Here is a 44,366-nt window from a genome sequence, read left to right as displayed (position 1 = left end):
CTTGTCCGGCAGGACACGACCAAGGGCGGGGCGGAACGATCGGTTCCGCTCCCCCAGTTCGCAGTGGACGCGCTGCACCGTCGCAAGGGTGAAGCGCCGCGGCCGAACACGGCCGGTGTGATCTTCCCGTCATCGGCGGGCACGCTGCGGGACCCGGACAACTTCGGCAAGCAGTGGCGCGAAGTCCGTGAATCGCTCGGGTTGCCCGACGTGTCTTCGCACAGCTTCCGCAAGACTGTGGCCACGCTCATCGACGACAGCGGGTTGTCGGCGCGGATCGGGGCCGACCAGCTCGGCCACGCGCGTCCGTCGATGACTCAGGATGTCTACATGAGCCGAGGACAGGTGCATGGCGAGGTGGCCGATGTTCTGGACCGGGCCGCCGGTATAAGCGCCGAATAAACGTCGAGTGACGGTCAATATCAAGGCGAAAATAGCCTCTGACGTGGCCAGGGCCGGGATCGAACCGGCGACCTTCCGCTTTTCAGGCGGACGCTCGTACCAACTGAGCTACCTGGCCGGGACGGCACGGATTACCTTGCGTCGCCGTTTGGCGACCCTGACGGGACTCGAACCCGCGACCTCCGCCGTGACAGGGCGGCGCGCTAACCAACTGCGCCACAGGGCCTTACTTTTACTGCTACTCCGACGTTACCGTCATTGCGTCGTACCCCCAACGGGATTCGAACCCGTGCTACCGCCGTGAAAGGGCGGCGTCCTAGGCCGCTAAACGATGGGGGCCAAAGCCGAATCTCTTCGGGGTACTCGCAACGCCAGCGCATTGGGAGCTTCGATAGCTTAGGTTACCGACCCCCAATTCCTCAAACGCGAACTGGGGGCCGCTCCGCGCACAGCAGCCGCCGGGGCGGCAAGTATCGTGATTCTCCACGCCCCTATAGCTCAGTTGGTAGAGCTACGGACTTTTAATCCGCAGGTCCCAGGTTCGAGCCCTGGTGGGGGCACCAAAAAGACCAGGTCAGAGCGTTTTATGCCGATGCGGCTCCTCGCATTGGATAAGTCCAGTCCGCAGGCGGTCCGCAGGAGCCTAGATTGGGCCATGCCAAAGCGCAGTTCACGGGCAGAAGTCGAAGACCGCTGGCACCGCACGCCAGGCCGTGACGAGGCCGTGCCGCACCCGTCGGACAGTGCTGATACCGCCCACTGGTGCATGGACAGCAAGCACTGTTCCCCGGGCACTCAGGTCACGACCCGTGCGCCATGGTCAGGGCTGGCCGTGGCTTGCACGGTGAGTTGATCACAACGGGAACGAGCGATCCAAAGCGTTCGACCGCAAGGGTGAGGCACAAGCTCACGTAACCAATGTGACGACGGCGCTGAGCACGGGCACCTATACCGATCACAAGAAGGGGGCTCGCCCTTCCTCAGCGTTGCCGAGCCATGGTTCGACTCCAAGAGCGGCCTCAAAGAGAAGACACGCGCCGGATACAGATCACTGCTCGACGTACTGGCTACTCCCCCGCTGGGGTGAGATAGCAGTGCGAGACATCACTCACGCCGACGTCCAGGCGTGGGTGCATACGCTGGCCACCGATCCGGGAGTGCGTCAAAGGAAGTCGTCCCGGCCGGACCGCGCGGATAGGGGCCTGTCCGCCGCGCGGGTGGTGCAGGCTTACCAAGTCGTGGACCAGGTACTTCGTTACGCCGTTCGATCGCGCTTCATTGCCACCAATCCCGCCGACGATGTACAACTACCCCAGAAGCGGTAAAGACCATCGCGCCAAACTTTTGCGGACCCGGCTGTTGATGCATCGTGAACGGTTCGCCGATGTGACGCGTTTCGAGCTGGCTCGCTGGGGTAACCGGATGTGAGCAGCGTCACACACCCGGGTGCGGCCAAAGGAGATCGATATGAACAGTAACGATGAAAACAGCGGCGCACCTCACACAGGGTCTGGCGGTGCCAACCGCCCAGCCGGGACCGTCGATGAGGACGCCAATCCACCCCTCAGCGATCCAGACGACGACACCGTCTACGGCGGCTCAGGACCCCTTCCGCCCCAGGACACCGGATCCGCCATACCGCCCTACGAAGGTCGACAAACCAGCGGCAAAATCAGCGGTCAGACCGACGACCCAGGCACAGGTGGAGCGACGCAACCAGAGGAGGATGCCGACTATAGGTCTCAGAAACCAGCGGACACCCCCGGCGGGGCGACGGCGTCGCCAGCCGACGAGCAGCCCGCTTCGCAGGCTCCCGAGACTCAGGGTCATGACGAAGGGGCTGATGCACCGGCCCACGTAACTGGCGTCCGGCGCGGCGAAGACAAGCCGTGATCCGACAAGAAACCGCTATGGACATGCGCATCAGATCCGTATTGGTGCAGCAAAATTTGCGCGATTCAGCCGGTTAACCCGTGCCACCGCATCGCAGACTGACGCGTGCACCCCGGCCTCGCACCCACGTAGGGAAACATTTTGTCGCGCCGGATGAGTCGGGGGATCGACAGGACGTTCGTCGAGCTTGCGTGATGCCGGAACCGTCCATTTGGGGGCCGACCATCACGGGCTCCTCCGGTGGCTCGCGGACCTGAACACCGCCGCCGTGCCCGAGGAGCCGTTCATCCTCTTCGGGCAGATGACCGCGGCCGACCCCAGCGTTCGCCGGCCGGCACCGAAAGTGCCTGGGCCTACAAACATCTTCCCCGTGACATCATCGACGACGAGTGCGCCGACCAGCTGGCGGCAACTGTCGACCGGGTGCTCGAGGAGCGTGCGCCCGGCTTCGGGGCCCACGTCGTTGGAAGGACGGTGCAACGGCCGTCGGATCTGGACGCCAACAACGCGAACCTGTCCGGCGGCGCGATCAACGGTGGTACGGCCCAGCTGCAACAACGAGGTGATCTTCCGTCCCACACCAGGCTTTGGCCGCGCTGAAACCCCCGCTCGCCAACGTCTTCCTGGGCAGTGCCTCGGCCAGCCCCGGCGGCAGCGTGCACGGTATCTGCGGCGGCAACGCCGCGCAGGCGGCACTGAAATCCGACGGCTTGCGGGGATGGCCGCGCCGTCGGCTCAACCAAACGGTCATCTCGCTGCTGGTCAGATAACGCGTTGCCCGTTGCAGGCAACATCCACAACCGGTGACGGGTCGGTGTTCGTCACCGCGGAGGGTACAAGGACCGCAGAGACGGAGATCGCTTCCCGTGGAGTGCAGGTCACGATCGAGCAGGCCCGCCATCACTCCGGACGATCTGTGGGTCTGAGACATGGCGAACCACCTCTGGTCCTCACGGACGTTCACCGCGCTCGGCACTGTGCCGACGCGGTGAATCGAACCGTCACTCAACCGCGGGTCACGAATCTGCTGTCAGGACTTGCTGGCCCGCGCAGATTGCCGTTTCCGCTTCTCCGCGTCTGCCAATTCCGCCACGCGGTCCGCCTGCGCACGCTTGCTTGCAGCGTCGCGGCGCTTGGCCTTCGCATCCTTGAGCTTGGACTCAGCCGTCGCACGGGTCTTTGCCTCGGCCGCCCGAATTCTTGTCTGTTCTTCGCGCTTGGTCTCCTCGGCCGTCTTCTTGCGCCGGGCAGCCACGTCGTCGGCCTGCTGCTTTGCCGCGGAGGTGCGTTTTACGGCTGCCTCGGTGGCAGCGCGCTTGCGCTCGTCGGCTGCGGTGCGTGCTTCGTCGACCGCGCGCTCCTTCGCTGCCCGTGCCTCGTTCTGGTCCTCGATTGCTTCGTCACGCGCCGCCTGCAGTTCGGCGTCAGCCTGCTTCTGCTTTTGCGTAGCAATCGCTTCTAGCTGAGCGGCACGACCAAGCGCGTCGCTGCGGTCGGCGAGCGCGGCCCCACGCCTCTTCAGCCTCGGATCGCCGAGCGCACCGCCGACGGTCGCGTCCAGGACGCCGAGCGAGCGCTCGTATACTAGACGGGCAGGCGCCTCGGTCTCCATCCGCGCCACCACCCGCTCCTTGAGCAACTGCAGCGGGAACCGGACGAGCTGGTACTGAAAACGCAAGACTGCCAACGGAACTCTGGTGATCCTCCTTGCGAACTCCTATGTGATGTCGATGCTCAAGGCAGATCGGATTGGTTGGTCAAACTGTCGGCACGCTGCCGCATTCGGCCGCCGTCCGGGCACTTGCCGCCTCTTGTACTGAAGCGCCTGGTGATCGTCGACGGCATCGACGACGTCGCTCGCGGCGGCTCCCACGTCGACGCGCTCTTGGGCTTTTGCCCGCTCCACCTCGCGCTGAGCGTCGAGTTCAGCCTGAGCCTTCTCCTGGGTAGCGTCCCGTTGGCCAGCCTGCTCGGCCACGCGTTTCTGAGCGTCCAGTTGCGCTTGGACGGAGTTCTCCACTGCAGCGGTCTTCGCGCTCACCGCGATTCGGTTTGCAGTGCCTTCCAGCTTGGCTTCCGTGGCATCGGCGTGGGCTTGTGCGGTCTCCGCATCGGCAACGGCCTCGACACTGTTGGCTTCCTTGCGCTCCTGGGCCTGGGTCTGTTCGAGTTGGCCTTCGGCGGTCAGCGAGTCATTGCCCAACACAGCGCCGGCGACTTCCTTCGCCTTGCCCTTGATCGAATCGATCAAACCCTTGCGCGCCTGATCAGCCTTGTCGTACTCAGTCATCTGGTTCTTCTCCTGATAATAGGAACAACTTCACGATGAGTTGTCCCTGAGATGGTGTTGAGGTCCCCGGCGGCCGGGGCGGTCGGAGTGCGTATGCGTCGACTGCGCGAACGGCGACCCCAACGAATCTGGTAAGCGCCGGGGCTGGACGCGACTTGAATGAACACGAAGGTTCCGGGGGTGAGAATGCTCGGTCCTGGCGATTCGAAACCTGAGTTGCTTGTGTAGTGCGACACCTCTGCCTAAAGCTGGCCACACCAGTCGAGGCCGACGGGACCGCCGATTTCACCGAGGCCATTGAACCCAAGCTGCATGTGCGCACTCGGCCGCCGACCCGAAATTCTGTGCTCGCTATGTTGGACGTCGAGGGGGGCCCGCGCCACACGCAGTACCGATTCCCCGTTCGCAGCTGGGTCGGCGAGCGAGGACAACGTAAGGCCCTGTGTGCTGCAGGACTTCTCACTGTTTCAGGTCCTGCGCTTCGGGTTCCCACCGTCGAAGGTCGCGTTCCTGGCATGGCACGCCTAGCACGATGCCGAGCACGGTGACTGGCCCAGCGGCTATCCGCTGAACGAGCGGCCGTCCTACTCGCTGAGCGAGATTCGGCACTGGCTGCAGGTGTTGCGCAGTGCTTTTACTCGTTCTCCAGCTCGCCAATTACGCCGGCGTGAACTTCGCGCAGTCGGTTGCACCGGTGGCGACGAGGGGTTCGGTGTGGGCATCTTGACGGAGTTGCTTGATCATGGCGGCGAACCGCATCACCTTGCCCGGTTATCGCTGTGTTCGACGATCGGGGACTGATGGCGGGTCTATGTCGTCGTCGGCGCCGGTTCTCATCGGCCGTCCACTGATTTCCTGTGTCGGCGAACGGGTCCTGCCCATAACGGTGGGCGCTGCGCGGGAGGTGTTTGAGCGTGTTCGTCGCGCCGGATGACCGGGATCTGCACTCCCCGTGAGGATGTGGGGGTGCATGTGGACGGCGCGGGCGCATCTGATGCGCGAGATAGCGTGGTGGAGGTGACGTCGGGGTGGCGCAGCTGGGCGTAGGCGGCCAAGACGTCGCGGAGTTGGGCGTCGGCGACCGTTGTGGTCTGTGCGGCGGTGATGCGGGCGTCTGGGTGCAGCGCGCGCACCTGCTTACGGTAGGCGTGGGTGATTTGGGTATGGCTGGCCTCCGGTGACACACCCAACACTGTGTACGGGTCGGGATTCTGTTGCACCATGCTCTCCCTCAGTGACGATCCAGGGCGGTGACTCCCGGCGGCGAAGGTGAACCGGGAGCCACCGGGGCGGGACGGTTCCCTCTGCTTGCCGCCAGATGTAGGCCGTCCGGGGGCGGACGAATGGGTTGGACGTGCGCACTCATCGGTTGATACCCAGTGGCCGTGCAGGAGCACGCCAGGGGTGGCCCGTGACTGGGTCAGGGCCACCCCTGCCGGGCAACGACGCCGCGCGGCCCACGTTCAGGGGTTGCCACTACTGGTGGCGGTGCGCGCGCAGGTCACTTGGACGCTGCATCCGACGCGGTCACCCATTCACAGATGTCGTGGGCGGCGCGGGCGCCGATTGCGTGCTCGCGGCAATCGCTCAGGGCATCACCTCCGTTGCTGTCCAATGCTGTTCGACGAAATAGCGGCTGCGCACGCCGGGGGCGCACGCTGCGTGGCCCACACCAGACGCCCGGGGAAGCGCCGCGCGCGCCACCGCCTCGTTCCACTCGGTCGGGCCGCAGTTTGCCGCCCGCGCACGGTGGTGGTGGTGCGGGCCTGCGGCGGTTGGAGCCGAGGTGTTGCCACCTCGGCGAGGAGTCCGCCGAGCTCCCCGTCCCACCAGTGCTCGTCGCGATGTAGTCGTATCCATTCGGCCTCCACGATCGCCTCCGCCGCACCGAGCAGCACCGGATCGTCTCGTTGTGTGTCGGTATTCAACTCATTCACCCCCTTCCCGGATGTCTTGGCACGGCCGATCATCGGGTCAGGCGTTGATCGCCGCCTTCTCCTCACTACTGGCGATCTTGATGCGCCGCGGCTTGGCCTTCTCGGCGACTGGAATCGTCAATCGCAACACCCCGTCGTGGTAGCTCGCCTGGATCTCGTCGGCGTCGAGGGTGTCACCCAGGAACAGCTGGCGGCTGAACACCCCCCGCGGGCGCTCCGCGGACACCATTTCCCGCTCGCGATCCAGCCCGCGACGTTCGGCGCGCACGGTGAGCACATTGCGCTCCACGTCCAGACCCAGAGAATCACCGTCGATGCCCGGCAGGTCCAACTCAACAATAAATTGATCACCTTCGCGCCAGGCGTCCATCGGCATCACTGCCGGCCGCGCCGCGGTGCCCAACACCTGCTGGGTCCAGCGGTCGAGATCACGGAACGGATCGGTACGCATCAACATCATCTCCACCTCCTGTGACTGAGTTACCAGATCTATGTGATCTGACACAGATTTTTATATATCACCGGTGATAGTTTGTGCAAGGACCAATTTCGACGAGATGGGACGAGATGGAAGACCCCCGTTGAGCGACGACGGCGCGACGCCCCTATCCGCCCGAGGTGTGTACGGCATCTCGGTGACTTCCGAGATGTCTGGGCTCGATCCGCAGTCCCTACGGCTCTACGAGCGGCGCGGACTGCTCACCCCGGCCCGCACCAACGGCGGGACCCGCCGCTACAGCGAGGATGATTTGACCCGCCTGGCCCGGATCACCGACCTCATCGCCGACGGCGTCAACCTCACCGGTATCGCTCGCATCCTGGAGCTCGAACACCGCAACACCCAACTCGAATCCGACAACGCCCGACTCCTGTCCGGCCACATTCCGTCCACGCGGGCCGCGCGGCCCGGCCGCACCAACCCCGAGCGGGGAGCATCGTGACGGAGGCCGACGATGCCCCGCTCACGAGATTCAAGCCCGAAACGTCGGGCTGTGGGTGCCCGGAAGCCTTGCCGCCGTGGCGGTGATGGTGTGGCAGCCTGTGGAGCCATGAGTTAGGCACACGGTCTGTGATTCCGAGTCCGGAGCAGTCGCGACCGCGGACGACGCTGCCCCACGGCCGGTTGGTGCGGCATGGAGTTCGATGCTCCCGACGATGCCACATCGACTAAGCAGCGGTCGCATCGACCGGTGGCCTGCCGGGACCAACATCGCGCAGACGTTTGGCTTCACGATGAAGCAGGGCCAGCGCCCGAGGCCGAAGGCCCGCGCCGAGAGCCTGGTAGCCAACCCCGATGGCCAAGACTCACCAGCGTGCAGCATCCCATGCTGGCATGTAGCGGCTGTACTCCTTGAAGATGTCGTGAACGTTGCCGACGAGGCGAGACCGCGGCACGCGCCACCCAGTGCCGACGATTACAGGCCGATTGCAGGCCGATTGATCGATACCAGCTGACCAAGAATTGCTCATGCGTTGCCCACGGGCTTAGCAGCGGGTACGCGATCGATCGACGATGACGAAAACCGTTGTCGGATCGGAAGTGTCGGACCCGGGGTCGCTGGCGCGCGGCCCGGAGATCGGCACCGACGCCCCTAGTGCGCTCACCGCCCAGCTCAGAAGCTGCGTCGGGGACGTGTAGAACTCCCGCGCGATCCGGTTGCGCGACGATTCGCTGGAACCCACCGAGCCGAACAACTGTCGCACAGATGAGCCCAGCTCGCGGCCTCGCGTTTCCACCCCGGTGCCGAAGTCCCGGATCGCGGTTGTCATCTCCGAACTGATGGCTGTCGAGATCGAGACCATGGCGTTCCTTCCTTCGCCGCTATCCGACTCGGCCCTGACGTTTATGCCCCGCCGCTCACCGCTGCAAACAACCTGCTAACTATTGTTAGCGGTGTCACGTGCAGCCACCGGCTGCAGCACCGCACAGGCCTGCAGGGCCCCTACTTCTCCGATATCGGCGGTCTGGCCGTGGGGCCAGGCCCGCGTTTGGGGACCGCTGCGCACGGGGAACTATGTACGCGTGACGAGCCTGGCCAACCGTGATCTAGCCATCCGCATGGCGGACATGGCGAGAACACTTGCGCGTGAGCGCACGCTCGATGCGGTGCTCGCCGAAGTGACGGCTGCTGCCGTCGAACTCATCCCCGGCGTCGACACCGCAGGCATTCTGCTGGTAAAGCCCCGTGGCAGCTTCGAGTCGCTCGCGGCTACCTCCGAGCTACCCCATCAACTCGACATCCTTCAGATGACCTTCGACGAAGGCCCATGCGTGCAGGCCGCCGTGGCGGACACCATCGTGCGCACCGACGACTTTCGTACAGAAACGCGGTGGCCTCAGTACTCGCCCGCCGTCGTAGACATTGGCGTGCTCAGCGGAATGTCCTTCAAGCTCTACACCGGCGATCGGACCGCCGGTGCGCTCAACTTGTTCGGTTTCCAGCCGCGGCAATGGGAAGCCGATGACGAATCCGTCGGCAGCGTGCTGGCGGCCCACGCCGCGGCCGCGATCATCGCCACCCAACAGGAACAGCAGCTGCAAGCCGCATTGATGACCCGCGACCACATCGGCCAGGCGAAGGGCATCATCATGGAGCGGTTCGGCGTCGACGGCCTGCGCGCGTTTGAGATGCTGCGGCAATTGAGCCAAGAAGAAAACATCAAACTGGTCGAACTCGCCGGCCGTGTCATCCACACCCGCCACGGCTGACCGCAACGCCTAGAGATGACCCCGTGCGAAATCGCCGGGCGAGTTCTGGTGCCGCTCGCAACCGAAGCCTCGGAGCCGGGCCGAACAGTTGAGACGTTTGATAGCCGAATATCAGCGCTCGGACTCCACCGCCGCACCGTCCGACATTTCGATGCGCCCAGACCCTGCACCACGGGGCCCGACGGGGTGATCCGAACCGTCCGTGGCTTTCGGTCGCTCACCACCGGTCCCCCCGCACCACAGCCAGACGTTCCTGGCGCAGGCCCGTTTCGAGCAGGCCGACGTGCTCCAGCCAGTGTGCCCGCGCAGTTAGGACCGGACCGAATGGGATCCACTGCTCGGCAACGACATCCGCGCGCAGGTCGCCAGCACGAAGCCCCTCGACCGTGCGATCGACGTCGGCGAACTCGGAGTGCACGATCAGGATGGTGCCACCCTTGGCCAGCAGCTCCGGGGCGCGCTCACACAACGGGTCGAGCACCTGACGCCCATCGCGCCCGGCATTCCACGCGGCGTCCGGTCCGGCGTCGGCCGGTATCGGCTCTTCGTCGGCGTCCTCGGCGTAGGGCACGTAGGGCGGGTTGCAAGTCACCACGTCAAACGACCTGAATTCGGCGGCCCGCGCCCAGGATCCGCGATGCACCGAGACGTCGAGTCCGGCCGCTGACGCATTGGCCCTCGCGCAGGTGACCGCACGTGACCTCGTCTCAAAGGCGGCCACCGACGCCGCCCCTTGGGCTGCGGCGGCCAATGCGACCACGCCGCTTCCCGTGCACAGATCGGCGACCCGGCTGCCGGCAGCGCGGCCCGTGGCACGCAGCGCGTCGATGAGCAGCGCCGAGTCTTCTTGAGGCGCGTACACGCCGTGGGGGACGCGAATCGGAGCCAGTCGACGCATTCATCGCCGTCGAGGACGGTCGGCTCCATGTCGAATCCATGATCGCGGGCGAAGTCGGAGGCGCTGCCGGCTTCCAGCGTGATCACCCCAGACGACCTATGCAGCAGCACGATTGCCATCGTTTGACCCTAACGACGGCAATGGTTGCAAACAATGGATGGGCGAGCGTCAACCTCAGCCCTAGCGGCCCAGAGTGATTGGAAGACAACGTGAACCGATGCCGCCTCCCAGTGGTCCTTGATGAGTCTGGGTGCGGCCGACGGCGGCGACGACGTCAGCTTCGCTCATCGCGCGGGCGAGATGGGTGTTTTGGAGCGGCAGTAGGTGACAGTGGCATCGCGGACCAGCAGCAGCATCCCGGCCGGTTTTCCGTCACCGGAGGCTTCCCTGGGCAGGCACTGGTTTTTCGGTGGGCCGTGATCGCTCGGCTACTGTCGATAGCAGACGTGCGTGAGGGAGTGAGTTGATGGGAGATGCTCTCGCCCCGGCCCCTCGCTCTTCGTTTGCTCGCTATTGGACGGCTGCCGCGATCAGTTCGTTTGGCTCGGCGGTTACCGCGGTCGCGATGCCAGTACTGGTAGTCCGACTACTCGGCGCGACACCGTTCGAGGTCGGTGTCGTGAACGCCGCGCAGTTCGTGCCGTATGCGCTGCTCGGACTCATCGCCGGCGTGTACACCGATCGGTGGCGTCGCAAACCCATCCTCGTTTGGGCGAGCGTCGGGCGCGCGCTGTCCCTGAGTGCAGTTCCGATCCTGTGGCTCATGGGGGTACTGCAGATCTGGATGCTGGCTATCGCGCTGGTGTTCTTCGGCGCGTTTTCCGTTTTCGGGTTCGCCGCGACCCAATCGCTGCTTCCTCGCCTGGTGCCCCGAGCGCGACTGGTGTCGGCCAATGCGCGCCTCGATCAAACAGACGCCGCCGCACAGACTCTCGGGCCAGCAATCGGCGGCGGACTCGTCGGGCTGCTGGGAGCCCCCGTAGCGATTGCCCTCGACGCGATCAGCTACCTCGTCGATGCAGCACTCAACGCGGGCATCCGCGTTGACGAGCCCCGACCCGACTCCCCCGCTCGCAATTTTCGCGACGAGATGCGCGACGGCCTGCAGTGGACGTATCGCCATCGCACGCTCGGCCCATTGGCGGCGTCGACGCACGTCTGGTTCCTCGCCAACGGCGCTGCGATGACGGTCCTTTCCCTTCTTGCGTTGCGATCGCTCGGGTTCACTGCCTACGCATTCGGGATGCTGTTGACGGTCTTCGGCATCACCAGCCTGATCGGTGCGTCGATCGCACCCCGGTGTGGTTATCGGATCGGATCTGGCCGGGTGATCATCCTCGCGCGCATGGCGTACTCGTTCACATGGCTTCTCGTGGCCATCGCCCCTCCAACCGGCGTCGGCGATGCTCTGCTGTTCGTCGCACTGGCCCTGCAGGGACTCGCCGCCGGCATGGAGAACTCGAACGAGATGGGCTACTGGCAGGCGCTCACGCCGGACGATCTTCTCGGCCGAGTGAACGCCACCAGGCGCTCGATCAATCGAACGACGGCCGCACTCGGAGCTCTCATTGCCGGCCTCCTCGTCGGGCTGATCGGTGATCGCGCCACGCTCATCGACGTGATCACCGCCTTTGCGGTCGCCGCGCTCACCGCAGCCCTATCGCCGCTACGCAAAGCGCCCAACAGAAATTGACCCCGCCCGTTTGGTACCGGACGTTCCGCGACTGACTGACAACCGGTCAGCCGGTCCCTCACCGCGCACCGTCGGTAGCGGCCTCGAACCCTGAGCCGGTGGCGGCTCGGGCTCGCACGGCCCACTCATGGTCGTTTGCGCGTGGCCTCATGTGACTGCACCGGTGATTGCTTGCGATGTCGGTCATGGTGGTGACCGTGAGTCCGTGCGCAGAGGTGACATCGCCTCGGGCCCGGACCTGATGGTGTGCCGTCACCCGAACGTTCTACGGACAGTCGGGTTCGTCTGCGAGGGGTGAGGAACGGCTGCATGGCAGGTAGCGAAACCCAAACGTTTTACCCTCCACCGTCACCTCCTCGATCGACGGCACGCTGGACGGACTCAGACATGCGGGGTGGGCCGGTAGATGAGCTCCTGGATGTTGCCGTCGAGCGTCCGGCTCTCGATCAGCTCGAGGTCGAAGTCGGCCGCACCCCGGAAGATCGGGTCATCACCGGTCCGACCGGTGATCACGGGGAAGAGCGTCACCTGGACGCGGTCAACCAAGCTGGCGGCCATCAGTGCCCGGTTCATCGACAGGCTGCCGTGCGAGCGCAACGGCACCTCGGACTCCTCCTTGAGGCGGGCAACGACGTCGACGGCGTCACCGCTCACGACGGTCGCGTCCGGCCAGTCGAGTGGTCCATCCAGGGTGGTCGACACCACCGTCGCCGGCAGGCTCCTCATCCGGGTGACCCATGGGTCACGAACCGACTCATCGGTGCCCGAGGCCAGCATCTGCGCGAACGCCCGATAGGTGTTGGACCCGAATACCATTCGCTGCTCCGCCTCGTATAAGGCGAGGCGGTGGTCGAGCAGTTCGGGGCCTTGCTTGCCCCAGTATCCGCCCCAGTCGCCGTCGCTGACGCCCCCATAGCCGTCGAGGCTGGAAAAGACGTCGAAGGTGTAAGTGGCGGTCATGATGCTCTCCTCGAGAATGCGGTTGATCCGGTGCATGAATACAGACGGCAAACCACGGCGAAACTCATCGCCGTTCGACTCCTGGACACTTCCTCCAGCAGAACCACCCCCGGGCTCTTGCACGTGACGCGGAGTCACACGCGATCGTGGGCATTATGTGCCGGGGCCCCTTACGTGAAGGAATCGACACGGCCACCCCGACAGGACGTGCGGTGGCTGCGATCATGGCCACCCTCGCCGAGCTGGAACTCGAACTAGGCCGTGAGCGTCGCGCCGTCTCCCGCGAATCGCGCCGCAGCCGAAGTCTGCCGGCCACCAAGCCGACCAAACTCAATGCCCAACGGCAAGAACAGCTTCGGCGGCTGGCCGCGACCGGCGAACCCGTTCGCGAGTTCTCCGCAGCATTCGGAATTGGCCGCGCCACCGCCTACCGCTACTTATCTCGGTAAGGACTCGCACCGCAGGAGTCGCAGATGCTGGGAATCCGGTCGACGGGTCCTCCCCTGCATTCCGCGCAGACCGGCAGCCGGCACTCCACGCACGCCATCGAAGGACCATCCCCCGCGTCGGGACTCCTATCGCCGTGGCAGGTAGCCGTTGCGCAACGTGGATTGATCGAGGTGATCTTGCGGCAACCTCCGCTCCGACATATCAGGACCATCAGATCCTCGCAGCGCCCGTGTGAAGCGTGTATCGCCGTCGCACGCGCAGCGAGGTTCACCGGAGTATTTGGCGAACGCCACGAGTACGGCCACCGCTCTGGCGGCGTCCGCCGATGCTCGTCGCAGCTCTACATCTCGGTATTGATTAGTTCACACGGGGCGTCATTCTGACGGTAGCTACCGACGAGACAGCGACTGCTTCAAGGACGCCCGGGGCCTGTCCCGAAAGCCTTCGTGTACGGGACTCCTCGGGCTTACCGGCCGTCGGACCGGTGATTCAGATCCGTTTGGCTCGGTGAGCGCTGGTCATCGAGTGTCGTGCTAATCATGGCGGCTGCCCGGTCGCCCCGTTCCGGCCGTCAATTAGCGGCGGGTCCCCCCGGTCAGAAACACCAAGCGGAACTTGCCGAGCTGCACCTCGTCGCCGTCGGCCAGCGTCGCCGAGTCCACAGGCTCGCGGTTGACGTAAGTGCCGTTGAGGCTGCCGACGTCGACAACCTGGACGTCGTTGTTCTCCTTCACCTGGAATTCGGCGTGCCGGCGGCTGACGGTGACGTCGTCGAGGAAGATGTCGCTGTCCGGGTGGCGCCCGACTGAGGTGATGGCCTTGTCGAGAGCGAGCTGTGATCCGGCATTGGGGCCGCGTTTGACGACGAGCAGGGCGGCCGAGCCCGGTGGCGGGGTTTGCCCCGAAGCCGTAACCCATGTGTCGGGCTTTTCGACGAAATTGGCCCGGAAGACCGAGGTCATCTCCCCCGCGATGTCGTCCGAGGTCTGGTCGTGATCATTAGCGGTCACCCAACTGCTCCGTTCTGGGCCGCCGCGCCGCGCGCCCATCTCAGGATCATCCGCCACGTACTCACACACATACCCGGAACCGTCCGATTAGTGGTCTGACGGTGGACTGGTTCCGCCTTGTGCCGCGCCCTGGGTTCCTACGGTCCCGGCGACCAGACGGAGTGTTTTAGACATGTAAATCAACTCGCATGAAGTTCGAAGATGTAGAACTTTTTTGGCAATTCAGTCGGTCCTATTCGAGCAGCCCTAATGGCCGGATCGCCACCGTGATGGACCGCTGCAACGTATCCCGTCCTACTGCGGCCAGCTGGCTGAACACCCTCGCTGACAACGGCATGGCCCAGAACGTCAAGACCGGCCGCGATCGACTGTTCATCAACCGCGAGTTCCTGCAGCTTCTCGTCCGACGAGAACCTGCCGGGCGGGACGGCGCGGTGGGAAAGAAACTTGGCACGTTCTCAAAACATCTAGTCCGGGGAAGTGGGGCTTGACGCGATGAGATCGGCGAGCACCGCGGCCTCGCTGATGTCGGCTGCTCTGGTCGCGGTCAGCAACGTCAGCATCTGCCGCGCGGCCAAATGACGCAGATGGACTAGCAGAGCGGCGCGACCAGGTTCGATCAGCTCGACGCGATAGCGATCGGCGAACGCGTCGAACAACTTTGGATCGTGGCGGTACCACGTTTGGAGTTCGGCAGATGGGGCAATGTCCTTGCACCACTCATCGAGATGCGCGCGGGCTTTGCTCACCCGCGTGGCCAGATCCGATCCACCAGAACGCAGGTGCGGTCGCTCGGCGTCGGATCGTCGTAGATCCGGCGCACCTGGACATGGCGTCTTTCGATCATCAAAACCGCTACTAGCTCACGTGTTCGTCCGCCGTCGCCGCGGCCACCATCGGGGCACATGCGGCCTGATTCACGGTCGGACAAGGTCATCGAGTGCCAGCGAGTCGTTTCGCGTGAGCCGACGGTGCATCGCCCAGGCGATTGTTGCGGCCTGGATCTTGCGCGCTCGGCGATCGGGCCCCGATACATCTGGTCGACCGTGCTGTTCCACAATGCGAGCCAGCGCAGAAAGGTGAGCGGCGGTCAGTGCGTGACGGTCGTGGAGAGCCTGGTCAGCGGAGGTGTCCAGTGCTCAGTGAGCATGAACGCGACGCCGTGCGGTACTGCACAGGTCCCCGCAACTCGCGCACATCGCCACGCCCGGCTCGTGCAGCGCGACAATTGATCACATAAGCGGCCCGAGCCCGCCGACGACTACCGCCGACCGGCCCCCGGGCAGAAGTGGAGACAATGATGTCCATCCTGTACGCACTGAGTGCCCTGTTGGGTGTTGGTCTGCTGGGCCTGGGAACCACCTTCCGGGTCATCAAACAATTCGAACGCGGCGTCGTCTTCCGGTTCGGGCGCGTGCAAGACGCTGTGCGCGGGCCGGGTCTCACGTTGCTGATGCCGTTGGCTGATCGCCTCGAGAAGGTGAACATGCAGATCATCACGATGCCGGTGCCCGCCCAGGACGGCATCACCCGCGACAACGTCACCGTCCGGGTAGATGCCGTCATCTACTTCAATGTGTGCGACCCGCGGCGGGTCGCCGTCGACGTCGAGGACTACGTGTCAGCCATCGGCCAGGTCGCTCAGACGTCGCTGCGCTCGATCATCGGAAAGAGCGACCTCGACGACCTGCTCTCCAATCGGGAGGGCCTCAACCAGGGGCTGGAAATCATGATCGACAGCCCCGCGCTGAGCTGGGGTGTTCACATCGATCGCGTCGAGATCAAGGATGTGGTGCTGCCCGATTCAATGAAGCGGTCCATGTCACGCCAGGCCGAAGCCGAACGCGAGCGAAGGGCCCGGGTCATCACCGCCGACGGTGAACTTCAAGCATCCGAAAAGCTGGCCCAAGCCGCCGAGATCATGGCCGAACACCCGGCCGCCCTGCAACTGCGACTCCTGGAGACCGTCGTCGAGGTCGCCGCCGAGAAGAACTCCACCCTGGTACTGCCCTTCCCCGTCGAACTGCTGCGATTCTTGGAAAGGACGACACCCCCGGCAGCGCAGCAACGCGACAAGGCCCCTGCACCCGATGCCGGCTCGACGTCCAACGGCGACACGTTGATATTGCAACCACCAGTAATTCCCGACGACGCACGCGCCCTCGCGGCACACCTGGCAGACACCCAGCCAGACCGGTAACCGCGTCGCCCCTCTGCGACCGGCCGCTAGTTACGCTGGGTGGATCCGGTCGACACGAGGGGCGGCCCGTGGTCACGTTGGACCGTTTGGTGAACGTGCTGGGGGGCTATGGGGTCCGCCTGCGCTTCTGCGCAGTGCCGCGGTCCCACCGAACTGCACAGCGTGGTGATGCACGAGGACGCGCACGGCCGCGTGGTCGTCGGTGATGTGCTCCTGGCCATCGGTGCTCATTCGGCGGAAGACACGGTGCGGTGGGCGGTGGCCGCGCACGGTCGCCGTGCTGATCCGCGACGGCGAGGGCACCCCCTTCGTCGGTGAGGACGATCCGATGCGCGATCGCTGGCCCGCGCATCGGTGAGCAGCGCACCTACTCCATCCCCAGTGGCAAAGACCTGCCCGTGACGCTGCTCAACGCGGTGCCCTACGGCATTCACACCGCCGACCTGAGCCAATCCGCACCGCGCTGACATGCACCCCTTGCTCGGGTACGACGCGAGGAACGTCGTGGCCGCCGTCGTATGGGCACGTCCTTCTGTGCACTCAACGAGATTTAAAGCCCCCCGGTCCCGGTTTGGCTGGTGCCCAGTGGCCAGTTCGCGCTGTCGACGCCATAGGGCACCATAACGGCCGTATACGGTTTACCCTTCCGCCATGAGATCGGTCGTTGGGTTCCTGGCGCTGCTGCTGGTGACGATCGCGTGCTCGGCTTGCGTCTCCGCACACGGCGCATCCGGCTCGTCCGTCGTTCGCGTCGCGGCGACCCAGGGTTCGGATTCGAGTTCGGCGCAGACAGACGTGCCGGAGACCCTCGCGGCTGCCACGGCCGCCGCCCAGAAGAACATCGACAGCTTTACGTCGGGAGACTTCGCGGGCGTCTGGGAGGACATGGAGCAGGACGTCCGTGACCGGATCACTCAGGAAGACTTCGTGACGTTCTACGAGACCTGCAAGAAACCAGGACCCCCGATCAGCGTGACGGGGTTGCGCCTGGACTCCGGTGACCAGGCGATCGTGCTCATGAAGGTGCACGGCATCGAACGCTCGAGGACGATGGTCTACCAAGACGGCCACTGGAACATGCAGGCCACTGAGGACTTCGCGAAGCACCTCGGTGAACCGGTCCAGCAGATCATCGCCGAAGAGACGGCCGCCGAGCTCTGCACCCGTTGACGATGCCGCTCAGCCGTTCGCACCGTGCTTCGGCTTCTTCGGACCGCCGTTTCCGTGACCGTTGCCTGGCCGCTCCGGGATCGTCTCTGCGGTCGTCGGCGGATAAGGCGTCGCCGTCTGCGGCGGTGTCGACGGATCGATTGACGTGAGGCTTGGCGTCGACGTCGTCGGGGTGTCCCGGGTGGCCGGCCGCGAACCGGTCGACTCGACGACGGCGAGGACGAGTGCAAGCAGCACGGCCGCTGCGACGGCGAACGCGGCCCACGTCCTGCGACGCCGGCCGGGTAAAGGCGGTGGGGGCACCGCACCGGTCAACGGCGGCCCAGCCCCAGCCAGTGGAGACGCCAGCACGAGAGTCGGCGGTCGCCCCGAGTCAAGAGCGGTACGCATTGCCTCTGCGTGCGGGAAGCGATGTGCCGGGTTCGGCGCCATCGCGCGGTCGATGACGGCCGCCAGGGCGGGATCGACATCGGGTCTCACGGCCAGCAGAGGCGCCAGGTCGTGCTGCGCGATCGCGCGCATCAATGCCGCCGGTTCGGGCTGCGGGAACGGCATTCGCCCGGTCAGTGCCTCGTAGCCAATTGCCCCGACTGCGTACAGGTCATCGAGCGGGGTGGCGGGCTGACCGGCGATCCGTTGGGGGCTGAGATAGGCCATCGTGCCGACCACCTGTCCCATCTGGGTCAGATCGTTGCCGCCGCTCTTCGCCACGCCGAAGTCCGCGATCTTGGCCTCCCCGGCCGCCCCGAACACGACGTTGGCCGGCTTGATGTCGCGGTGCAGGATCCCGGCCGAATGTGCGGCGCCCAATCCGGCGAGCACGTCGGAGAGCACTCGATGCACCTGATCGGGCGCCAGCCGCCCGTGGGCGATCGCGTCGAGAAGTGACCGTCCAGGCAACCGCTCCATGATCAGGTACGGCGCACCGCCGTGTTGGGAGTCTTCACCGCTGTCGTGGACCACGACGATGTTCGGGTGGTTGAGCGCTGCAGCCGACCGTGCCTCGAATGCGATCCGATCCCGGAACTCCGGATTGGCGCTGAGTCCCGGGTGAAGCAGCTTGATCGCCACCGGCCGACCCAGCCGCAGGTCCCATCCGTCGTACACCGTGGCCATGCCGCCATGGCCCAGGACACCGCTGATCCGGTAGCGCCCACCGAGGAGTTCAGGGGCTGCCACCGGTCCCACGCTAGACGTACGTCAGACCTTCGGGCAGTAGTGCATCGGGTTGTCGCGCTCGTCGAGCGGCGGCAGGTTGCGCGCCGGAGTCTCCGGCAACAATGCATCGGCGGGAAGTCGGCCCGCCGCCCGGTCCCAACCCGCACGAGCGCGTGGATGCATGCGCCGGCGCTTGGGCAGCAGCGAGAACACCACGTGCACCAGCTGGCCGAGGCGACGGTGCAGCCACTCGTCGCGCCCAGACCACGTGTAGCCCATCAGTTCTCGAACCGACGGGTCATAGAGACCGACGGTGAACCAGACGAAGAAGGGCGCCACCGCCTTTCGCTGCGACCGCCACATCCAGTCCGGCATCTTCCCGGCCCACGGAGGCTTGGGCAGATCGGTCAGGTCCAGTACGGCGCGCGCCGCGTAGTTGTTCTCGAGCACGTTGGCGCACATGTGGTCCCAGTACGCCTGGAATTCTTCCCAGGTCTTGGGGACAGGGCGCATGCTCATGCCGTACATCCGGTACCACTCGACGTGCTCGTCGAAGAGTTGGCGCTTCTCCGCCTCGGTGAGGCCGCCGCACAGCCGTTCCGCCACGATCAGCGTCCCGACGAAGAACGTGGAGTGGGCCCAGTAGAAGACGTCCGGATTGAGTGCGTGATACCGGCGGCCTTGAGCGTCAACACCTTTGATGTCGGTGTGATATTCGCGGACCTCGGCGCCCGTGCGAGGGGCCCGGTCGGTGTCGAAGACGACGCCGCCGATCGGATACAGCGACCGGAGCAACCGCGGCCACCGTTCCCGAAAGAAGGTCGAATGCTCCTCCACCGCCGCACCAAGCTGAGGATGCATGTTCTGCATCGACCCCGCCCACGGCCCCTGCAGGAGTCCTCGCCAGTCGCCGAAGTACTTCCACGTCAGAGAATCGGGACCAAGCGGAAGCGGTGGAGCGTCATAACCGCCGGGCGACACGGGACAACCGGGATCGATCCCCCCGTCGCTACGCTCCTGCCCGCCGGAACCGACTGTCTCAGATCGGCTGGTCACCGGGCATGCCTCAGACGTATCTTGAGTCACTGATGACCTTCCCTAGGGATGGGCGAATACTCTGACTACGAGCGTTGTCAGGTGAGCTTAGGAGCGATGTGCCTTCCGGTCAACGACAGGGCCGCTGGTCCGGCGTACCACTGCAGGACCGACAGACGCTCAGGCGTGACGAACTGATCGCTGCCGGAGTCGACGTTCTCGGCGGCGACGACGGTTCGACCCTCACCGTCCGTGCCGTGTGCCGCACTGCCGGACTGACCGAACGCTACTTCTACGAGAGCTTCACCGACCGTGACGAGTTCGTGCGCGCGGTATACGACCACGTCTGCAGCACCGCGATGAGCGCCCTCACGTCATCGACCACACCGCGCGACGCCGTCGAACGATTCGTCGCCCTCGTGGTCGACGACCCCGTGCGCGGGCGGGTGCTGCTGATCGCGCCCGAGCGGGAACCTGTGCTGACGAAGTCGGGCGCCGAATGGATGCCCAGCTTCATCGAGTTGCTTCAACACAAGCTGACCCGAATCACCGATCCAGCGGTACAGGCCATGGTGGCCACCGGCCTCGTGGGCGCGCTCACGGCGCTCTTCACGGCCTATCTCAACGGCCGCTTGACCACCACCCGCGAGCAGTTCATCGACTATTGCGTCGACATGCTGCTCAGCCGGGCGTCAAGCCGTTAGTTACGCGCCGGGTGCGCCAGGCGTCTGGCCGGCATTTGCCAGCTGATCCTGCTCGTTCTGCGCGGCAGCGGCCTGGTCCGCGGCGGCCTTGGCCTCCCGGCCCTCCTGACTGCCCACCGAAGTGCCTGGCGTGGTGGCGGTGGCGTAACCGCCGTTGCAGTTCAAGTAGAACTGCACCGTGGAGGCGACGTGAACGCCGTCGTTGGCACTTGCGAACGGCGCAGTCTGGGAGCGCTCGACGATGCACTCGTCCTGCGCCAGCTTGTCGCCGGTCCTTCCCGCGACCACGACCGTCTGACCCGCATCGCTGGCAGCGGAGGATGCGTCCGAGTACTTTTGGCCGGCGTAGTCGTCGGCCGAGGCCACACCACCGCCGAGAAGCGCCGACACAGCCAGCGCGCCGATGGCACCGGAACCAACAACGATCAGCTTCTTCACGTCTAGCCCTATCTGTCCGCGGAGTCGGAAAACCTTGTGCTTGCTCGCGGGCATAGTACCGCCGTCGGCGTGACGGCGCATCGTCTTCCGCGTCCAAACCACGGGGGCGAAAGATGTCGACCAGACGGGTCTCTACTCGCCGGTCTGCTGGGCGTCAGTGGCGGCGAGTTGCTCGTCCTCCGCCTGCTCCGCCACTGCGGCCTCTTCGGCCTCCCGTTGCTGCTTTGGTGCCAGATCAGTCTGATAGATGCTCTCACCTTGGGGGCTCTGCATCGAGAACTCCCGGCCAGACCTTTGTCGCGGGCCAAGATCTTCGTCAAGTCTGTGCGACCCTCCGTCATCGCTTGCGTTTCCTGCCGGCCAAATCAGTTTGCCGCAACGGGCATGTTCCCCCGGGTGAGATTACCCTTTGCCATGAAGCTTCCCGTGAACCACCGAAGGCCGGGGAGAGACCCCCCGGTGCGTAGAACTTGATGTCACCGGGGGGTACAGATATATTGAGTGCTACCAACAGGTACAGATAACTGGGAGGGTCCATGTCGACCGAGTTAACCGACCTGCAGCTTCTGCACGAACTCGAGCCAGTGGTCGAGCAGAACATCAACCGCCACATGCGGATGCGCAAGGACTGGAACCCGCACGACTACATCCCGTGGTCGGACGGCAAGAACTACTACGCCCTGGGCGGCCAGGACTGGGAGCCCGGACAGTCGGTTCTGTCCGAGGTCGCGCAGGTGTCGATGCTGCAGAACCTCCTGACGGAGGACAATCTGCCCTCGTACCACCGCGAGATCGCGATGAACTTCAGCATGGACGGTCCGTGGGGCTTCTGGGTGAACCGCTGGACGACCGAGGAGAACCGCCACGGCATCGCGCTGCGCGACTACCTCGTCGTCACCCGCGCGATCGATCCGCTGGAACTCGAGGAACTGCGCATGGAGCAGGTCACCCGTGGCTTCAGCCCCGGCCAGGGCCACCAGGGCGACATGTTCGCCGAGAGCCTCTTCGACTCGGTCATCTACGTGACCTTCCAGGAGCTGGCCACCCGGGTGTCGCACCGCAACACCGGCAAGGCGTGCAACGAGACCATCGCCGACCAGCTGCTGCAGCGAGTGTCGGCCGACGAGAACCTGCACATGATCTTCTACCGCGACGTCAGCGCGGCCGGCCTGGACATGGCCCCCAACCAGGCGATGAAATCGTTACACCGCGTGCTTCGCAACTTCAAGATGCCCGGGTACACAGTGCCCGAGTTCCGTCGCAAGGCAGTCATCATCGCCGTCGGCGGCGTGTACGACCCACGAATCCATCTCGACGACGTGGTGATGCCCGTGCTGAAGAAGTGGCGCATCTTCGAGCGTGAGGACTTCACCGGTGAGGCGGCTGAGATGCGCGACGACCTCGGCAAGCTGGTCGAGGAACTCGAGGACACCTGCGAGAAGTTCGAGGTGGCCAAGGAACGTCGCCTGGAGCGCGAGCGCAAGGTGGCCGAGAAGAAGGCCATGAAGAACCTCTTGGTGTCGACATCAGCGTCTTAACCGAGCCCAAAGCTGAAGCGTCGGCCCGGTCTGCTCTGCAGATCGGGCCGATCGCATTGCGCAGTCCCGTCGTGCTGGCCCCGATGGCCGGTGTCACGAACGTCGCGTTCCGCACCCTGTGCCGCGAGCTCGAACTCGCCCGCGCGGGCACCGTCAGCGGCCTGTACGTATGCGAGATGGTCACGGCTCGCGCGCTCGTCGAGCGAAACGCCAGCACGCTGCACATGACGACCTTCGGCCCCGACGAGTCGCCGCGGTCGCTGCAGCTCTACACCGTCGATCCCGAGACCACCTACGCGGCGGCCAAGATGATCGTCGACGAGGACATGGCCGACCACATCGACATGAACTTCGGCTGTCCCGTACCCAAGGTCACGCGTCGGGGCGGCGGCGCCGCGCTTCCGTACAAGCGCAAGCTCTTCGGCCAGATCGTGGCGGCCGCGGTCCGCGCCACCGCAGGCAGCGGAATTCCGGTCACCGTGAAGTTCCGGATCGGCATCGACGACGCCCACCACACACATCTGGACGCAGGCCGGATCGCCGCCGAGGAGGGTGCCGCCGCGATCGCGTTGCACGCCCGCACCGCCGCGCAGCGCTACTCCGGCCGCGCCGACTGGAACCAGATCGCCCAGCTGAAGCAGCACGTCACCGACATTCCCGTCCTCGGCAACGGCGACATTTTCCAGGCAGGCGACGCATTGGACATGATGACCGCCACCGGATGTGACGGAGTCGTCATCGGACGTGGCTGTCTTGGCCGGCCGTGGCTGTTTGCCGAACTGTCCGCGGCGTTCGCCGGCAGCGGGCCTCCTACCCCGCCGACACTCGGAGAGGTCGCCGACATCGCCCGGCGCCACGGCGAGCTGCTCGCCGACCACTTCGGCGAGGACAAGGGCATGCGCGACATCCGCAAGCACGTCGCCTGGTACCTGCACGGCTTCCCCGCCGGTGCCGATCTTCGGCGCGCATTGGCACTGGTCAAGACGTTGGCTGAACTCGACGAACTGCTGTCTCAGCTCGACCCCGACGTGCCGTTCCCGAGTGCGGCGGAGGGCCCGAGGGGGCGGCAGGGGTCCCCCGGCTCGGTGACGCTTCCCGAGGGGTGGCTGACCGATCCCGACGACTGCACGGTGCCCTCCGGTGCCGACGTCATGCATTCCGGAGGTTGATTTCGTCCGGTAGCCGACACGACGCCGAGACCGCACCGAGATGGCGCCGAGATGGCACTGACATCTCCCAGGACTGGCTCCGTCCCAGAGTGTCTCAGTACGATGGCATTCCACTACGACGGGCTTCGACTGGCGGAGTTCCGCACGTGCTGCTAAAGAACTAGAAGCACGACGACGATTTTTGCGCCGAGGGCGCGACGTCCCTGACAGTCGGAGGCCGGTGAGACATGAGTGACGGCGACAACGCCGCCCCCAGTCGTCGGTCCCCGAGAACGCCCGACGAGGCCGACAATCAATGGCTTACCCGATCCGCACGGTCGATACCAGGCGCCGCGCCGTGGGAACGCGGACGCATCTCCAGAGATGACGCGCCCGACCCCGAACCTTCCGCGTCACCCCTTGGGGGCAGCCACACCGACGGGGTGACGGTCGCCGACCTGATCGCCAAGGTGTCCGGGTCAGCCCCCGACGAGACCAGGGACGAGCCCAGGCGACGCCGTCTGCCGATCGTCGAGCCGGATCCCGACACCGAAGTCATCCCAGTCGTGCCCGCCCATGCGTCGGAGCTGCCGGTCCTGGTGGAAGGCCCCAGGGATCCGGCGCTTCCCGAGCGCGTCGGCGCAGCCGGGGACCCCATCAAGCTCGCATCGCACCGCGGTCGACGAACGGCGATGGTCGTCGGTCGCGTGGCGGCAGCGCTGATCGCGGTGCTGGCGCTCGCCATGACGGGCGCGGCGTGGCAATGGCAGGCGACGAAGAACAACAACCTCAACAAGGTGGCTGCGCTGGACCCGAACTCGCGGGATATCCTGGACCCCAGCGCTCAGTACGGTGACGAGAACTTCCTCATCGTCGGCGTCGACAGCCGCATCGGCGCGAATAGCGACATGGGTGCGGGCACCACCGACGACGCCGCGGGTGCGCGGTCGGACACCATCATGCTGGTCAACATCCCGGCCGACCGTAAACGCGTTGTCGCCGTATCGTTTCCGCGCGACCTGTCGATCACGCCCATGCAGTGCGAGCCCTGGAACGCGGATACGGGCGCCTACGGTCCGATCACCGACGAACAGTCGTCGATGTACGGGATGGACAAGGTCTACACCGAGACCAAGCTGAACTCCGCCTACGCCGTCGGCGGGCCGAAGTGTCTGGTGAAGGTCATCCAGAAGCTGTCGGGTCTATCGGTCAACCGGTTCATGGCGGTCGACTTCGCGGGCTTCGCGACGATGGTCGACGCTCTCGGTGGCGTCGAGGTGTGCAGCACCACGCCACTGAAGGACTACGAACTCGGCACCGTGCTCGCGAACGCAGGCCGTCAGGTCATCGACGGCCACACGGCCCTGCAGTACGTGCGCGCCCGTCAGGTCACCACGGAGACCAACGGCGACTACGGACGCATCAAGCGACAGCAGCTGTTCCTGTCCTCGCTGTTGCGGTCGCTGATCTCCAAGGACACCTTCTTCAGCCTCAGCAAGCTGAACAACGTCGTCAACATGTTCATCAACGACAGCTACGTCGACAACATCCAGACCAAGGACCTCGTCGACCTCGGCCAGTCCGTTCAGGGCGTGAACGCGGGCCGCATCACCTTCGTCACGATTCCGACGGTCGGATACGCCGATCAGTACGGCAACGAGGTCCCCCGCACCGACGACACGCGGTCGCTGTTCGATGCGATCATCAACGACGATCCGCTGCCGGAGGAGAAGAACGCCGACAACACCCCGGTTCCCGTGACGCCCGAGGTCCCCAGCTCCGCGCCTGCTCCGGTCGACGCCGCCGGTGAACTCGTCAATGCGGTCACCACCAACCCCGGTGACATCACCGTTCGGGTGTCCAACTCCACCGGCGAGAACGGCCTGGCGTCGACCGCGGCCAGCGAACTCCAGCAGCATGGCTTCAACGTCGAGACACCGGACGACTACCCCGGCCCGCTGAACTCGACGACGGTGTTCTTCTCCGCGGGCAACGAGCAGGCCGCCGCCACCGTGGCCTCGTCGTTCAAGACGTCGACAATCGAGCGCGCGTCCGGCATCGGTGACGTCATCCAGGTGGTCCTCGGCTCCGACTTCAACCAAGTCAGCGCGCCGGAACCCAGCGGATCATCGGTGCAGGTACACGTGCTTCACGACCGTGGCGGCTCGGCCACCCACCTCCCCGAAGACCTGACGGTCACCAACGCCGCCGATACCACCTGCGAATGACGCCCTGAGCACCCATTGGGGCAGGTGGCATTCACCTTTCGTTCACCATCGCGGTCGTGACGATCTTGGCGTACAGACCGTAGGCTTGAGACATGCGTACCGCTTACCACGAGCAGCTGGCTGCACTGACGGATCAGCTCGGCGAGATGTGCGGGCTTGCCGGCGCAGCGATGGAACGCGCGACCCAGGCTCTGCTGCAAGCCGACCTCGTCCTGGCCGAACAGGTCATCACCGACCACGAACAAATCGCCGCGATGAGCGCGCGTGCCGAGGAAGCCGCGTTCGTCCTGCTGGCATTGCAGGCTCCGGTCGCGGGTGACCTTCGCGCGATCGTCAGCTCGATCCAGATCGTCGCAGACGTCGACCGGATGGGTGCCCTCGCGCTTCACGTCGCCAAGATTGCGCGTCGCCGTCATCCGCAGCACACCCTGCCCGAGGAAGTGAACGGTTACTTCGCCGAAATGGGCCGGGTGGCAGTCGATCTCGGAAACAGCGCGCAAGAGGTGCTGGTCACCCGAGACCCGGAGAAGGCCGCGCGCATCCGCGAAGAGGACGACGCGATGGACGACCTCCACCGCCACCTGTTCTCGGTGTTGATGGACCGCGAGTGGAGGCACGGCGTCACGGCGGCCGTCGACGTCACACTTCTGAGTAGATTCTACGAACGCTTCGCCGACCACGCGGTCGAGGTCGCTCGGCGCGTCATCTTCCAGGTCACCGGCCGGTTCCCGGACGAGGAAGCGGTCCCCGCCGTTCAGTGACGGGTCATCCTCACCCCGTCCTGTCGCGCCGACAACAGATCTCGCAGCACCATCGCGACCACTCCTAAATCGGCGTTGCTGTAGGCCTGCAGAAAGTCGTGCAGCCCACGGGCCACTTCGTCGTGCAGTTGCCGGTGCGCGTCGCACACCAGGTCGCCGTCTCCGGTCAGGGCCAGCTCGACCTCCTTCCGGTTCCCCGGGATCGGCATGCGTATCACCAGGCCCGCCGCCACCAGCCGCTGGACGTGCTTGGACACCGTGCCCTTCAACTGACCGGACCTCGCGGCGAGACCGACGACGCTGACGGGCCCCTGCCCGATGGCCGCGAGAAGGTGCATCGACAGCGACGGCAGCGTCCGGACCGTGGCCTCCAACCGCTCGGGGCAGCGATCCACGATGAAGTCGCGCTCGGCGTCACCGTCCTCGTCTCGGTCCATCTCGACGGCAAACTTGTCACCCACTGCGCCGACCAGTTGATTGATGTCCGCGATGAGTACCGACTTGGTTTTCATGGAAACCATCTTCGTCATCGCGGGCCTGCCGTCGTACATTGTTTCCATAGAAACAATACCTGACGAAACTACGGGAGAAGGCTCATGAAGGCAGCGGTGGTCGAGGATTGGGGCCTTGCGCCCGTATACCAGGATTTTCCGGAGCCGGCGGCCCGCGAGGGCGAGGTGATCGCAGCCGTGGAGGCGTCGGCGCTGACCAACCTCAGCCGAGGCTTGATGTCGGGAAAGCACTACGCCAGCAGCGAGATTCAACTACCTGCCATCCCAGGTGTCGACGGGGTGGCCCGCCTCGACGACGGCCGCCGCGTGTACACCGGCGCGCTGGCACCCTACGGAATGATGGCCGAGCGGACGTTGATCAACCCGGCTGGAGCAATCGAGGTACCCGACGGAGTCGACTCGGTGACCGCCGCCGCCATCCCCAATCCCGGTATCTCGGCGTGGATGTCGCTCGAATACGCGGCGGCAGTGAAACCGGGCGATCACGTCTTGGTGCTTGGCGCCACCGGAGTCACCGGCTCGACGGCCACTCAGCTCGCGAAGTCGGTGTTCGGCGCGGGCCGCGTCGTGGTGACAGGCCGCGATACCACCCGCCTGGACTGGTTGCGCACCGTCGGGGCCGATGAGGCCATCGCGCTCGGTGCCGAGGACGCCTTCGCCAGGGTCGGCGCGTTGCACGGCGAGCGGCCGTTCGACGCCGTGCTCGACTACCTGTGGGGCATGCCCGCCGAGCGCGTCCTCGCCGCGTTGTCCGACAGCCGCCCTGCGGCGCACTATCACGCGACCCGGTTCGTCCAGATCGGCTCGATGGCGGGTCTGACCATGACCCTGCCCGCGGGCATCCTCCGCAGCGCGGGCATCACCATCTCCGGCGTCGGACTCGGCAGCATGCCACCGGAAGTACTCGGCCGAGCCCGTGTCGACGCGTTGCCGAAGCTGTTCACCATGGTGGCCGGGGGCCAGCTGCACCTGAGTACCCAGGCACGCAGACTCGCCGACATCGAGCAGGTGTGGACGGCGGCCGAACCGTCGGGTACCCGCGTGGTGCTGGTGCCCTAGCCGAAACGGCCGGAGATGTAGTCCTCCGTCGCCTTCTGCGTCGGGTTGGAGAAGATCTTCTCGGTGTCGTCGATTTCGATCAGCTTGCCCGGCTTGCCCGTCGCCTCCAGGTTGAAGAACGCGGTCTGATCGCTCACCCGGGCGGCCTGCTGCATGTTGTGCGTGACGATGACGATCGTGAAGTCCTGCTTCAACTCGGAGATGAGATCCTCGATCGCCAGCGTCGAGATGGGGTCCAGCGCCGAGCACGGCTCGTCCATCAGCAGCACGTCCGGTTGCACGGCGATGGCACGGGCGATGCACAACCGCTGCTGCTGGCCGCCGGAGAGCCCGCCACCGGGCTTCTCCAGTCGGTCCTTGACCTCGTTCCACAGGTTGGCGCCCTTGAGCGAACGCTCCGCCACCTCGTCGAGCACCTTCTTGCTGTGCCTGCCCTGCAGTCTCAGCCCTGCGACCACGTTGTCGCGAATCGACATGGTGGGGAAGGGATTCGGCCGCTGGAACACCATACCGATGGTCTTGCGGACCCCGACCGGATCGACGCCGGCACCGTAGATGTCCTCGCCGTCGAGCAGCACCGACCCTTCCACGCGGGCGCCGGGAATGACCTCGTGCATCCGGTTGAGCGTGCGAAGCACCGTCGACTTGCCGCAACCCGACGGTCCGATGAACGCCGTCACACTGCGCGGCTGTACCGACAGAGCCACGTCGGCCACGGCATGGAATGACCCGTAGAAGATGTTGACGTCTTTGAGATCGAGGCGCTTGGCCACGGGAAGCTCCTAAACCATCTTGGGGGAAAAGATCTTTGCGACGAGCCGCGCCGCGATGTTGAGGATGGCGATCAGCAGGACCAGCGTCAGCGCGGCACCCCACAAGCGGTCCGTGGGGATCGGGTTGGCGCCGGCACCGGCCGAGATCTGGTCGTACATCATGCCGGGCAACGAGCCCATGAAACCGCCGAACATGTCGAAGTTCATGGATGCCGCGTAGCCGACCAGGATCAGCAGCGGCGCGGTCTCGCCCATCACGCGGGCCAGCGCCAGCATCACGCCCGTCACGATGCCCGACAGCGCCGTCGGGATGACGATGCGGACGATGGTCTTCCACTTCGGCACGCCCAGTGCGTAACTCGCCTCGCGCAGATCCATCGGCACGATGCGCAACATCTCCTCGGTGGCCCGCACGATGACCGGAATCATCAGCAATACCAAGGCCAGCGACACCGCGAAGCCCGACCGTTCGAAGCCCAGCGTCGCGACCCAGAGAGCGTAGATGAACAGCGCCGCCACGATCGACGGCACACCCGTGAGGATGTCGACCATGAACGTGGTGATCTTGCCCAATCGCGTCCCGCCGCCGTACTCGACGAGATACACCGCCACCATCACGCCGATCGGGATCGAGATGATCGAGCAGACGAGGCCTTGCAGCAGCGTGCCCACGATGGCGTGGTAGACACCGCCACCCGCAGAGAACGCGGTGGTGCCTGCCTGCGAGTGGGTGAACCACGTCGGGGACGTGACCGCGGCGAGGCCCTTCGTGATGACCGAGTACAGCACCCAGATCAGTGGCACCAACGCCACCAGGACCGACGCCGAAACCATCACGGTCGCAACGTTGTTGGTCAGCTTGCGCTTGGCGCTGACCCCCTGGAAGGTGGGAGCCTTGACCGGCTTGTCCAAGGTGGCGGTCATTTGGCACCCCTTCCGGCGACCGCGGCGCGGGCCAGCGAGTTCACCACGAACGTCAGGATGAACAGCACCAAGCCGGCCGCGATATAGGCGCCCGCCTTGTACTGGTCGTTGAATTCGCTTGCCGTGGCGGCGATCTTGCTGGCGAAGGTATAGCCGCCGTCGAACAGCGACCAGCCGAACGCGGTCTGGGTACCGCGCAGGATGATCAGCAGGGCGATGGTCTCACCGAGCGCGCGGCCGAGACCGAGCATCGCGCCGCTGATGTAACCCGACAATCCGAAGGGCAGCACCGTGGTCCTGACGACCTCCCACCGGGTGGCGCCGAGCGCGAGAGCGGCCTCGATTTGACCGCGTGGCGTCTGGATGAACACCTCGCGGGAGACCGCGGTGATGATCGGCAGGATCATCACCGCCAGAACGATGCCCGCGGTGAAGATCGTTCCGCCGCCCGCCACCGACGCGGTGCCGGTCTTGAACAGGAACAGCCAGTCAAGGTTGGTGTTGAGCCACAGTGCGAAGGGCTTGAGCACGGGCGCGAGCACGTACAGACCCCACACGCCGTAGACGATCGACGGCACGGCGGCCAACAGGTCGACCACGTACGCCAGCGGGCCCGCCAGCCGTCGCGGCGAGTACTGGGTCAGGAAGATCGCGATACCCAGCGCCACCGGCATGGCCAGTATCAAGGCGAACACCGAGACGAACACGGTCACCTGGAGCAGGTCGAGGATGCCGAAGTGCATCGCCGCCGTGTCGGTGGTGATCCAGTTTCCCCCGTAGGTGAAGAAGTTCTCCTCGTTGCGGCTCAGCGCGGGGATCGCGCGCCACAGCAGGAACACCCCGATCGCCGCGATGAGAACGACGATGAGGATGCCAGCGCCCTCGGCGAGTCCGCCGAAGATCCTGTCTCCCAAGCGGACCTTCGCGCCCTTCGAAGGGTTGGTGGAGATGGGGTCCGGAGAGGGAAATGGCGAAGCGATCACTTCGCCCGATCCCGCGCCGGTTGGGTTCGGTGTCGTCACTTTCATCCCGTGGTCGGTCATCTGTTCCAGAACCCATCCTCACCGCGTTGGTGCCAGTACGCCAGCCAACTACGCAATCGCATCAACGGACTTGAGCAACCGCTCCTTGAAGCCGTCGGGCAGCGGGACGAAACCGGCCGCCGACAGGGTGGCCTGGCCCTGGTTGGCCGCCACCGACAGGAACGACTTGACCGCTGCGGCGGTGTCGGCGTCGTAGCCCTTCGAGCAGACGATCTCGTACGTGGCCAGCATCAGCGGGTAGGCACCGGCTTCCTTGGAAGCGTAGAGCGCGTTGAGGTCCAGCGTGAGGTCCATGCCCTCGGCCTTGAACTTGGCGTCGCCGACGGCCTTCGCCGACGTCTCGTCGGTCAGTGCAACCGCACCCGCGCCACTGTCGATCTGCGCGAACGGCAGGTTCGCCGCGGCGGCCGGGCTCTTCTCGACGTACCCGATGGCACCAGGTGTGGCCTGCACGGCCTGCACGACGCCGGACGACTTCTGCGCGCCCTCACCCGCACCGCCCTGGAATTCCTTGCCTGCGCCCTTGGTCCACGCCTGCGGCGCGGCGGCGGCCAGGTACGTCTGGAAGTTGTCCGTGGTGCCCGATGAGTCCGACCGGTAGATCGGCGTGATCTTGGTATTCGGCAGGGTCGCGCCACTGTTGAGCGCGGCGATGGCCGGGTCGTTCCACGTGGTGATGGCACCGGTGAAGATCTTGGACAGCACGTCGGCGTTCACGACGAGATTGTCGACACCGTCGATGTTGTAGGCCATCGCGACCGGGCCGAACACCAGCGGCAGGTTCCACGCCGGGTTACCGCCGCAACGCTGTGCGGCAGGATCGACCTGGTCACTGGAAAGGGCGGAGTCGGAGCCTGCGACGTCGACCTGCTTGGCGATGAACTGCGTGACGCCCGCGCCGGATCCGGTGGGGTTGTAGGACAGGGACTTGCCCGAGCAAGCCTGACCCCAGGCCTTGTTGAACTCGGCGATGGCGTTCTGCTGGGCCGTCGAACCCTCGGCGGTCAGAGAGGCCTTGCCGCCGCAGTCGGCTGCGGCTGCGGCGGCCGAGGACGATCCCGATCCCGATCCCGATGCGCTGCTTGACGAGGTTCCGGAGTTGTTGTCACTGCCGCACGCGGTCATCGTCATCGCGGCGAGCGCCGCTGCCGATAATGTCGTGCCAAGCACCTTGCCAAAGCGATTGAGCTTCACTTATCCCACTTTCGATTCGTCTGCCTCAGGACTCCCCGGCAACGTATGCGCCGCCGGTGGACGGATCGCGGACGAAAGGTGAACGAGCAGTGAACAGGCTCAGCGATTTCACAGCTGAGGGGCTAACGCAGGGTGTACGCCACGTCCGTGGCGAAGACCGAGAATCCCAGCCGTTCGTACGTCTTCACCGCCGCCGAGTTATCTGCCTCGACGTAAAGGGTCACCGTCGCCCCGTCGATCCCCCGAGTCGCTTGGCTCTCCCCCGCAAGCGGGGGGACCCCCAGCACCGAGGCCCCGAGCCGCTGCGCGAGGTGGTGCAGGCCGACCAGCGTCAGCGCCGCGCCCAGCCCACGACCCTGCGCGTCCGGATCGACGCCGACGACGTAGACCTCGCCCAGCGTGGGCCCGTGCACCTTGGTCCAGTGGAACCCCACCAGGGCGCCGGTCTGAGCGTCGAACGCCAGGAACAACCCGTCGGGGTCAAACCACGATTCGCCGCGTCGCTCCGCGATGTCCGCCTCGGTCCAGCCACCCTGCTCGGGATGCCAGGAGAACGCGGCGCTGTTGACGCGCAGCAGCTCGGCGTCGTCGTCCGGGCCTGCGTAGGTCCGCAGCAGCACGTCGTCCCGGGGCGCGAGGGGCGGGAGGTCACTGAGCGGGCGGCGCATCTGCAGCAGCTCGCGCGCGGCGACGAGGCCGAGCGCGGCGGCCGTGCCCCTCGCGGGCTCGAGGTCGCCGTGCGCCCACACCCGGGCGCCCCCGCCACCCTCGGCGAGGCCGGTGCGGATCAACTCGGACCCGATGCCACGCCGGCGGACGTCTGGCGCGACCGCGACCTCGGCCATGGCGGGCGCGTCGTCCGTCGCGGGGACCAGATCGAGGTAGCCGACGATCGCGTCGTCGAGCTCGGCGACGAGGTGCCTGGTGTGGTCGTGGTACAGGTCACGGAGCACCTGATCGCCGACGGGCGCCGTGCCGTCATGCACCGCCGCGGCGTCGAAGACTGCGGTGATGCGGCGTCGTTCTGCGTCGGAAAGGCCTGTCCGCCAAGCGATTACGTTCACTGCGTGCGAAGTGGGTCGCCTAGGCCGTCGGGGCGGCCCGCTGGCTCCTGGTCGTAGGCAGCCGAGTCGTCGAGGTCGTCACCGTAGTCCGACTCCGGGACCGGCGGTCGACCGCGCGCGGGCCGCACGGCCTTGTAGCCGACGTTGCGGACAGTCCCGATCAACGACTCGTACTCGGGGCCGAGCTTCGCGCGCAGGCGTCGCACGTGCACATCGACGGTGCGGGTGCCACCGAAGAAGTCGTAGCCCCAGACCTCCTGGAGCAACTGCGCCCTGGTGAACACCCGGCCCGCATGCTGCGCCAGATACTTCAGCAGCTCGAACTCCTTGTACGTGAGGTCGAGCGGGCGACCACGGAGCCGTGCGGTGTAGGTGCCCTCGTCGATGACGAGCTCACCGAGATTGACCTTGCCCGCGCTCTCCTGGTCTGCGGCGCCGCCGCGGCGACCGACGAGCAGTCGCAGCCTGGCGTCGATCTCGGCTGGTCCAGTGCTCGGCAGCAGGATCTCGTCGAGACCCCATTCGACGTTGACGGCCACCAGGCCACCTTCGTTCACGACCGCTACGACTGGTACCGACGTCCCCGTGGTGCCAAGCAGTCGGCACAGCCCGCGGGCGGCCGCCAGGTCGGTCCGGGCATCGACGATCGCCACGTCCGCGGTGCCCGCCTCGAGAAGCGAGGACACCTCGGTCGGCGCGGACCGCACGCTGTGCGCAAGCAGCGCCAGCGACGGCAGTACCGACTCGGGATGCGGGTCGACGGTCAGCAGCAACAGATCCAATGGGCCCTCCAGCGCATTTCGGGAAGATCACCCGACGTCATCAACATCGACAAGTCCGGGCAATCTCCCAGATTCATGGCTGACACGCCGCCGTTACCGGCCGACGCTGGCACAACGATAGCGTGCAACCTGCTGATTAGCCGCGCTGAGCGCTCAAGCCCTCCCCCGGTCGCTTCGCTCCTGCCCGCCGGACGCCGACCGTCGTAGTCCAGAATGTGCGAGTGCGCAAGCTGCTGATCGGACTCGTCGCGACGGTCACGACGCTCGCGCTCGGCGCCGTCGGTGCCGACTTCGGCACGGCGATCTACGCCGAATTCCACTGGGCCCGCACCGTGCGATCGTCCAACGACCTGCCGTTCGATCCGTGGGTGGGCATCCTCGGGTTTCCCTTCGTCGCGCAAGCGATGCGCCACGACTACCGGGAGGTGGAGATCCGCGCGGGCGGAGTGGACCACCCCGTCGTCGGCGAGGTCTCCCTCGAGGCGACGCTGCACTCCGTCGACCTGACCGAGAGCTCGTGGCTCATCCGATCGGGCTCCAAGCTGCCGGTGGCCGAGCTGGAGAGCCGCATCATCGTCGACTCGACGCACGTCGGCAGGTTCATGGGGATCAAGGACCTGCTCGTCGAAGCGCCGCCGCAGGAGACCAACGACGCGACGGGCGGCACGACGGAGTCGGGCATCTCGGAGAGCCACGGACTGGTGTTCACGGGGACACCGAGCTCGGCGGGTTTCGACAAGCGGGTCAGTGTGTCGGTCGACCTCTCGACCGAGGGCGACGACCAGACCACGCTGGTGTTCACCGCAACCGGCGTGCTCACCGGTGCGGGCACGGCCGACCAGTCGGTACCCGACGACGAGAAGCAGGCCGTCCTCGCAGCGTTCCGCACCCGAATGCCCGGCATGAAGCTTCCGTTCGCCGTGGCGCCCACCACCAAGGGCGCCAGGGGGTCCGACATCATCATCGAAGGCATCACCACGGGAGTAACCATCGCCCTCGACGGGTTTAGACAGAGATGAGCGCTTGCGCGAAGAACAGAAGGCACCGTTGAGCTCTTCACTGCCGGTCGCCATCGCAGTGCTCGTCGTCGCTCTGGGGGCGGCGTTCGTGATCGGGCGGCTGATGACGCGGCGCGCCGGCGTGCTCAAGAGCACCGCACGGGAATCGCCCGACGTGGACACCTCCGATCTGGGCCTGTCCGAAGATCGGCCCACTGTGCTGCACTTCAGCGCGGACTGGTGCGGTCCGTGCGCAGGTGTCCGGCGCGTGGTCGACGAGGTGTGCGCCACGTTGCCCGGCGTCGCTCACGTGGAGATCGACATGGACGACAACCCCGCCGCGGCGCGGCGACTTTCGGTGCTGTCTCTGCCGACCACGTTCATCTTCGATGCCGACGGTCGCCAGCAATACCGGGCGTCCGGTGTGCCCAACGCCGCTGACCTGCGCTCGGCGCTCGAACCGTTATTGGCTTGACGAGGATGTCATTGGGTAGGCTGTCGGGCGTGTCCACCCGCGTCGAGCTCAGGCTCACCAAGCGCCGCGCAGTAGATCTGTGCCGCGTCGCGGGTTGCTGCTGTTGTTGTTGTTGTAGCTGCTGAGTAGCCACGCGTTCCTCGCGTCGCCCTCGGAGCAGCCTCTCTGGCATGCCCACGTCCAGCTCTCACGACATCAGGAGTTTTCCGTGCCGAATCAGACCAGCGACCAGGTCGACGTTCGCGGGCCGCGCTTCGCGGCGTGGGTCACCACTGCCGTCATCGTCGCCACCCTCGTCGCCTCGGCGTTCAGTTCCTACGCCGCCGCCGTAGTCCTGGGCCTGCAGGCCGTCGTATTCGCGATCGGGGCGGTCGGCGGCCCTCGCAAGCACCCGTACGGCCGCTTGTTCGCGAAGTTCGTCGCCCCTCGGCTCGGACCGGTGACCGAGAAGGAGCCGGTGGCCCCGCTGAAGTTCGCCCAGCTGGTCGGGTTCCTGTTCGCCGTCGTCGGAACCATCGGCTTCGCCACCGGATTGGCCACACTCGGCTTGATCGCAGGAGCATTCGCATTGATCGCGGCCTTCCTCAACGCGGCCTTCGGCATCTGCCTCGGCTGCCAGCTCTACCCGCTCGTCGCCCGTTTCCGCACCACGCCCAGTCCCGCCTGACTCTCCGAATTCGCAAGCAACCGAAGGGATTTCATCAATGGCACGCTCCGACGTCCTGGTCACGACCGACTGGGCCGAGAGCAATCTCGACGCGACGAACACTGTCTTCGTCGAGGTCGACGAGGACACCAGCGCCTACGACGGCGGTCATATCGCCGGCGCGGTCAAGTTGGACTGGAAGACCGATCTGCAGGATTCGGTTCGCCGCGACTTCGTCGACGCGCAGGAGTTCTCGAAGTTGCTGTCCGATCGTGGAATCTCCAACGACGACACGGTGATCCTGTACGGCGGCAACAACAACTGGTTCGCCGCGTACGCCTACTGGTACTTCAAGCTGTACGGACACCAGGACGTCAAGCTGCTCGACGGCGGCCGCAAGAAGTGGGAGCTCGACGGCCGCCCACTGGTCTCGGATGCGCCCGCCCGGCCTTCGACGTCCTATTCCGCGCAGGCGCCCGACAACACCATCCGCGCGTTCCGCGACGAGACCATCGCCGCCATCGGCACCAAGAACCTGGTCGACGTCCGCTCCCCCGACGAGTTCTCCGGCAAGATCCTCGCGCCTGCACACCTGCCTCAGGAGCAGAGCCAGCGCCCCGGCCACATCCCCAGCGCCATCAACGTGCCGTGGAGCAAGGCGGCCAACGAGGACGGCACTTTCAAGTCCGACGACGACCTGGCGAAGCTGTACGCCGAGGCCGGCCTGGACGGGCAGAAGGAGACCATCGCTTACTGCCGCATCGGTGAGCGTTCGTCGCACACCTGGTTCGTGCTGGCCGAACTCCTCGGCCACGAAAACGTCAAGAACTACGACGGCAGTTGGACGGAATACGGCTCCCTCGTGGGCGCCCCGATCGAGTTGGGAAGTTGATATGTGCTCTGCACCGAAGCAAGGACTGACGTTGCCCGCCAGCGTTGACCTCGAGAAGGAGACCGTCATCACCGGCCGCGTGGTCGACGGCTCCGGTCAGACCGTCGGAGGGGCGTTCGTGCGCCTGCTCGACTCGTCCGACGAGTTCACCGCCGAGGTCGTCGCATCGGCGACGGGCGACTTCCGGTTCTTCGCCGCGCCGGGAACGTGGACGCTTCGCGCCCTGTCGCCCGCAGGCAACGGAGACGCCAGCGTCGCACCGTCGGGTGCAGGCATCCACGAAGTCGACGTCAAGGTCGCCTAGCGACGATGCGGCGAGGTGCCCCGGCGAGTCGGGGCACCGCTGACGAGCCAGAGCCCCCGGTCGCTTCGCGCCTGCCCGCCGGATCTAGACTCCATGACGTGGTGCTCTTCTTCGAGATCATGCTCATCGTGGCAGTCGTCGTCATCACCTGGTTCGCCCTGTATGCGGTGTACCGGTTGGTCACCGACGAGTTGTGACCTCCGACGAGAACCCCGTCGACCCCACTGAGACGACGGGATCGATCATTCCCGGTTCGGCCGACCGCGCCGTGGCGGCTGCCATCGAGCGCGCCAAGGTGACGGCCTCGCGCAACGTCCCGACGTTCGACGACCTGCCGATTCCCTCGGACACCGCGAACCTTCGCGAAGGCGTCAGTCTCAATGACGCCTTGCTGGCCCTGCTGCCGCTCGTCGGGGTGTGGCGCGGCGAGGGCACGGGCCGCGGCTCGGGAGGGGATTATCCGTTCGGCCAGCAGATCGTCGTCTCGCACGACGGGGGTGAGTACCTGAATTGGGAAGCGCGCTCCTGGCTGCTCTCGGAGTCCGGCGAGTACGAGGGACCGGCGCTCCGGGAGTCCGGGTTCTGGCGATTCGTGAACGACCCCGAGGACCCCGCGGAGTCCCAGGCGATCGAGCTGCTGCTGGCGCACACCGCCGGCTACGTCGAGTTGTTCTACGGCTATCCGTTGAATCAGTCGTCGTGGGAATTGGCGACCGATGCACTGGCTCGCAGCAAGTCCGGGGTGCTCGTCGGCGGCGCCAAGCGGCTGTACGGCATCGTCGAGGGCGGTGACCTCGCCTACGTCGAGGAGCGCGTCGACGCCGACGGTGGACTCGTCCCGCACCTGTCCGCACGCCTGTCGCGGCACGTCGGCTAGTGCGGTTCCCCACCCTCGCCGTGGCGGTCGCCGCGGCGGCGCTGCTCGCCTCCTGCAGCTCCGAGGCGCCGAAGCCCGAGGCTCCCGCAACGTCGACGTCCCCTTCGGGCCACGGCGCTCTCGCACAGTGCCTTTCCGAGCACGGCGTACCAGCCGCACCGGGACCGTCGGCCGGGCCACCCCCCGGCGTCGACCAGGTCACCTGGCGCAACGCAATGCAAGCCTGCTCGACGCTGGGCCCCGGGCCCGCGACCTCCTAGGTCCAGACATGGAGCGGCCCCCGAGCCTTTGGTGCCTGGTTGGACGGACCGAGGGGCTCGGGGGCCGGGTGACTGCCGGGAATTCGCCAGCGCACGCTGGTAAACACCCGGTGCTGCTAGCGGGCAGCCACCTCACTTGTCCATGAGTCAATCAATTTCTCGGACCACCTCCCTTCACGTGTAAAAGTGAACGTACTCCCGAAAGGGCGGGCCGACAACCGATTTTCGCGGTGCCGCTCAGTGCCTGCCATCGATCGCCTCGTCGACCAGCGCCGCGATGTCGGCGCCATCGGGTGCGGTAGGCAGAGGGCGGCCGTCCAGCGTGTGCACCCGCGCCGCGAGCGTGATGCTGGAAAGCAGCCAAACCCCCTGTGCAGCAATGAGATCACCGATGCGCAGCGGACGACTCTGGCAGGCTCTGCCGTGTGCGCGGGCGACGTCGAACACGGCCTGCACCGTGGTGCCGGGGAGGATCGGCAACGTCGTCGGCGGCGTCACCAGCCTGTCGTCACCATCGGCGATCACGACGCTCGACCGCGGTCCCTCCAGAACGAATCCGTCGGTGCTCAGCAGGACCACGTCACCGATGCCGAGGCCTTCGGCATGCCGCAGTGCAGCCGCGTTGATCGCGTACGACAGGGACTTGGCCCCCGCGAGCGACCACGGCGCTCCGGTGGCGCCATCTGCCATCACCCCGCGATCGAGTGTCATCGCAGACACGCCGTCCCGCCGCGAAGCGTGTGCCCGGGCGGGCAACTCCGACAACGTGACGAACCCGGCGGCACCACCGCCACGCTCGCGCCCGAACACCAGCCGCAGCACCGCATCGCCTGCGTCGGGCCACCGCGCGCACGCGGCGGCGGCTGCGGCGCTCCAGCGGACCAGATCTGGCGCGGGCAGTCCGACGATCGCGGCGGAGCGCGCCAACCTCTCGAGGTGGGCGTCGAGGAGGCACACCCGCCCGTGGCGGACCAGCAGCGTCTCGAACACCCCGTCACCACGGGAGAACATCGGATCGTCGGCATGCACGATGGGCTGGTTGCGTTCGACGGCCAGGCCGTCGTACGTGACGACGATCTCGATGCGGGTCGCCATGGGGCAAGAGGGTAATCCGCGCAACCGCCGTACGCTGGAGGGATGTCCGCAATCCCCTCGCCAGAGCCGGGTCCCGACGCAGGCGCCACCTGGCACTACGGTGATCCGCTTGGAGAACAGCGCACCGCGGAAACCGGTGCCGTGGTCGTGGACCGCTCGCACCGGGCCACCATCAAGCTGACCGGCGGCGAGCGTCGCAAGTGGCTGCACACGATCTCCACTCAGCACGTGGCCGACCTGCCGGACGGCGCCGTCGCGGAGAACCTGAGCCTCGACGTGCAGGGGCGTGTCGAAGATCACTGGCTGCAGACGCAACTCGACGGCGTCACGATCATCGACACCGAGCCCTGGCGCGGTGAGCCACTGCTGGGTTACCTCCGCAAGATGATCTTCTGGGCCGACGTCGTCGTCGACCCTGCCGACCTGGCGGTGTTGTCGCTACTGGGACCCCAGGTGGGTGACCCCGCCATCCTCAGTGCCATCGGCGTCGACACACTGCCTGCCGTGTCATCGGCAACGCCGCTGGCAGACGGCGGACTCGTGCGCAGTCTGCGCGACGGCGAAGTGGACCTCGTCGTCCCGCGCGAGGCAGGCGCGGCCTGGCGCGACCGACTGATCGCGGCCGGCGTGCGGCCCGCGGGAGTCTGGGCCTACGAGGCGCGCCGGGCGGCGGCGCTGCGGCCCCGGCTGGGTGTCGACACCGACGAGCGGACCATCCCCCACGAAGTCGGCTGGATCGGCGGCCCTGGTGACGGCGCCGTTCACCTGGAGAAGGGCTGCTACCGCGGCCAGGAGACGGTCGCGCGCGTGCACAACCTGGGCAAGCCGCCACGGATGCTGGTGCTGCTGCACCTGGATGGATCCGGGGACCGCCCCGTCACCGGAGATCCCATCCTCGCTGGTGGGCGGTCGATCGGGCGGTTGGGCACGGTGGTGGATCACGTCGACCTCGGCCCGATCGCCATCGCTCTGGTCAAGCGGGGGGTGCCCGCCGAGACGGAGTTGACCACCGGCGGCGAGACCACCGTGAACGCCCTCATCGACCCCGATTCGATGCCGGCCTCCGCGGGCGTTGGCGCCGGACGGCTCGCCGTGGAACGTCTGAGGAGCAGCCAGCGTTGAAGGAATTGGTCCCGCGCTCGCCGCAGGACCGGGCCTGACAGCATGAGACCGCCGGGCACGGTAAAGTGTTGACAGGACGATAAACACACTCAGATCGGAGCCGCCTGCTATTCAGGCCGCTCCGTTATTGCGCGAGGGGGTCCCCCATGGGCCGCGGCCGGGCGAAGGCGAAGCAGACCAAGGTTGCTCGTGACCTGAAGTACAGCTCGCCACAAACCGATTTCCAACGGTTACAGAAGGAATTGGGCGGGTCAGGATCCCCCGAGCCTGACGTACTCAACGGCGATGCCGCGGTCGATGACCGGTGGGCTGACGACGACGACTGGCGACGCTGAGCCGTTTCTCCGGTTGACGCCTGCGGCCTGAGCCTTCAGAACCGCGGGTGCTGACCCACCAACAATGCGCGGGACTTGCCCTTGCCACTCTTCTTGACGGTGCCGAGAGTCCAGCAGTCCAGATGACGGGCAGTCAAGATCGCCAACGCGCGGTCGGTGTCCTCCGGCGCGACGATCGCGACCATGCCGACGCCCATGTTGAAGGTCTTGTCCATCTCCGCGCGTTCGATACGCCCCCGCTGGGCGATCATCGTGAACACCGGCGCCGGCGTCCACGTACCGCGGTCCAGCTCGGCCATCAGGCCATCGGGGATGACGCGCTCGAGGTTCCCGGCCAGTCCGCCGCCCGTGATGTGGCAGAACGTCCGAACCTGGGTTTCGGCGGCGAGCGCAAGGCAGTCCCTGGTATAGATGCGGGTCGGTTCGAGCAGTTCCTCGCCCAGCGTGCGGCCGAATTCCTCGACGTGCCCGGCGAGGTTGCCCCGGTCGATCTCCAGCAGCACCTTGCGGGCCAGCGAGTATCCGTTGGAGTGCAGCCCGGTTGACGCCATGGCGATGATCACGTCCCCCGGCTTGACGCGATCGGGTCCGAGAACGTCGTCGGCCTCGACCACGCCGACGCCGGTTGCGGAGATGTCGTAGTGGTCGGGCGCCATCAGGCCCGGGTGTTCGGCCGTCTCGCCGCCGAGCAGGGCGCAGCCCGCCATGACGCAGCCGTTGGCGATGCCCGACACGATCTCGGCGACCCGTTCGGGGACGGTCCGGCCGACCGCGATGTAGTCCTGGAGGAACAGCGGTTCGGCACCGCAGACCACGAGATCGTCCACGACCATCGCGACGAGGTCGAGTCCGACGGTGTCGTGCTTGTCCATCGCCTGCGCGATCGCCAGCTTGGTGCCGACGCCGTCGGTGGAGGATGCCAGCAGCGGTTCGCGATATCCGCCACGCAGCGCGAAGAGCCCGGCGAAACCACCGAGACCTCCACGTACCTCCGGTCGAGTTGCCTTCTTCGCAAGCGGTTTGAACAATTCGACGGCCCGATCGCCCGCCTCGATGTCCACCCCCGCAGATGCGTAGGACGCGCCGTGATCCTCGCTCATCATCGCGCCCAAGGGTACCGGTCCCGGATGACGGGGGCGCGCACTCCTTCGGTCTTGGGCATATCTACCCGAGCTGTCCGTTTGAATGGCCCCTTCGGCGGACATCTGTCCATACACCCGCTCCGAATACCTGGCGGCGGTAATCGACGGTTGGAGACTTGGTGTCGGACGTGGAGCCAGAGGCAGCATCGCACCGTTTCCTGGTGACGGGAGCAACCGGCTACGTCGGCGGGCATCTCGCTGCGTTGCTGGTGGAGCGTGGCCACACCGTGCGGGCGATGGCTCGCAATCCCGACAAGCTTCGCAACGCACCGTGGCGCGACCGGGCCGAGGTGGTGCGCGGCGACCTGAGTGACCCCGAGTCCCTGATCGCCGCATTCGAGGACGTCGACGTGCTGTATTACCTCGTCCATTCGATGGGCTCGTCGTCCGACTTCGTCAGCGAGGAAGAGCGCGCGGCACACAACGTCGCCACCGCCGCGAAGAAGGCAGGCGTGCGCCGCATCGTCTATCTGTCCGGGTTGCACCCGACGGGCGAGCTGTCCCGGCACCTGCATTCGCGAAACGCCGTCGGCGAGATCCTGATGAAGTCCGGTGTAGAGACCGTCGTACTGCAGGCGGGCATCGTCGCCGGCTCGGGCTCGGCATCGTTCGAGATGATCCGTCATCTCACCGACCGACTCCCGGTGATGACCACCCCGAAGTGGGTGCACAACAAGATCCAGCCGATCTCGATCGACGACGTGCTGCACTATCTGGCCGAATCCGCCGTCGCGCCCGTGCCGGACTCACGCACCTACGACGTCGGCGGGCCGGACGTGCTCGAGTACGGCGACGCCATGCAGATCTACGCGGAGGAGGCGGGGCTGCGCAGGCGGGTCATCGTGGCGCTGCCACTTCTCACGCCGAGCATCGCGAGCTGGTGGGTCGGCCTGGTCACGCCGATCCCCTCGCGCCTGGCGCGACCGCTGGTCGAATCGCTCGAACACGACGCGGTGATGTCCGAACACGACGTCGACGCCGTCATCCCGCCGCCCGCGGGTGGGTTGACGAGCTATCGCGACTCCGTGAAGCAGGCGCTGCAACACGACGGCACGGCAGGCAAGGGCCGCCGTCACCTCATCCGGTTCAGTCCGGCTGTGCCCCAGTGACTTTCGGGGGCCGGTGACCGTCAGGGGCGGCGAAGAGCCGAGGAGTTGTCGTTGGCCGCCTGCACGGGCAGGCCGTTGCGTGCCGCATTGGCCAGCATGTGCTCGATGACGTTCTTGCCGAGTGCCGATTCGCTGGGCAGCTCGATGGGATATTGACCGTCGAAGCATGCCGAGCAGAGCCGCGACGCGGGTTGCTCGGTGGCGGCGATCATTCCGTGCTGTGAGATGTAGTTGAGGCTGTCGGCACCGATGGCGCGACGAACGGCGTCGAGCATCTCGTCCTCGTTCGCCCCGGCGTTCGAGGCGTTGGCGATCAGCTCAGCGGGCGTGGCGAAGTCGATGCCGTAGAAGCACGGCCACTTGACCGGCGGCGACGCGATGCGCACGTGCACCTCGACGGCGCCTGCCTCGTGCAGCATCCGGATCAGCGCGCGCTGGGTGTTGCCGCGCACGATCGAGTCGTCGACCACGATGAGTCGCTTGCCCCGGATGACTTCCTTGAGCGGGTTGAGCTTGAGCCGGATGCCGAGTTGGCGGATGGTCTGCGACGGCTGGATGAACGTGCGCCCGACGTAGGCGTTCTTCATCAGGCCCTGGCCGTAGGGTATGCCGGACTCCTGCGCGTATCCGACGGCGGCCGGGATACCGGACTCGGGCACACCGATGACCAGGTCGGCGTCGACGGGCGCCTCGCGCGCCAGCCGCCTGCCGATGTCCACGCGAGTGGCGTGCACGGACCGCCCGCCGATGACGCTGTCCGGGCGGGCGAGGTAGACGTACTCGAACACGCAGCCCTTGGGCGTCGGGTTGGCGAACCGGGTGGAGCGCACGCCGTCGGCGTCGATGGCCAGCAGCTCACCGGGTTCGATGTCGCGGACGAAGGCGGCGCCGACGATGTCGAGCGCGGCCGTCTCCGAGGCCACCACCCAGCCACGGTCCAGCCGGCCGAGCGACAACGGACGAACACCGTGGGGATCGCGGGCGGCGTAGAGCGTGTTCTCGTCCATGAAGGTCAGGCAGAACGCACCCCGAACCGTGGGCAGCAGGTCCAGCGCAGCCTGCTCGAGGGTGGCGTCCGCGGCACCGTGGGCGAGCAGCGCGCCGAGGATGTCGGAGTCGGTGGTGGCCGCTGGGGCG

The 44,366-nt window shown here is 66.1% G+C and carries 47 protein-coding genes, 4 tRNA genes and 7 pseudogenes; 30 read left to right on the top strand and 28 right to left on the bottom strand.

Annotation, left to right across the window (positions count from 1 at the left end):
- Window positions 1-402, top strand: a 402-nt coding sequence (locus QOI01_RS21285) for a site-specific integrase (RefSeq protein WP_526384426.1), incomplete at its 5' end; no start/stop codon positions are given.
- A 44-nt stretch (window positions 403-446) separates the two neighbouring features.
- On the opposite strand, the gene QOI01_RS21280 is transcribed toward QOI01_RS21285, so the two are convergent.
- The 3 genes from QOI01_RS21280 to QOI01_RS21270 form a co-directional block, all read right to left on the bottom strand.
- A tRNA-Phe gene (locus QOI01_RS21280) sits at window positions 447-520 on the bottom strand.
- A gap of 31 nt (window positions 521-551) precedes the next feature.
- Window positions 552-628, bottom strand: a tRNA-Asp gene (locus tag QOI01_RS21275).
- Between the two features lie 40 nt (window positions 629-668).
- Window positions 669-741, bottom strand: a tRNA-Glu gene (locus QOI01_RS21270).
- A gap of 148 nt (window positions 742-889) precedes the next feature.
- Between QOI01_RS21270 and QOI01_RS21265 the strand changes: the two genes are divergently transcribed.
- Together QOI01_RS21265 and QOI01_RS21260 are read left to right on the top strand one after the other, a co-directional pair.
- Window positions 890-965, top strand: a tRNA-Lys gene (locus QOI01_RS21265).
- A gap of 1,505 nt (window positions 966-2,470) precedes the next feature.
- A pseudogene (locus tag QOI01_RS21260) lies at window positions 2,471-3,065 on the top strand (phytoene desaturase family protein); the annotation flags it as partial.
- 260 nt (window positions 3,066-3,325) lie between these two features.
- Here the strand turns inward: QOI01_RS21260 and QOI01_RS21255 are convergent.
- Complete coding sequence (locus QOI01_RS21255; RefSeq protein WP_526384424.1) at window positions 3,326-3,982, bottom strand: IF2 family translation initiation factor; 657 nt, start codon at window positions 3,980-3,982, stop codon at window positions 3,326-3,328.
- A gap of 30 nt (window positions 3,983-4,012) precedes the next feature.
- A complete protein-coding gene (locus tag QOI01_RS21250; protein WP_526384422.1) occupies window positions 4,013-4,585 on the bottom strand; it encodes a CsbD family protein in 573 nt (190 codons plus the stop codon).
- A gap of 417 nt (window positions 4,586-5,002) precedes the next feature.
- On the opposite strand from QOI01_RS21250, the pseudogene nadE reads away from it, so the two are divergent.
- Window positions 5,003-5,232 (top strand): annotated as a pseudogene (nadE, locus tag QOI01_RS21245) (NAD(+) synthase); the annotation flags it as partial.
- A 186-nt stretch (window positions 5,233-5,418) separates the two neighbouring features.
- On the opposite strand, the gene QOI01_RS21240 reads toward nadE, so the two are convergent.
- From QOI01_RS21240 to QOI01_RS21230, 3 genes are all read right to left on the bottom strand, one after another.
- Window positions 5,419-5,805 (bottom strand): J domain-containing protein, encoded by a 387-nt coding sequence (locus tag QOI01_RS21240; protein WP_526384420.1) that lies wholly within the window; start codon window positions 5,803-5,805, stop codon window positions 5,419-5,421.
- A gap of 375 nt (window positions 5,806-6,180) precedes the next feature.
- Window positions 6,181-6,513 carry a hypothetical protein gene (locus QOI01_RS21235; protein WP_526384418.1) on the bottom strand — a complete coding sequence of 111 codons (333 nt, stop codon included), beginning with the start codon at window positions 6,511-6,513 and terminating at the stop codon, window positions 6,181-6,183.
- 46 nt (window positions 6,514-6,559) lie between these two features.
- Window positions 6,560-6,982, bottom strand: a complete 423-nt coding sequence (locus QOI01_RS21230) for an Hsp20/alpha crystallin family protein (protein ID WP_526384416.1) — start codon at window positions 6,980-6,982, stop codon at window positions 6,560-6,562.
- Window positions 6,983-7,079: 97 nt separating this feature from the next.
- Between QOI01_RS21230 and QOI01_RS21225 the strand changes: the two genes are divergently transcribed.
- Window positions 7,080-7,463, top strand: a complete 384-nt coding sequence (locus QOI01_RS21225; RefSeq protein ID WP_526384414.1) for a MerR family transcriptional regulator — start codon at window positions 7,080-7,082, stop codon at window positions 7,461-7,463.
- A gap of 544 nt (window positions 7,464-8,007) precedes the next feature.
- On the opposite strand, the gene QOI01_RS21220 is transcribed toward QOI01_RS21225, so the two are convergent.
- Complete coding sequence (locus QOI01_RS21220) at window positions 8,008-8,292, bottom strand: hypothetical protein (protein WP_526384412.1); 285 nt, start codon at window positions 8,290-8,292, stop codon at window positions 8,008-8,010.
- 253 nt (window positions 8,293-8,545) lie between these two features.
- Here QOI01_RS21220 and QOI01_RS21215 point away from each other — a divergent pair, with 253 nt between their 5' ends.
- Window positions 8,546-9,232: an ANTAR domain-containing protein gene (locus tag QOI01_RS21215; RefSeq protein ID WP_526384410.1), complete on the top strand. Its 687-nt coding sequence runs from the start codon at window positions 8,546-8,548 to the stop codon at window positions 9,230-9,232.
- A gap of 217 nt (window positions 9,233-9,449) precedes the next feature.
- Here the strand turns inward: QOI01_RS21215 and QOI01_RS21210 are convergent, their stop codons facing one another.
- Entirely contained in the window at window positions 9,450-10,130 is a 681-nt protein-coding gene (locus QOI01_RS21210; RefSeq protein ID WP_526384408.1) for a HemK2/MTQ2 family protein methyltransferase, read from the bottom strand.
- Between the two features lie 466 nt (window positions 10,131-10,596).
- Between QOI01_RS21210 and QOI01_RS21205 the strand changes: the two genes are divergently transcribed.
- Complete coding sequence (locus tag QOI01_RS21205; protein ID WP_526384406.1) at window positions 10,597-11,823, top strand: MFS transporter; 1,227 nt, start codon at window positions 10,597-10,599, stop codon at window positions 11,821-11,823.
- A gap of 381 nt (window positions 11,824-12,204) precedes the next feature.
- Here the strand turns inward: QOI01_RS21205 and QOI01_RS21200 are convergent, their stop codons facing one another.
- Window positions 12,205-12,783: a dihydrofolate reductase family protein gene (locus QOI01_RS21200; RefSeq protein ID WP_526384404.1), complete on the bottom strand. Its 579-nt coding sequence runs from the start codon at window positions 12,781-12,783 to the stop codon at window positions 12,205-12,207.
- Between the two features lie 170 nt (window positions 12,784-12,953).
- Between QOI01_RS21200 and QOI01_RS21195 the strand changes: the two are divergent.
- Window positions 12,954-13,232: pseudogene (locus QOI01_RS21195) on the top strand (helix-turn-helix domain-containing protein); the annotation flags it as partial.
- 576 nt (window positions 13,233-13,808) lie between these two features.
- Here QOI01_RS21195 and QOI01_RS21190 read toward each other — a convergent pair.
- The gene (locus QOI01_RS21190; protein ID WP_526384402.1) at window positions 13,809-14,282 is read right to left on the bottom strand and encodes an FHA domain-containing protein; all 474 of its coding nucleotides are present in this window, start codon (window positions 14,280-14,282) and stop codon (window positions 13,809-13,811) included.
- Window positions 14,283-14,431: 149 nt separating this feature from the next.
- Between QOI01_RS21190 and QOI01_RS21185 the strand changes: the two genes are divergently transcribed.
- Window positions 14,432-14,734, top strand: coding sequence for a hypothetical protein (locus QOI01_RS21185; protein WP_526384401.1), 303 nt, complete (start codon window positions 14,432-14,434; stop codon window positions 14,732-14,734).
- Here the strand turns inward: QOI01_RS21185 and QOI01_RS21180 are convergent.
- Window positions 14,711-15,090: pseudogene (locus QOI01_RS21180) on the bottom strand (DUF488 domain-containing protein). The gene QOI01_RS21185 and the pseudogene QOI01_RS21180 overlap by 24 nt on opposite strands.
- A 70-nt stretch (window positions 15,091-15,160) precedes the next feature.
- Window positions 15,161-15,321 (bottom strand): annotated as a pseudogene (locus QOI01_RS21175) (group III truncated hemoglobin); the annotation flags it as partial.
- 222 nt (window positions 15,322-15,543) lie between these two features.
- Between QOI01_RS21175 and QOI01_RS21170 the strand changes: the two are divergent.
- The 4 genes and pseudogenes from QOI01_RS21170 (at window position 15,544) to QOI01_RS21155 (ending at window position 17,613) form a co-directional block, all read left to right on the top strand.
- Window positions 15,544-16,443 carry a slipin family protein gene (locus tag QOI01_RS21170; RefSeq protein WP_526384399.1) on the top strand — a complete coding sequence of 300 codons (900 nt, stop codon included), beginning with the start codon at window positions 15,544-15,546 and terminating at the stop codon, window positions 16,441-16,443.
- Between the two features lie 68 nt (window positions 16,444-16,511).
- Window positions 16,512-16,713: pseudogene (locus QOI01_RS21165) on the top strand (PucR family transcriptional regulator); the annotation flags it as partial.
- A gap of 59 nt (window positions 16,714-16,772) precedes the next feature.
- Window positions 16,773-16,910, top strand: a pseudogene (locus tag QOI01_RS21160) (GreA/GreB family elongation factor); the annotation flags it as partial.
- Between the two features lie 184 nt (window positions 16,911-17,094).
- Complete coding sequence (locus QOI01_RS21155; RefSeq protein ID WP_526384397.1) at window positions 17,095-17,613, top strand: hypothetical protein; 519 nt, start codon at window positions 17,095-17,097, stop codon at window positions 17,611-17,613.
- Between the two features lie 9 nt (window positions 17,614-17,622).
- Here QOI01_RS21155 and QOI01_RS21150 read toward each other — a convergent pair whose 3' ends face one another.
- Both QOI01_RS21150 and QOI01_RS21145 read right to left on the bottom strand, forming a co-directional pair.
- Complete coding sequence (locus QOI01_RS21150) at window positions 17,623-18,792, bottom strand: serine/threonine-protein kinase (RefSeq protein WP_526384395.1); 1,170 nt, start codon at window positions 18,790-18,792, stop codon at window positions 17,623-17,625.
- 21 nt (window positions 18,793-18,813) lie between these two features.
- Window positions 18,814-19,857 carry an oxygenase MpaB family protein gene (locus QOI01_RS21145; protein ID WP_526384393.1) on the bottom strand — a complete coding sequence of 348 codons (1,044 nt, stop codon included), beginning with the start codon at window positions 19,855-19,857 and terminating at the stop codon, window positions 18,814-18,816.
- Between the two features lie 68 nt (window positions 19,858-19,925).
- Here QOI01_RS21145 and QOI01_RS21140 point away from each other — a divergent pair, with 68 nt between their 5' ends.
- Window positions 19,926-20,510, top strand: coding sequence for a TetR/AcrR family transcriptional regulator (locus QOI01_RS21140; protein WP_526384391.1), 585 nt, complete (start codon window positions 19,926-19,928; stop codon window positions 20,508-20,510).
- Here the strand turns inward: QOI01_RS21140 and QOI01_RS21135 are convergent, their stop codons facing one another.
- Complete coding sequence (locus tag QOI01_RS21135) at window positions 20,511-20,948, bottom strand: hypothetical protein (RefSeq protein WP_526384390.1); 438 nt, start codon at window positions 20,946-20,948, stop codon at window positions 20,511-20,513. It lies immediately after the preceding gene.
- A 132-nt stretch (window positions 20,949-21,080) separates the two neighbouring features.
- Window positions 21,081-21,221, bottom strand: a complete 141-nt coding sequence (locus tag QOI01_RS21130; RefSeq protein ID WP_526384388.1) for a hypothetical protein — start codon at window positions 21,219-21,221, stop codon at window positions 21,081-21,083.
- 263 nt (window positions 21,222-21,484) lie between these two features.
- On the opposite strand from QOI01_RS21130, the gene QOI01_RS21125 reads away from it, so the two are divergent.
- The 4 genes from QOI01_RS21125 to phoU all read left to right on the top strand — a co-directional run bounded on the left by QOI01_RS21125 (window position 21,485) and on the right by phoU (window position 26,623).
- Window positions 21,485-22,486: an acyl-ACP desaturase gene (locus QOI01_RS21125; protein WP_526384386.1), complete on the top strand. Its 1,002-nt coding sequence runs from the start codon at window positions 21,485-21,487 to the stop codon at window positions 22,484-22,486.
- Entirely contained in the window at window positions 22,474-23,655 is a 1,182-nt protein-coding gene (gene dusB, locus QOI01_RS21120; protein ID WP_526384430.1) for a tRNA dihydrouridine synthase DusB, read from the top strand. The genes QOI01_RS21125 and dusB overlap by 13 nt, the downstream gene beginning before the upstream one ends.
- A gap of 227 nt (window positions 23,656-23,882) precedes the next feature.
- The gene (locus tag QOI01_RS21115) at window positions 23,883-25,862 is read left to right on the top strand and encodes an LCP family protein (RefSeq protein WP_526384384.1); all 1,980 of its coding nucleotides are present in this window, start codon (window positions 23,883-23,885) and stop codon (window positions 25,860-25,862) included.
- A gap of 92 nt (window positions 25,863-25,954) precedes the next feature.
- Window positions 25,955-26,623: a phosphate signaling complex protein PhoU gene (phoU, locus tag QOI01_RS21110; protein ID WP_526384382.1), complete on the top strand. Its 669-nt coding sequence runs from the start codon at window positions 25,955-25,957 to the stop codon at window positions 26,621-26,623.
- Here phoU and QOI01_RS21105 read toward each other — a convergent pair.
- Window positions 26,617-27,135 (bottom strand): MarR family winged helix-turn-helix transcriptional regulator, encoded by a 519-nt coding sequence (locus QOI01_RS21105; RefSeq protein WP_526384380.1) that lies wholly within the window; start codon window positions 27,133-27,135, stop codon window positions 26,617-26,619. The two genes, phoU and QOI01_RS21105, sit on opposite strands and share 7 nt — an antisense overlap.
- An 84-nt stretch (window positions 27,136-27,219) precedes the next feature.
- On the opposite strand from QOI01_RS21105, the gene QOI01_RS21100 reads away from it, so the two are divergent.
- Window positions 27,220-28,194, top strand: coding sequence for a quinone oxidoreductase family protein (locus QOI01_RS21100; protein ID WP_526384378.1), 975 nt, complete (start codon window positions 27,220-27,222; stop codon window positions 28,192-28,194).
- Here QOI01_RS21100 and pstB read toward each other — a convergent pair.
- The 6 genes from pstB to QOI01_RS21070 form a co-directional block, all read right to left on the bottom strand.
- The gene (gene pstB, locus QOI01_RS21095) at window positions 28,191-28,967 is read right to left on the bottom strand and encodes a phosphate ABC transporter ATP-binding protein PstB (protein ID WP_526384377.1); all 777 of its coding nucleotides are present in this window, start codon (window positions 28,965-28,967) and stop codon (window positions 28,191-28,193) included. The two genes, QOI01_RS21100 and pstB, sit on opposite strands and share 4 nt — an antisense overlap.
- A gap of 9 nt (window positions 28,968-28,976) precedes the next feature.
- Window positions 28,977-29,891 carry a phosphate ABC transporter permease PstA gene (gene pstA, locus QOI01_RS21090; RefSeq protein ID WP_526384375.1) on the bottom strand — a complete coding sequence of 305 codons (915 nt, stop codon included), beginning with the start codon at window positions 29,889-29,891 and terminating at the stop codon, window positions 28,977-28,979.
- Window positions 29,888-30,934, bottom strand: coding sequence for a phosphate ABC transporter permease subunit PstC (gene pstC, locus QOI01_RS21085; RefSeq protein WP_526384373.1), 1,047 nt, complete (start codon window positions 30,932-30,934; stop codon window positions 29,888-29,890). Before pstC ends, pstA begins: the two co-directional genes overlap by 4 nt.
- Window positions 30,935-30,982: 48 nt before the next feature.
- Window positions 30,983-32,128, bottom strand: coding sequence for a phosphate ABC transporter substrate-binding protein PstS (gene pstS / locus QOI01_RS21080; RefSeq protein ID WP_526384372.1), 1,146 nt, complete (start codon window positions 32,126-32,128; stop codon window positions 30,983-30,985).
- A 122-nt stretch (window positions 32,129-32,250) separates the two neighbouring features.
- The gene (gene mshD / locus QOI01_RS21075) at window positions 32,251-33,192 is read right to left on the bottom strand and encodes a mycothiol synthase (protein WP_526384370.1); all 942 of its coding nucleotides are present in this window, start codon (window positions 33,190-33,192) and stop codon (window positions 32,251-32,253) included.
- Window positions 33,189-33,974, bottom strand: a complete 786-nt coding sequence (locus QOI01_RS21070; RefSeq protein WP_526384368.1) for a winged helix-turn-helix transcriptional regulator — start codon at window positions 33,972-33,974, stop codon at window positions 33,189-33,191. Before QOI01_RS21070 ends, mshD begins: the two co-directional genes overlap by 4 nt.
- A 221-nt stretch (window positions 33,975-34,195) precedes the next feature.
- Between QOI01_RS21070 and lmeA the strand changes: the two genes are divergently transcribed.
- The 8 genes from lmeA (at window position 34,196) to QOI01_RS21030 (ending at window position 38,426) form a co-directional block, all read left to right on the top strand.
- On the top strand, window positions 34,196-34,993 hold the full coding sequence (gene lmeA / locus QOI01_RS21065) for a mannan chain length control protein LmeA (RefSeq protein WP_526384366.1): 798 nt from the start codon (window positions 34,196-34,198) through the stop codon (window positions 34,991-34,993).
- A 28-nt stretch (window positions 34,994-35,021) separates the two neighbouring features.
- A complete protein-coding gene (locus tag QOI01_RS21060; protein WP_526384364.1) occupies window positions 35,022-35,447 on the top strand; it encodes a TlpA family protein disulfide reductase in 426 nt (141 codons plus the stop codon).
- Window positions 35,448-35,452: 5 nt separating this feature from the next.
- Window positions 35,453-35,572 carry an Ms5788A family Cys-rich leader peptide gene (locus QOI01_RS21055; protein ID WP_526384362.1) on the top strand — a complete coding sequence of 40 codons (120 nt, stop codon included), beginning with the start codon at window positions 35,453-35,455 and terminating at the stop codon, window positions 35,570-35,572.
- 83 nt (window positions 35,573-35,655) lie between these two features.
- Window positions 35,656-36,114 (top strand): DUF4395 family protein, encoded by a 459-nt coding sequence (locus QOI01_RS21050; protein WP_526384360.1) that lies wholly within the window; start codon window positions 35,656-35,658, stop codon window positions 36,112-36,114.
- A gap of 37 nt (window positions 36,115-36,151) precedes the next feature.
- Complete coding sequence (locus QOI01_RS21045) at window positions 36,152-36,985, top strand: sulfurtransferase (RefSeq protein ID WP_526384358.1); 834 nt, start codon at window positions 36,152-36,154, stop codon at window positions 36,983-36,985.
- A gap of 1 nt (window position 36,986) precedes the next feature.
- Complete coding sequence (locus QOI01_RS21040) at window positions 36,987-37,289, top strand: DUF1416 domain-containing protein (RefSeq protein ID WP_526384356.1); 303 nt, start codon at window positions 36,987-36,989, stop codon at window positions 37,287-37,289.
- Between the two features lie 241 nt (window positions 37,290-37,530).
- Complete coding sequence (locus QOI01_RS21035) at window positions 37,531-38,166, top strand: nitrobindin family protein (RefSeq protein ID WP_526384428.1); 636 nt, start codon at window positions 37,531-37,533, stop codon at window positions 38,164-38,166.
- Window positions 38,166-38,426 (top strand): hypothetical protein, encoded by a 261-nt coding sequence (locus QOI01_RS21030; protein ID WP_526384354.1) that lies wholly within the window; start codon window positions 38,166-38,168, stop codon window positions 38,424-38,426. The genes QOI01_RS21035 and QOI01_RS21030 overlap by 1 nt, the downstream gene beginning before the upstream one ends.
- Before the next feature lie 237 nt (window positions 38,427-38,663).
- Here QOI01_RS21030 and QOI01_RS21025 read toward each other — a convergent pair whose 3' ends face one another.
- Window positions 38,664-39,521 (bottom strand): aminodeoxychorismate lyase, encoded by an 858-nt coding sequence (locus QOI01_RS21025; RefSeq protein ID WP_526384352.1) that lies wholly within the window; start codon window positions 39,519-39,521, stop codon window positions 38,664-38,666.
- Window positions 39,522-39,563: 42 nt separating this feature from the next.
- Here QOI01_RS21025 and ygfZ point away from each other — a divergent pair, with 42 nt between their 5' ends.
- Together ygfZ and QOI01_RS21015 are read left to right on the top strand one after the other, a co-directional pair.
- Window positions 39,564-40,643 carry a CAF17-like 4Fe-4S cluster assembly/insertion protein YgfZ gene (ygfZ, locus tag QOI01_RS21020; RefSeq protein ID WP_526384350.1) on the top strand — a complete coding sequence of 360 codons (1,080 nt, stop codon included), beginning with the start codon at window positions 39,564-39,566 and terminating at the stop codon, window positions 40,641-40,643.
- A 146-nt stretch (window positions 40,644-40,789) separates the two neighbouring features.
- Window positions 40,790-40,978, top strand: a complete 189-nt coding sequence (locus tag QOI01_RS21015) for a DUF3073 family protein (protein WP_526384349.1) — start codon at window positions 40,790-40,792, stop codon at window positions 40,976-40,978.
- A gap of 35 nt (window positions 40,979-41,013) precedes the next feature.
- Here the strand turns inward: QOI01_RS21015 and purM are convergent, their stop codons facing one another.
- A complete protein-coding gene (purM, locus tag QOI01_RS21010; RefSeq protein ID WP_526384347.1) occupies window positions 41,014-42,081 on the bottom strand; it encodes a phosphoribosylformylglycinamidine cyclo-ligase in 1,068 nt (355 codons plus the stop codon).
- A 200-nt stretch (window positions 42,082-42,281) separates the two neighbouring features.
- Between purM and QOI01_RS21005 the strand changes: the two genes are divergently transcribed.
- The gene (locus QOI01_RS21005) at window positions 42,282-43,229 is read left to right on the top strand and encodes an NAD(P)H-binding protein (RefSeq protein ID WP_526384345.1); all 948 of its coding nucleotides are present in this window, start codon (window positions 42,282-42,284) and stop codon (window positions 43,227-43,229) included.
- A gap of 20 nt (window positions 43,230-43,249) precedes the next feature.
- On the opposite strand, the gene purF is transcribed toward QOI01_RS21005, so the two are convergent.
- The coding region (purF, locus tag QOI01_RS21000; RefSeq protein ID WP_526384343.1) for an amidophosphoribosyltransferase at window positions 43,250-44,366 on the bottom strand (1,117 nt) is incomplete at its 5' end.

It is taken from the genome of Mycobacterium sp., from assembly GCF_032162605.1.
Lineage (GTDB): Bacteria > Actinomycetota > Actinomycetes > Mycobacteriales > Mycobacteriaceae > Mycobacterium.
Note: the sequence above shows the minus strand (reverse complement) of the source record. Positions and strands in the feature narration are given on the sequence as shown.

Bases quoted from the DNA above. Each gene is read 5' to 3' on its own strand.
- QOI01_RS21250 (WP_526384422.1), bottom strand. From the start codon at position 4,585: ATGACTGAGTACGACAAGGCTGATCAGGCGCGCAAGGGTTTGATCGAT.
- QOI01_RS21230 (WP_526384416.1), bottom strand. From the start codon at position 6,982: ATGATGTTGATGCGTACCGATCCGTTCCGTGATCTCGACCGCTGGACC.
- QOI01_RS21225 (WP_526384414.1), top strand. From the start codon at position 7,080: ATGGGACGAGATGGAAGACCCCCGTTGAGCGACGACGGCGCGACGCCC.
- QOI01_RS21220 (WP_526384412.1), bottom strand. From the start codon at position 8,292: ATGACAACCGCGATCCGGGACTTCGGCACCGGGGTGGAAACGCGAGGC.
- QOI01_RS21210 (WP_526384408.1), bottom strand. From the start codon at position 10,130: ATGCGTCGACTGGCTCCGATTCGCGTCCCCCACGGCGTGTACGCGCCT.
- QOI01_RS21205 (WP_526384406.1), top strand. From the start codon at position 10,597: ATGGGAGATGCTCTCGCCCCGGCCCCTCGCTCTTCGTTTGCTCGCTAT.
- QOI01_RS21200 (WP_526384404.1), bottom strand. From the start codon at position 12,783: ATGACCGCCACTTACACCTTCGACGTCTTTTCCAGCCTCGACGGCTAT.
- QOI01_RS21190 (WP_526384402.1), bottom strand. From the start codon at position 14,282: ATGGGCGCGCGGCGCGGCGGCCCAGAACGGAGCAGTTGGGTGACCGCT.
- QOI01_RS21185 (WP_526384401.1), top strand. From the start codon at position 14,432: ATGAAGTTCGAAGATGTAGAACTTTTTTGGCAATTCAGTCGGTCCTAT.
- QOI01_RS21170 (WP_526384399.1), top strand. From the start codon at position 15,544: ATGTCCATCCTGTACGCACTGAGTGCCCTGTTGGGTGTTGGTCTGCTG.
- QOI01_RS21155 (WP_526384397.1), top strand. From the start codon at position 17,095: ATGAGATCGGTCGTTGGGTTCCTGGCGCTGCTGCTGGTGACGATCGCG.
- QOI01_RS21130 (WP_526384388.1), bottom strand. From the start codon at position 21,221: ATGCAGAGCCCCCAAGGTGAGAGCATCTATCAGACTGATCTGGCACCA.
- QOI01_RS21125 (WP_526384386.1), top strand. From the start codon at position 21,485: ATGTCGACCGAGTTAACCGACCTGCAGCTTCTGCACGAACTCGAGCCA.
- QOI01_RS21115 (WP_526384384.1), top strand. From the start codon at position 23,883: ATGAGTGACGGCGACAACGCCGCCCCCAGTCGTCGGTCCCCGAGAACG.
- phoU (WP_526384382.1), top strand. From the start codon at position 25,955: ATGCGTACCGCTTACCACGAGCAGCTGGCTGCACTGACGGATCAGCTC.
- QOI01_RS21105 (WP_526384380.1), bottom strand. From the start codon at position 27,135: ATGAAAACCAAGTCGGTACTCATCGCGGACATCAATCAACTGGTCGGC.
- QOI01_RS21100 (WP_526384378.1), top strand. From the start codon at position 27,220: ATGAAGGCAGCGGTGGTCGAGGATTGGGGCCTTGCGCCCGTATACCAG.
- pstA (WP_526384375.1), bottom strand. From the start codon at position 29,891: ATGACCGCCACCTTGGACAAGCCGGTCAAGGCTCCCACCTTCCAGGGG.
- pstC (WP_526384373.1), bottom strand. From the start codon at position 30,934: ATGACCGACCACGGGATGAAAGTGACGACACCGAACCCAACCGGCGCG.
- QOI01_RS21055 (WP_526384362.1), top strand. From the start codon at position 35,453: ATGTCATTGGGTAGGCTGTCGGGCGTGTCCACCCGCGTCGAGCTCAGG.
- QOI01_RS21045 (WP_526384358.1), top strand. From the start codon at position 36,152: ATGGCACGCTCCGACGTCCTGGTCACGACCGACTGGGCCGAGAGCAAT.
- QOI01_RS21040 (WP_526384356.1), top strand. From the start codon at position 36,987: ATGTGCTCTGCACCGAAGCAAGGACTGACGTTGCCCGCCAGCGTTGAC.
- QOI01_RS21025 (WP_526384352.1), bottom strand. From the start codon at position 39,521: ATGGCGACCCGCATCGAGATCGTCGTCACGTACGACGGCCTGGCCGTC.
- ygfZ (WP_526384350.1), top strand. From the start codon at position 39,564: ATGTCCGCAATCCCCTCGCCAGAGCCGGGTCCCGACGCAGGCGCCACC.
- QOI01_RS21015 (WP_526384349.1), top strand. From the start codon at position 40,790: ATGGGCCGCGGCCGGGCGAAGGCGAAGCAGACCAAGGTTGCTCGTGAC.
- purM (WP_526384347.1), bottom strand. From the start codon at position 42,081: ATGATGAGCGAGGATCACGGCGCGTCCTACGCATCTGCGGGGGTGGAC.